The following is a 57,671-nucleotide window of genomic DNA, read 5'->3' on the forward strand; positions in this document are numbered from 1 at the left end:
CGGGTCACGGTCAACCGCGGCGGCGTGGTCACCAGCGGGTCGCTCAACGGTGTGACCGTCAACGAGGGCACCAGCGTGGTGGGTGGCGACGTCGCCAATTCCACGCTGAACCGCGCCTCGCAGGTGGCCGGCAGCGCCGCGAATTCCACCTTCAACGGCGGCGCGACCATCGGCGGCAGCCTGGCCAACTCCAATGTCAACGGCGGCGCCTGGGTAGGCGGCAGTGCCTCGAACTCGAACATCAACGGCGGCGCCACGGTGCTCGGCGCGGTGGCGAACACGAACACCAATGACGGCGCGTTCAAGGGCTTGACGGCGGACTTCGCCACCGCCAGCGCGGCGGCCACGTCGACCGATTTCGCCGGCGTGCTGGGCGGCCTGTCGAACACGCTGGCGCAACTGAAGTCGACCGGCAGCACCGTCGACATCAGCGGCTCGAAGGCCACGTTCACCGCGCAACTGGATGGCAACGGCGTGGCGGTGTTCGACCTGACGGGCATCGACGACACGCTGTTCGCCCTGAACGAATTCCAGTTCAACCTGAACGGCGCCAGCACGGTGATCATGAACACGGACATCACCGGTGCTTCGATCCACGCCAACTTCCTCGGCGGCAGTGCGCAGGGGATTGGCAGCCAGGTGATCTGGAATTTCTACGATGCCACCAACCTCACCATCGCCACCCAGTTCGGCGGTAGCGTGCTGGCCACCGATGCACTGGTGACCAACACGCGCGACATCGAAGGGGGCCTGTTCGCCAGGGCGCTGGACCTGCGGGCGCAGGTGCACGTGCAGCCGTTCACGGGCAACGTCGACGCGCTGTCGCCGGTGCCCGAGCCGAGCACCGTCGCCATGGTCATGGCGGGCCTGGCCGTGCTGGGTGTGGGCGGCCTGCGCCGCCGCGAGGAAAGCTTCCGCGCCTGATCGTCGCGGCCCGGTTCAGGCGCGGCCCGGTTCAGGTGCCGTGCGCCTGGACCAGGGCCAGCACGAGGCCCACGATGGTGTCCTCGGCTTCCTGGTAATCCTTCTTCAGCAACTGGCGCCGGTCCAGCACCAGCGCCATCTGCGCGGCGAAGTCCGCGTAGGACTGCGTCATCGCCCAGATCGCGAACAGCAGGTGCGTGGCGTTCACGGGCGCGATGCGGCCGGCGGCGATCCACCGCTCGAACACGTCGATATCGCGCTTGAGCACCGGCACCACGCGTTCCTGGATCTGCCCCCCGTACAGCCTGGCCCCGCCGATCACTTCCATCGCATACACGCGCGATGCGTAAGGCTGCTCCTGCGAGAAGCGCAGCTTGGCCTGCACGTAGGCGCGCAGCACATCGGCCGGCGCGTCGTCCTCGGTGGCCTGCGCCAGGCTGGACATGCGTTCCAGCCAGTCGTCGAGCACATCGTCCAGCACGCGGCGGTACAGCTCCTGCTTGGTGGGGAAGTAGTACATCAGGTTCTGCTTCGACAGCCCGGCGCCTTCCGCGATCGCCGCCACCGACGCGCCTTCGTAGCCGCACTCCGCGAACACGCGCACCGCGACCGCGGCGATATCCGCCTCGAGCCGGTCGCGGTTCAGCATGCGCCGCGACGCGGCGGCAGTAGGAGCTTCGTTATGAGCTACGCTACGGGCTTCGCCATGGGCTTCGTTACGGACTTCATTTTGGGCTCCGTGATGGGCTCCCTTCTTGCCGTTCATGACAGTCTCCGTGACAGTGGCGCGAAGGCCGATTGCAGGAAGGCGCGCAGCACGGGGTCGTGCGCATACGCCACGTTGAAGCGGAACCAGATCGTGGTGCTGGGCCGCAGCAGGAAGAATTCGTCCGGCGACAGCAGGATGCCGGCGCGCAGCGCGGCATCGGCGATGCTGCGGGCGTTGCAGTCCGGCGCCGGCGGCACGTTCCAGCCGGCCGAGACGAACATGCCGCCGCGCGGCCGCGCCACCGGTTCCATGCCCACGTCGGCCAGCGCCTCGATGGTGCGCTCGCGGCCCGCGTCGAGCTGGGCCACCAGCCGGTCGACCATCCTGCGGTAGGCGCGGCCGGTGACCGCGTGGTAAACCGCCCGTTCATTGACTTCGGACGTCGTCAGGCCCGTCAGCATCTTCACCCGCACCAGTTCCGGCATCAGCGAGCCGGATGCGCAGATCGACCCCACCCGCAGCACCGGCGACAGTGTCTTGGAAAAACTGCCGACGCGGATCACGCGCCGCAAGCCATCCATCGCCGCCAGCGACGCTTCGCCCCTGCCGGCGAGGTCGCGGTAGATATCGTCTTCCACCAGCCAGAAATCGAACTGCTCGGCCAGCGCCAGCAGCCGGTGCGCCTGCGCCTGCGACAGCGAGGTGCCCAGCGGGTTTTGCAGCACGGTGTTGACGAACATCAGCTTGGGCTGCGCCTGGCGGGCCCGCGCGGCCAGCGCCTCCAGGTCCAGGCCATGTTCGCCGCGCGGAATGCCGACCGCGTTGCAGCCGTGGTGGCGGATCAGCGACAGCAGGTTGCTGTAGCCGGGGTCTTCGACGAACACGGTGTCGCCGGGCCGCGTGAGGGTGCGCAGGATGAGGTCGAACGCATGGGTGGCGCCATGGGTCAGCAGCACCTGGTCCGCCTCGGCGGGGAACAGCTCGTCGGTCAGCACGGCCGCCACGTGCTGGCGCAGGGCGGGAAAGCCCAGCGGGTGGCCGTAGCCGCGCAGGCGGTTGGCGGGAATGCGCATGGCGTGGCGCACCGCGTCGAGGATGGTGTCTTCGCCATACCACTCGGGCGGCAGCCAGCCGGCGCCCACGGGCAGCGCATCGGCGACGCCGGAGTACAAATCGGAGGTGAGCGCATCGACCGTGGCCGGCCCGGCCACGATGGCCGGCGGCAGCTGCGAGGCGATCTCGTGGCGCGCCACGTAATAGCCGGAACCGCGCCGCGACGACAGCAGGCCCAGGTTGACCAGCCGGTCATAGGCTTCCACGACTGTGAAGGTACTCACGCCATTACACTTCGCGAACTGGCGCACGGACGGCATCTTCGTGCCGATCCGCAGCTCCTTGCCCGAGATCATCGCTGTCAGCACGGCAACGATCTTGTCGACCAGGCTGCCCTTGCTGGCCCGCTCGATGACGATCGCGGGCCATGCCACGGCGGTCGCTGGTGCCGGCGCCTCCGGCGCGGAAATTCGTCTGCTTGCCATCGTTGAACTGTAGTGTTTTTAAGACCAGTACGGTTGGAACGCCTTGCCGATTGTGTATATGTGACATAGTGACCGGCGTGTCTATTATTGCATCATCATTTTGCCAACTGGTAAATAATTTTCGGGCCGTCCGGCCCATGGGAGATCGCATGAACCGACCAGAAAATCTATCCGCGCAGCATCCCGCAACTTCCTCCCCGCCGCATCCCGCGCAGTCTCCCGATTCGATGGGCGCCTTCTGGATGCCCTTCACCAATAACCGCGACTTCAAGGCCAGCCCACGGCTGCTGGTCTCCGCCGCCGGCGTGCATTACACGGATATCGACGGGAACCAGGTGCTCGACGGTACCGCGGGCTTGTGGTGCGTGCCGTGCGGCCACGCGCAGCCGAAGATCGTGGCCGCGGTGCGCGAGATGGTGGGCAAGCTGGACTTCGCGCCGACGTTCCAGATGGGCCATCCGACCGCGTTCGAACTGGCCGAGAAGCTGATGGCCTATACGAACCACAAGTTCGGCCACGTGTTCTACACGAACTCCGGTTCGGAAGCGGTGGATACGGCGCTGAAGATGGCGCTGGCCTACCACAGGGCGCGCAGCGAACCCGCACGCACCCGGCTGATCGGCCGCGAGCGCGGCTACCATGGCGTGGGCTTCGGCGGCATCTCGGTCGGCGGCATCGCCGGCAACCGCAAGCAGTATGGCGCGCTGCTGCCGGGTGTCGACCACCTGCCGCACACGCACAACCTGGAAAAGAACGCATTTACGCGCGGCGAACCGGAATACGGCGCGCACCTGGCCGATGAACTGGAACGCATCGTCGCGCTGCACGACGCGTCCACCATCGCCGCCGTGATCGTCGAGCCGGTGGCCGGTTCCACCGGCGTGCTGATCCCGCCGAAGGGCTACCTGAAGCGCCTGCGCGAACTGTGCACGAAGCACGGCATCCTGCTGATCTTCGACGAGGTGATCACCGGCTTCGGCCGCATGGCGACGCCGTTCGCATCCGACTATTTCGGCGTCGAGCCGGACATGATGACCACCGCGAAGGGCCTCACCAACGGCACGGTGCCGATGGGCGCCGTGTTCACGAAGGGCTTCGTGTACGACGCGTTCATGGATTCTCCGGCCGGCATCGAACTGTTCCACGGCTACACCTATTCCGGCCATCCGCTGGCCTGCGCCGCTTCGCTGGCCACGCTGGAGGTGTTCGAGGAACAGCGCATCATCGAGCATGCGAAGGGCTTGCAGGATTATTGGGCCGACGCGGTGTACTCGCTGAAGGACCTGCCGCACGTGATCGACCTGCGCTGCATCGGCCTGATCGCCGGCATCGAACTGGCGCCGATTCCCGGCAAGCCAGGCGTGCGCGCCTATACCGCCTTCAAGAAGGCCTTCGCCGATGGCGTGCTCATTCGCGTGACCGGCGACATCATCGCGCTGTCGCCACCGCTGGTGTTCGAGAAGCAGCATATCGACGAGCTGTTCGGCAAGCTGGCGAAGATCCTGAAAGAGCTGGACTGAGCCACTGACGTCAGCGCACTGGGGACAGGCACCGCTGACCAGCGGCGTGGACACAATCCGCAACGTCGGGCGCGGTGCCTGTCACCGGTTTCCAGGCACCGCAACACGCATCACCACCCCCAAAGCCTAAAAGGAGACATACCATGCTCGTAGGCGTACCCAAGGAAATCAAGAACCAGGAATCCCGCGTCGGCCTCACCCCGGCCAGCGTGAAGGAACTGACGCTGCGCGGCCATCCCGTGCTCGTCGAACGCAATGCCGGCGCCGCCATCGGCCTGACCGATGCGATGTACGAAGCCTCCGGTGCGACGATCGTCGCCACCGCCAGCGAGATCTTCGAGCGCGCCGAAATGATCGTCAAGGTCAAGGAACCGCAGCCGCAGGAGTGCGCGATGCTGCGCGAAGGCCAGATCCTGTACACCTACCTGCACCTGGCTCCCGACCCCGCGCAAACCCGGGCGCTGGTCGAATCGGGAGCCGTCTGCATCGCCTATGAAACCATCACCGGCCCGAACGGCGGCCTGCCGCTGCTGGCGCCGATGAGCGAGGTGGCGGGGCGCATGGCCGTGCAGGCCGGCGCGGCGCACCTGGAGAAATCGAAGGGCGGCATGGGCCTGCTGCTGGGCGGCGTGCCCGGCGTGGCGCCCGGCCACGTGGCCATCATCGGCGCCGGCGTGGTCGGCACCAATGCGCTGCAGATCGCCGTCGGCATGGGCGCGCGCGTGACGGTGCTCGACAAGAGTGTCGACCGCCTGCGCCAGCTCGACCTCGTGTTCGGCAACCGCGTGCAGACGATGTATTCGAACGCCCACACCATCGAGGAAGCCGTGCTGGGCGCGGACCTCGTGATCGGCGGCGTGCTGGTGCCCGGCGCCGCCGCGCCCAAGCTCGTCACGCGCCAGATGGTGGCGAAGATGAAGCAGGGCGCGGTGGTGGTCGACGTGGCCATCGACCAGGGCGGCTGTTTTGAAACCTCGCACGCGACTACGCACGAACAACCCACCTTCGTCGTCGACGGCGTGGTGCATTACTGCGTCGCGAACATGCCCGGTGCCGTCGCCCGCACCTCCACCTTCGCCCTGAACAACGCCACCATCGGGCATGCGCTGGCGCTGGCGGACAAGGGCTGGAAGAAAGCCCTGCAGGCCAACGCGCACCTGAAGAATGGCCTGAACGTCTGCCTCGGCCACGTCACGTACGAGGCGGTGGCCCGCGACCTGGGCTACGACTACGTGCCGGCCGACACGATCCTGGCGTGACGATTGCTGTCGCAATACTGCGCTGTCCCGACATTACATAACCTGAACGAGACCAAGATGACCGACATGGATACCATCACGCATTACATCAGCGGCGCCAAAGCGGACACCCGCAGCGGCCGCTATGCCGACGTCTACAATCCCGCGCTCGGCGAACCCGTGGCCCGCGTGGCCCTTGGCAGCGCGGACGAAGTCGACGCCGCCGTGCAGGCCGCCCACGCGGCGTTTCCCGCCTGGGCCGATACGCCGCCGCTGGCGCGCGCCCGCGTGCTGGCGAAGTACCTGCAGCTGTGCCAGCAGCACACCGAGGAATTCGCGGCCATGCTGACGCGCGAGCACGGCAAGACGGTGGCCGATGCGCGCGGCGAAGTAGCGCGCGGCATCGAGGTCGTCGAATTCGCGTTGGGCATTCCGCAACTGCTGAAAGGCGAGTTCACCGACCAGATCGCGCGCGGCATCGATGCGTGGTCGATGCGCCAGCCGCTCGGCGTGGTGACCGGCATCACGCCGTTCAACTTCCCCGTGATGGTGCCGATGTGGATGTTCCCGGTGGCGCTCGCATGCGGCAACACGTTCGTGCTCAAGCCGTCGGAGCGCGATCCTTCGCCATCGCTGCTGCATGCCGAACTGCTGAAGAAAGCCGGCTTGCCGGACGGCGTGTTCAACGTCGTGCAGGGCGACAAGCTGGTGGTCGATGCGCTGCTCGAGCACCCGCACGTGCAGGCCGTGAGCTTCGTCGGCTCGACGCCGATCGCCGAATACATCTACGCGAAAGGCAGCGCGAACGGCAAGCGCGTGCAGGCCCTGGGCGGCGCGAAGAACCACATGGTGGTGATGCCCGACGCCGACATGGACATGGCGGTCGACGCCCTGATGGGCGCCGCCTACGGTTCGGCCGGCGAACGCTGCATGGCGATTTCCGTCGTCGTGGCGATCGGCGACGCGGGCGATGCACTGGTGGGCGCACTCGAACGGCGCACGGCCGCACTGAAAGTACGCGACGGCATGGCGCACGATGCCGAGATGGGCCCGGTCGTCACGCTCGCCGCCAAGCAGCGCATCGAGCGGCTGATCGGCGAGGGCGTGGAGCAGGGCGCGAAGCTGGTCGTCGACGGCCGCAATTTCAAGGTCGCCGATCGGCCCAACGGCTTCTTCGTCGGCGGCACGCTGTTCGACCACGTCACGCCGGACATGACGATCTACAAGGAAGAAATCTTCGGCCCGGTGCTGTGCGTGATGCGGCTGCCCGACGTGGGCAGCGCAGTGGAACTCATCAACCGCAATGAATACGGCAACGGCGTGGCCGTGTTCACGCGCGATGGCGGCGTGGCGCGCGAATTCGTGCGGCAGATCCAGGTGGGCATGGTGGGGGTGAACGTGCCGCTGCCGGTGCCGATGGCCTTCAACAGTTTCGGCGGCTGGAAGCGCAGCATGTTCGGCGACCACCACGCATATGGCCCGGAAGGCGTGCGCTTCTACACGCGGCACAAGGCCGTGATGCAGCGCTGGCCCAACACGGCTACCGCTGGCGCGGAATTTGCATTCCCACAGATGAAGTAACAGCAGAAGTACACCAGGCGAGCGCGCCGATCACGCTGACCGAAACCCCAGGCAGAAGCCGGGGTCAGGAAGGAGTGATGCCTAGTAAGCCATCACCGCTTTGCCGGCAAGGAGCAGTGCTCCTTGAAGCCCCGGCAAAGCCCCGCCGGGTCTGACCCCAGGGGCTGCAGTCGGGGTGGAATGAACCAGGCGTGGCGCTCGCACAGTGAAGCAGCAGCACTCAGTTCAGCCAACAAGCCAGGGACCAGAACCATGCTCGACTCACTCAACTACATTCCGCATCCCAGCTCCACGAACAGCGAGCTGGCCACCCACTTCACCGACCTCGCCCCGCCGCTGAACGCGCGCCAGGCCGCGATCGAGGCAGCCCGCTGCCTGTACTGCTACGACGCGCCCTGCACGCGCATCTGCCCCTCCGAGATCGACGTGGCCAGCTTCATCCGCAACATCCACGACCGCAACGTCGATGGCGCCGCGCTCGGCATCCTGAAGCAGAACATCTTCGGCGGCAGCTGCGCGCGGGTCTGCCCGACCGAGATCCTGTGCGAGGACGCCTGCGTGCGCAACCACGATGCCGAAGGCCAGCCCGTGAAGATCGCGCTGCTGCAGCGCTACGCTACCGACAACATGAGCTTCACGGACCATCCGTTCCAGCGCGCCAAGGCCACCGGCCGCAAGATCGCCGTGGTCGGCGCCGGCCCGGCGGGCCTGTCGTGCGCGCACCGCCTGGCGATGCTGGGCAATGACGTGATCGTGTTCGAGGCGCAAGAGAAGGCGGGCGGCCTGAACGAATACGGCATCGCGAAGTACAAGCTCACTGACGATTTCGCGCAGCGCGAGGTGGACTTCCTGATGGGCATCGGCGGCATCGAGATCCGCCTGGGCCAGAAGCTGGGCGACAACCTGCACTTGAAGGACCTGCATGCCAACTACGATGCCGTGTTCCTCGGCCTGGGACTGGGCGCCAGCCGGCAACTGGGCCTGACGGGCGAGGACGCGCCGGGCCTGCTGGCCGCGGTCGACTACATCGCCGAACTGCGCCAGGCCGCCGACCTGTCCGCGCTGCCGGTGCCGAAACGCGCCATCGTGATCGGCGCCGGCAACACGGCGATCGACATGGCGGTGCAGATCCAGCGGCTGGGCGCGGAAGAGGTGACGCTGGTGTACCGCCGCGGCTTCAACGCCATGAGCGCTACCCACCACGAGCAGGACATCGCCAAGGCCAACCAGGTGCGCATGCGCACGTGGGCCCAGCCGCAGCAGGTGCTGCTCGATGCGGCCGGACGCGTGCAGGGCATGCGTTTCGAGAAAACGCGCCTGGAGGGCAACCGCCTCGCTGGCACCGGCGAAACGTTCGAGATCGCCGCCGATGCCATCTTCAAGGCGATCGGCCAGACGATGGACGATGGGGCACTGGCCGATCCGCTGGCCACGCTGCTGAAACGCGACGGCGACCGCATCCACGTCGACGAACACTTCCGCACCGCGCTGCCCGGCATCTACGCCGGCGGCGATTGCGTGGCACCGGGGCAGGACCTGACGGTGCAGGCGGTCCAGCACGGCAAGCTGGCGGCCATGGCGATCCACGCCGAACTTCAATCGAAACTGGAGGCCGCATAATGAGTAACCTCGCTGACCTGTCCATCGACTTCTGCGGCATCAAGTCGCCCAACCCTTTCTGGCTGGCGTCCGCGCCGCCCACCGACAAGGCCTATAACGTCATCCGCGCCTTCGAGGCTGGCTGGGGCGGCGTGGTGTGGAAGACGCTGGGCGAGGATCCACCGGCCGTCAACGTCTCGTCGCGCTACTCGGCCATCTACGGCAAGAACCGCGAAGTCATCGGCTTCAACAACATCGAACTGATCACCGACCGCTCGCTCGACATCAACCTGCGCGAGATCACCGCCGTCAAGGAAGCGTGGCCGGACCGGGCCATCGTCGTGTCGCTGATGCTGCCCTGCGAGGAGCACTACTGGGCCGACATCCTGCCGAAAGTGGAAGCGACCGGCGCGGACGGCATCGAACTCAATTTCGGCTGCCCGCACGGCATGCCCGAGCGGGGCATGGGCGCCGCCGTGGGGCAGGTGCCGGAATATGTCGGCATGGTCACGGCGTGGTGCAAGAAGCACAGCAAGTTGCCGGTGATCGTGAAGCTGACACCGAACATCACCGACATCCGCCACCCGGCGCGCGCCGCGAAGAACGGCGGCGCGGACGCGGTCTCCCTGATCAACACGATCAATTCGATCACGTCGATCGACCTGGAGCGCATGGTGGCGCTGCCCACGGTGGGCTCGGCGAGCACGCACGGCGGCTATTGCGGTACGGCCGTGAAACCGATCGCGCTGAACATGGTGGCCGAGATCGCGCGCGATCCGGAAACGCGCGGCCTGCCGATCTCCGGCATCGGCGGCATCAACAACTGGCGCGACGCCGCCGAGTTCATCGCGCTGGGGTCGGGCTGCGTGCAGGTGTGCACGGCGGCGATGCTGCATGGCTTCCGGATCGTCGAGGAAATGAAGGATGGCCTGGCGCGCTGGATGGACAGCCAGGGCTACCGCACGATCGAGGAATTCCGCGGCCGGGCGGTGCCGAACACCACCGACTGGAAATACCTGGACATGAACTTCAAGACGATCGCGCACATCAGCCAGGCCGATTGCATCGGCTGCGGGCGCTGCCACGTGGCCTGCGAGGATACCTCGCACCAGGCCATTGCCCGGCTGGTCGACGAAGCCACGGGCAAGCGCACCTATGAAGTCATCGACAGCGAATGCGTGGGCTGCAACCTGTGCGAGATCACCTGCCCGGTGCAGGGCTGCATCACCATGCTGCCGCAGCAGACCGGCAAGGCGTACATGAACTGGACGCAGGATCCGCGCAATCCGCGGGCGGAGCAGGTGCCGACGGCGGCTTGAGGCTGCGGCTTCAAAGGGCCGTTACCATAAACCCAGACCCCGAGAGCAAAACCTGGGGTCAGACCCGGCGGGTCTGACCCCGGCATTTGCCGTTGGGTGAAAAAGCTGAGGCAACCACTCAGTAAACAACGATCCAACCCAGGAGAGAGCCCAGTGAACCACGACATCAAAGCCAACCCCCACCTGTGGAACGAAGACCTCGCGCCCACCACCGCCGCCCAGCGAACGTGGCTGTGGTACCACTTCGCGGCGCTCTGGGTCGGCATGGTGATGTGCATCCCCGCCTATACCCTGTCGGCCAGCCTCGTCGAAGGGGGCATGTCGGCGTGGCAGGCGGTGCTCACCGTGTTCCTCGCCAACGCCATCGTGCTGGTGCCGATGCTGGCGATCGGCCATGCCGGCACCAAGTACGGGATTCCCTACGCGGTGCTGGCGCGCGCGTCGTTCGGCACGGATGGCGCCAAGCTGCCGGCGCTGTTGCGCGCCATCGTCGCCTGCGGCTGGTACGGCATCCAGACCTGGTTCGGCGGCAGCATGATCTACACGCTGCTGGGCGTGCTCATGGGCGCGCCGATCGGCGGCGAGAAGATCGGCTGGCTGGGCATCAACGGCGCGCAGCTGCTGTGCTTCCTGGCGTTCTGGGCGATCCAGATGTACTACATCGTCCACGGCATGGATGCGATCCGCAAGCTCGAGACCTACACCGCGCCGCTGAAGATCCTGATCTGCTTCGTGCTGCTGTGGTGGGTATATGACAAGGCGGGCGGCTTCGGCCCGATGCTGGACAAGCCGTCGCAGTTCGCACCCGGCCAGCCGAAGGAAGGCCAGTTCTGGACCGCCTTCTGGCCATCGCTGACGGCGATGGTGGGCTTCTGGGCCACGCTGGCGCTGAACATTCCCGACTTCACCCGTTTCGCCAAGTCGCAAAAGGACCAGATCGTCGGCCAGTCCATCGGCCTGCCGGTGCCGATGGGCCTCCTGGCGGCGCTGGCGGTGATCGTCACGTCGGCCACCGTCGTCCTGTACGGCAAGGCGCTGTGGGACCCGGTCGACCTGGCCGCGCGGATGACCGGCGTGGCCGTGCTGGTCGCGCTGATCGTGCTGCTGGTCGATACCGTGAGCGTGAACCTGGCCGCCAACCTGGTCGGCCCGGCATATGACTTTTCCGCACTCGCGCCGAAGCGTATTTCCTACCGCACCGGTGGCTACATCACGGCCGGCATCGCGCTGGCGATGATGCCGTGGAAGCTGCTGGAAACCACTCAGGGCTACATCTTCACGTGGCTGATCGGCTACTCGGCGCTGCTGGGCCCCATTGCCGGGGTGCTGATCGTCGACTACTACCTGGTGCGCAAGACCGAGCTGGATGTGGCGGAACTGTACCGGGAACACGGCATCTATTCGTACGGCTCCGGCTGGAACATGGCGGCCGTCATCGCCTTCGTCCTCGGCGTGCTGCCGAACATCCCCGGCTTCCTGAACGCGGCGTTCCCCAGCGCATTCCCGGATGTCGGCGACACCTTCAAGACCATCTATACCTATGCCTGGTTCGTGGGCATCGCGATCGCGGCTGTCGCCTACGCGGCGATGATGCAGCTGGCCGCGTTCCGTCCCGCCACCCCGGCCCTGAATGGAGACACCAAATGAGCCTGATCATCCGAGGCGGTACCGTCGTCAATGCGGACCGCGCCTTCCGTGCCGATGTGCTGTGCGACGGCGACCGGATCGTCGCCGTGGGCGAGAGCCTGGAAGCGCCGGCGGGCGCGCAGGTCATCGACGCTTCCGGCCAGTACGTGATGCCGGGCGGGATCGATCCGCACACGCACATGAACCTGCCGTTCATGGGCACCGTAACGGCCGACGATTTCTATACGGGCACGGCGGCCGGCCTGGCCGGCGGCACGACGACCATCATCGATTTCGTCATCCCGAATCCGCAGCAGCCGCTGCTGGAGGCTTACCACCAGTGGCGCGGCTGGGCCGCGAAGGCGGCCGGCGACTACACCTTCCACGTGGCGATCACCTGGTGGTCCGACCGCGTGCACGAGGAAATGGGCGTGCTGGTGCGCGACCATGGCGTCAACAGCTTCAAGCACTTCATGGCCTACAAGAACGCCATTATGGCGGACGACGAGACCCTGGTGAAAAGCTTCCGCCGCTCGCTGGAGCTGGGCGCGATCCCCACCGTGCACGCGGAAAACGGCGAGCTGGTGTACCAGTTGCAGCGCGACCTGCTGGCACGCGGCATCACCGGGCCGTCGGCACATCCGCTGTCGCGGCCACCGGCTGTGGAAGCCGAGGCGGCCAACCGCGCGATCGCGATCGCCGGCGTGCTGGAAACTCCGCTGTACATCGTGCACGTGTCGTGCAGGGAATCGCTCGATGCGATCACCCGTGCCCGCGCGGCCGGCCAGCGGGTATATGGCGAAGCGCTGGCGGGGCACCTGATCATCGACGACAGCGTGTACCAGAACCCGGACTTCGACTTCGCCGCCGGGCATGTGATGAGCCCTCCGTTCCGAAGCAAGGAACACCAGCGCGCGCTGTGGCAGGGCCTGCGCGGCGGTAACCTGCACACCACCGCCACCGACCACTGCACGTTCTGCGCCGAACAGAAGGCCGCCGGCCGCGACGATTTCACGAAGATCCCGAACGGCTGCGGCGGGGTCGAGGACCGCATGGCCGTGATCTGGGACGAGGGCGTGGGCAGCGGCCTGCTGACGCCTTCCGAGTTCGTCAAGGTCACGTCGACCAACGCGGCGCAGATCTTCAACATCTATCCCCGCAAGGGCGTGGTGCAGGCCGGCGCCGATGCCGACGTCGTCGTCTGGGATCCGGCCGGCACGCGCACGATCTCGGCGAAGACGCAGTTCGCGAAAGGCGGCTTCAACGTGTTCGAGGGGCGCACCGTGAAGGGCATCCCCAGCACCACGATCGCCGCCGGCAAGGTGGTGTTCCACCGCGGCGAGCTGATGGCCGTCGAGGGCGCCGGACGCCACGTCGACCGCCCCGCATTCAAACCTGTTTCCGCAAGCTGAAAGGACGCCAGATGAACGACATGACTGAAGCGGTGACGACTGGAGCAGCTGTGGACGCGCTGCGGGTCGACGGCCAGCGCCTGTGGGATGCGCTGATGGAGCTGGCGCAAATCGGCGCCACCGAGAAGGGCGGCGTGAAACGGCTCGCGCTGACGGACCTGGACCGCCAGGGCCGCGACCTTGTCGTCGGCTGGGCAAAGGCCGCGGGCATGACGGTCACCGTCGACCAGATCGGCAACGTGTTCATGCGCCGCGCCGGTACCAACGATTCCTTGCCGCCGGTAATGACGGGCAGCCATATCGACACGCAGCCCACCGGCGGCAAGTTCGACGGCAACTATGGCGTGCTGGCCGGCCTGGAAGTGGTGCGCACGCTGAACGACCATGGCATCCGCACCGAAGCGCCGATCGAAGTCGCCTTCTGGACCAACGAGGAGGGATCGCGCTTCGTGCCCGTGATGATGGGTTCCGGCGTATTCTGTGGCGCGTTCACGCTGGAACACGCGTACGCGGCGAAGGATGTCGATGGCAAGACCGTCGGCGAGGAACTCGAGCGCATCGGCTATCGCGGCGACCAGGTGCCGGGCCAGCATCCGATCGGCGCCTATTTCGAGACGCACATCGAGCAGGGGCCGGTGCTGGAAGATGCCGACAAGGTGATCGGCGTGGTACCGGCCGTGATGGGGTTGTCATGGTATGACTGCACAGTGTCCGGCATGGAAGCGCATGCCGGGCCAACGCCGATGCACCTGCGGCGCGACGCGATGCAGGTGGCCGCGCGGATCATTCCCGAGGTGGTGGCGATCGCCAACCGCTATCCGCCTTATGGCCGCGGCACGGTCGGCATGATGCAGGTGTTCCCCAACAGCCGCAACGTGATTCCCGGCCAGGTGAAGTTCTCGATCGACCTGCGCAACGTGAACGACGAACTGCTGAACACGATGCACGAGGAGATCACGGCCTTCGTGGCGAAGGTGGCTGCGGATTCTGGGCTCGACGTCAAGCTGGAACGGGTGTCGTATTACCCGCCGTGCCCGTTCCATCCGGACGTCGTCGGCGCCGTGCGCAGCGCCACCGCGAAGCTGGGCTACCCGACCATGGACGTGGTCTCCGGCGCCGGGCACGACGCGATCTACGCGGCGCGCCTCGCGCCGTCCGGCATGATCTTCGTGCCGTGCAAGGACGGCATCAGCCACAACGAGATCGAGGATGCCCAGCCGGCGCACCTGGAGGCCGGCTGCAACGTGCTGCTGCACGCCATGCTGGAGCGGGCGAAGGTGGTTTAGGCAGGCTCGATGATCGCCGCCAGCTCGGCGGCGATCTGCTCTCCCAGCTGGTGCACGTGGAAGCCATCCACGAAGCCGTGGTGCGCCTGCACCGAGAACGGCAGCACCAGCTGGCCCGGTGCGCCGTCGCGGAACTTGCCCCAGGCGAGCGAGGGAATGTCCGGGCAAGCCAGCGCCGCCGTCGGATGCTGGATCGACGTGAAAGCGAGCCAAGGGATGCAGGTCACGAACATCTGGTGTTTCGCCTCGCGCGGTGCGAGTGCCCGGTACGGTTCGTTGAACTGCACCATGTTCGACGCCGCCTCGCGCGCGGCGCTGCCACGGGCGGCGAATTCCCGCAGATCGTCCGACCACTCGAACATCGCGAAATTCAGGTCGTTGTACTGGTTGATCACGGTGAAGGAAGGGATCAGGCGGTCGATCTCGAATACCTCGCCGTCATGGATGCGCCAGCGGAAGTTCTCGATCTTCATCGCCGCACGCAGCACGGCGCACAGCAGCACGTGGAAGGGGGGCAAGCCGCTGGCCTTGCACCAGGGCCGGAAATCGGGCAGCTCCAGCGGGAAGCACAGGTTCAGGGCCGGGCTGTCCATGCTGTCGAACATCTCGAAGCGGTCGCGCCGCCGTGCAAAATTTTCCATATCGCGTCTCGTTAACCGGGAGCCGGTATTGTCGCATGGGCCGCCGGCGCGTCGGCCAGCGCATCGGCCAATTCCTGCGCATAGCCCGGCAAGTCGGCGTAGCTGCGCGTGCACAGCAGCAGGCGCCGCCGTGTCCATGCATCGGCCAGCCGCACCACCTTGAGGTTGGCCGCGTCACGCGAGCGCACCACGGCCGATTCGGGCAGTACGGCGAGACCGGCGCCGCTGGCCACCATGCGGCAGATCGCATCGAAGCTGCGCACCCGCACGCGGTAGCGCAGCCGCTTGCCCAGCCTGGTCGCCTGTTCGCCGAGGTACATCTGCAGCGCGCTGTCGCCCGCCAGGCCGATGAAGTCGTGGTCCACCGTGGCCGCGAACGGCAGCGCGGCATTGCGGCGCAGGCCCTTGCCGAGCGGGTGGGCCGGATGCAGCGCCAGCACCAGCCGGTCTTCGCAGAACAGCCGGGTCTCCAGCCCGCTGCTGTCGACCGAATCGGTGACGATGCCGATGTCGGCCAGGCCGTCGCGCATCGCCTGCACGATATCGCTGGACAGGCGTTCCTCGAGATCGACGTTGACGTGCGGATGCCCCGCCATGAAGGCGGCCAGCGCATCGGGCAGGAATTCCGTCAGCGCCGACGTATTGCACAGCAGGCGCACGTGGCCTTTCAGGCCGGTGGCGTATTCGCCCAGGTCGGCGCGCATCTTCTCCATCTGCTGCGTGATCAGCCGCGCATGGTGCAGCAGCGTGCGGCCGGCGTCGGTGGGTTCCACGCCGCGGCGGCTGCGCTGCAGCAGCGGCACGCCAAGCGCATCCTCCATGCCGCGCACGCGGGCGCTGGCGGAGGCGAGGGCAAGGTGGGCCTGCGCGGCGCCGGCCGTGATGCTGCCGCTTTCCACCACGCGCAGGAACAGTTTCAGGTCGGTCAGGTCGAATCGCATAATTTCTCCAGCCTTCGTCGAATCCGAAGGCTCGGGCAGTATATTCCACATTTCCCGTGTCCCGCGGGAGCGCCATACTGCGCCCATGGAAAATCATCTTTTGTACATCTGTGTGGTATTCGTGCTGGCCGGCATGGTGAAAGGCGTCACCGGCATGGGCTTGCCGACCGTGGCGATGGCCCTGCTGGGTCTCGTGATGCCACCCCTGCAGGCGGCGGCGATCCTCGTCGTGCCTTCGCTTTTGACGAACGTGTGGCAGATGCTGGAACGGCGGGGCCTCTACGCGCAGTGGCTCCGGCTTCGGCCGATGCTGGCCGGCGTTTGCGCGGGCACGCTGGTCGGCGGCGCATTCCTGGCGAAGGGCGATGGCCGGGCGGTCCTCGGCGCCGCGCTGCTGCTGTACGCGCTGCTCGGATTGTCGTCGTGGCGCTGGCAGGTGCGTGCCGCACAGGAGCCGTGGCTGGGCCCATTGGTGGGCGCGGCGACAGGCGTGCTGACGGCGGTCACCGGCGTGTTCGTGCTGCCCGCCGTACCTTACCTGCAGGCGCTCGGGCTGGAGAAGGAAGAACTGGTGCAGGCGATGGGCCTGTCGTTCACGGTGTCGACACTGGCGCTGGCCGTGATGCTGGCCGGGCACGGCGCCTGGCAACCCGCCGAAGCCGGCATCTCGTTCCTGGCCCAGCTGCCTGCACTTGTCGGCCTTGCGCTGGGCACCCGGCTGCGCGCACGGCTCGAGCCACAGGTATTCCGGCGCTGCTTCTTCATCACGCTGCTGCTGCTCGGGGGCCACCTGTCCCTGGCCAACTGGTGAAAAACGGTGACAGTCACCAATTTTCCAGAAACATTTCCCGAAAAACGGTGACAGGCTCCATTTTTCACGGAACATTTCCCAAAAAACGGTGACTGTCACCATTTTTACAGGGTATTAGGGTATTAGGGTATTTGCTCGAGGCCCCGGCTTGCCGCATGGCCGGCGCGTCGCGCTGCCGCGCACGAGGTGCCGCGTGCCTACTGCCCGCTCACCACCGCGAGTTGCGTGCCGGTACCGGCTTCAGCCAGTGGGGCGCTGGTGACCAGCAAGGTCGCGCCAGGCGCCAGCAGCGCGGTCACGCGGCGGTAGAAATCCGGCGGGATCCGCACCCGGTTGCGGGCCACTTCGTCCACCGGCCGGCCGTCCTCGCCTTCGTGCCCTGCCACGCCCGCGTAGATCCATTGCTGTCCATCGCCGCTGCCGCCGGCAAGCGTCAGGACGTGCGTGGCGTCGTCGTCGCGCGGCAGCGTCACGGCGGAGCGGCCGATCGGCACGCCGTTGCGCAGCACGATTGCAGCCTGGTCGGCGCGTGACAAGACGACTGTCACGGGGCCAGCGGGCGATTTCTCCGGCGTCCAGAAATCGCCGTCGCCCCTCGTGTCGAGCGTGGAGGGGGCCAGGACTTCGCCACCGCCCGTCGCCACCGGGTGCGCCGAATCGCCCGCGACGACGACCGTCGTGCCGAGCCGGGTAGCCGTGAACAGCTGCCTTGCAAACGCCAGCGGCAGGTGCACGCAACCGTGGCTTTCCGGATAGCCCGGCAGCCCGCCGGCATGCAGCGCCACGCCATCCCAGGTCAGGCGCTGCTGGTAAGGCATGGGTGCATTGTGGTAGGTGCTGGAGCGGTGCCTGGCATCCTTCTGCAGGATCGTGAACACGCCGGTCGGCGTCTGGAATCCTGGCTTGCCGCTCGAGACGGTCGCGACGCCGATGCGCACGCCGTTCCGGTACACGGTGGCCAGCTGTTTCGACAGGTCCACGTACACGAGCACCGGGCCTTTCGGCGCGATGCGCGGCGCCCATACCCATTCGCCCGGCTTCAGGCTATCGGACTGCCTCGCGAGTTCCACCGCGGACGATGCGGTGCGCCCTTGTGCCGACACCGCTCCGGTGAACGGCAGCGCCGCCATTGCCAGGCAAGCCGCTTGTGCCGTGATCCGCTGCATGTACTTCATGCGATCTCCGTCACAATCCCGTGGCCACCGTGGGCGTGGAGGTGCGCGCTGGCGGAGAGAAATGCCCCCGTATTCATACTGCTTCCACCAGCGCAGCGGTATGCCGCGCGATCATCAGTTCTTCGTTGGCCGGCACCACCCACGCCTCGACCTTGCTGGAGGCGGAGCTGATGCGGGAGATCTTGCCGGCACCGGCGGCGGCATTGGCCGCCTCGTCCAGCGTGACGCCCAGCCATGCGGCATCGCGGCAGGCGGCGGCGCGCACCGCCACGCTGTTCTCGCCGATGCCGCCGGAGAAGACCAGCGCATCGAGACCGCCCAGCGCGGCGGCCAGCGAGCCGAGTTCGCGGCCGATGCGGTAGACCAGCAGGTCGATCGCAAGCCTGGCGCGCGGGTCGTCGCTGGCCTCGAGCGTGCGCATGTCCGCCGACACGCCGGAAACGCCCAGCAGTCCGGATTCCTGGTACAGCAGCCGCTGCACCGCCGGCACGTCCATGCCCAGTTCATCGATCAGGTACAGCACCACGCCGGGATCGAGCGCGCCGCAGCGCGTGCCCATCGGCAGGCCGTCCACGGCGGTGAAGCCCATCGTGCTGGCGACGCTGCGGCCGGCATGCATCGCGCACATGCTGGCGCCGTTGCCCAGGTGGGCGGCCACGACGCGCCCGCCGGCCAGGCCGGGTGCGAAGTCCGGCACGCGGCTGGCAATGTATTCGTACGACAGTCCGTGGAAGCCGTAGCGCCGTATACCGCGCTCCGTGATCGACGGCGGCAGTGCGAAGGCCTGCGCCAGGGCCGGCTGCGCCGTGTGGAATGCGGTGTCGAAGCAGCCCACCTGCGGTACCTGCGGGGCCAGTGCCATCACGGCGCGCACCGGCGCCAGGTTATGCGGCAGGTGCAGCGGCGCGAGGGGGATCAGCTGTTCCAGTTCGTCGAGCACGGCGCCATCCAGCCGCTGCGGGCCGCTGTAGCGTGCGCCGCCATGCACGATGCGGTGGCCCACCGCGCGCACCTGCATGCCCTGCAGGTGTTCCGCCGCGTGATCGATCAGGAACCGCATCGCCTGTTCGTGATCGAGCGGAGCATCGTTCCAGGTGTGTTCGCCGACCGGCATGCCGGAGGCATCGAACGCCACGAAGCGCGTTCTGCCGGCGTACAGGTTCTCCACCTTGCCCTTCAGGGCCGGCGCCAGGTCCGCGCCGCGGAACAGGGAAAACTTGATGCTCGACGATCCGGCGTTGATGACCACCACGGCATCGTTCGGGCCTGGCATGTCAGCCGCCCAGGATCTTCGGTTCCGCCATCTTGCGGCGGGCAACCAGCACGGCGACGGCGCACGAGGCCAGCCGCGCGGCCACCGAGTCGGCACGGCTGGTGAGGATCAGCGGCACGCGGGCGCCGAGCACGATGCCGGCTGCCCCGGCGCCGGCCATGAAGGTAAGGCTCTTGGCCAGCATGTTGCCCGCTTCCAGGTCCGGCGCGACCAGCACGTTCGCGCGCCCGGCCACGGGCGATACCAGGTGCTTGATCGCGGCCGCCGCCGGGTCGATGGCGTTGTCCATCGCCAGCGGCCCGTCGAGGATGCCGCCGGTGATCTGGCCGCGGTCGGCCATCTTGCACAGGGCCGCCGCATCGAGCGTCGCGGGCATCTTCGGATTGACCGTCTCCACCGCCGCCAGGATGGCGACCCGCGCTTCGCCGAAACCGAGGATGTGCGCGAGGTCGATCGCGTTCTGCACGATATCGACCTTGTCGGCCAGCGCGGGCACGATGTTGACGGCGGCATCGGTGATGATCAGCGGCTCGCCATGGCCGGGAATGTCCATCACGAAGCAGTGGCTGAGCCGCCGCGCGGTGCGCAGCCCGGTGGTGGCCGAGACGACGGCGCCCATCAGTTCATCGGTGTGCAGGCTGCCCTTCATCAGGGCCTGCGCGCCGCCTTCGCGCACGATCTCCACGGCGCGCGCCGCGGAGGCATGGCTGTGCGGTGTATCGACGAGGGGCAGGGCGGAAATGTCCAGCCCCGCCTCCGCGGCCGCCTGTTCGATCCGGGCACGCGGGCCCACGAGGATCGGCTGGATCAAACCCAGCCGGCTGGCATCGAGCGCCGATTCCAGCGCGTGGGCATCGCAGGGGTGGGCCAGCGCCACGGTGACAGGCGCGCCTTCGCGGGCCGCGTCGATCAGCTTGTCGAAGTACGCATGACCAGTGCCGAGGGCGCTCATCGGACCTCGCTTTGTGCAGCGCAGCTAAGTGCTGCTTGCCCCATCAGCGGGCATTCCATCGATTGGTACATGTGCGCTCCAACGAAGAGTTAGCGCAATCTTAGCCATTATCCGGGCACGATGCCAGCAGTTGATTGTGCAGTGCGCAACTCTCTCCCGCATGGCAGGGATTACGGCGACACGCGTTCCCACGTATAGATGCCGCCGCCACCGGCCAGCTCCAGGTGCAGCCGCCCGCCGTCGATCCGGTAGCTGCGCACCGCTTCGATATCGCCGGGCAGGCGGCCGCCAAGCGGCGACGGGGGACACATCATCCGCGTCGTGGCGAGCGGGCCGAGCATCAGGCTGCCCGACGCGCCACCCGCCGCGCCGGGCGTGGCGCTCCACGTACCGGAACCCTGGTTGCAGTCGACCCGCGCTGACAGCCGGCCATCCGCGCCGAAGCGCAACTGGTACTGATCGGGCCGGGCCGGCCGGACTTCGGCCGTGCCGGTGCCTGCAGCCTGGTAGCCGACGAGCTGCCAGGCGCTGCCGGCCAGTTGCGCCTGGCCTCCGGTGCCCGCAACCCCGGCGCATCCCGTTGCCAGCAGCACGGCGGCGGCGGTGCCGGCCAGGTATTGCATGTGACGTCGTTGGACTGCTTTCATGTTCGCTCCTTCTGTCATTGGTGTCTTCGCCGGCCAGAGCGTGGAAACGGGGGAGGCGCAGAGTTCTCTAGCGGCCCTTCACCAGCGCCTTGGCCGCCGCGGTCACCTGGTCGCGCAGCCACTTGTGCTCGGGCGACTGGTGCACCCGTTCGTGCCACAGCTGGTAGAAGCGCATCGGCGGGAATTTCACGGGGATCGTGAAGATCTTCAGCGGCAGGGTCTTTTCATAGAACTGCACGAACTGGCGGCCGGTCGTGAGCACCAGGTCCGACTGCATCAGCATGTAGGGGATCAGGCCGAAGTATGCCGATTCCACCGCCACGTTGCGCTGCAGGCCCTGGCGTTCGAGGAAGGCGTCGATCACGCCGACCGAGCCCTGCACCATCTGCGACGGCGCCACGTGCGGCAGCGTCAGGTATTCGTGCAGCGTCATCGCATCCTCGGCGGTGCGCTTGGCGTACGGGCTGGTGGCGTGCATCGCGCACACGATCGGGTCCTCGAACAGTTTCGAGATGTGCAGGTGCTGGGGCGGCTCGTCCCAGTTCGCGATCACCAGGTCCATGTCGCCGTCGGACAGCAGGCGCACATAGTCGACACCGGGGCCCAGGCTGTGGATGATGACGCGGCTCTTCGGCGAGCCGCGCCGCAGCAGCGCCACCACGCTCGGCAGGAACTGGCTGTCCAGGTAATCGGGCGCGGCGATGTTGAAGGTGCGCGCTTCTTCCTGCGGCGCGAAGGGCGTCTTCTTGACGAACAGGTTCTCGGTTTCGTCGAGGATGCGCTTGGCCGGCTTGAGCAGGCTTTCGCCATGCTGGGTGGGCACCATGCCGCGTGCGCCGCGCACCAGCAGCGGATCGCCGGTCAGCTCGCGCAGCTTGCGCAGCGATGCGGAAATCGACGGCTGCGGCTGGTTCAGCTTCAACGCCACGCGCGAAACGTTCTTTTCCACCAGCAGCAGGTACAGGATGCGGATCAGGTGGATGTCGAGATGCTGCGGCAGGGCGGACATGGCGAGGGCTGTGTCTATACGGATACGGATATGTCAAATATACGTGAACTTTCATGCCGGGTGCACCACAATCCTTGTATCGACTGTAAATAGATGCCAGCAGGCCACAGTTATTTGCCAAGGACCCCATGGAAGCCATCAGCTACCTTTTCCCCTACGGCCTCGAGTGGCTGAACATGCTCTTGCGCTGGCTGCACGTCATCACCGGCATCGCGTGGATCGGCGCCTCGTTCTACTTTGTCTGGCTGGATAACTCGATCCGGCCGCCGGCACCCGGTTCCGAGCTGGCGAAGAAGGGCGTGATGGGCGAACTGTGGGCGGTGCACGGCGGCGGCTTCTACAACCCGCAAAAATACCTGGTCGCGCCGGCCGAGCTGCCGGAGGAACTGCACTGGTTCAAATGGGAAGCCTATTCCACGTGGCTGTCCGGCTTCGCGCTGCTGACGGTCGCGTATTACTTTAATGCGCACGCCATGATGATCGACCGGACGGTGGCCGATCTCACCGCCTGGCAATCGGTGGGCTTCGGCCTCGGCTCGCTGGTGGCGGGCTGGATCGTCTACGATCTGTTGTGCCGCTCCGCGCTGGGCAAGCACGACCTGTGGTTCGGCGTCGTGGTGTTCGCGCTGCTCACCGGTGCCGCGTATGCGCTCACGCACCTGCTGTCCGGCCGCGCCGCCTACCTCCACGTGGGCGCGATGATCGGCACCATCATGGTGGCCAACGTGGCGATGCTGATCATTCCGGGCCAGCGCCGGATGGTGGAAGCGATGCGCGCCGGAGGCCGGCCCGACCCGGTGCACGGCCTCCGCGCCAAGCAGCGCAGCGTGCACAATAACTACTTCACGCTGCCGGTGCTGTTCATCATGATCAGCAACCACTATGCGATGACGTACCGGCACGAGCATGCGTGGCTGGTGCTGGCGCTGGTCATGGCCGCCGGCGTGTTCATCCGCCACTTCTTCAACCTGCGGCACAAGGGGCGCGCGGCCTGGCGCTATCCCGCCATCGGCATCGCGCTGCTGCTGGCCGTGGCCGTGATGATCGCGCCACCGAAGCCCGCCGCCGTGTCGCGGGCAGCCGATCCGGCCGCGCAGTTCGCCCGCATCACGGCCATCGTCGACCAGCGCTGCGTGTCATGCCATGCGGCGCGCCCCACCCAGCCCGGCTTCGCCACCGCACCGGCCGGCATCGTGTTCGATACGCCGGAACAGGTGCGGCAGCAGGCGCTGGCGATCCACAAGCAGGTGGTGGAACTGAAGGCGATGCCGATCGGGAACCTGACGAACATGACGGAAGGGGAGCGGGCGGAAGTGGCCGCGTGGTTTGCCCACCTTCCGCAAGACCGGTGACAGGCTCAAAAAACCGGTGACAGGCTCCAATTCTAAATTCGGTGACAGCACCCATTTGCCTCGGGATGTTTCGTCAAAAACGGTGACAGTCACCAATTACCAGGAAATGTTTCTCTAAAATCGGAGCCTGTCACCGGTTTTCGGGAAAGATTACTTCAGGGTACGCTCGAACAGCTGGTAGATGCGCCGGTACTGGTCGTACCAGCTTTCCGGCTGCGTGTAGGCGTGCCGTTCGAGCGGGTAGCTGGCGAGTTCCCAGTGGTCCTTCTTCAGCTCGATGAGCCGCTGCGCCATGCGCACCGAGTCCTGGTAGAACACGTTGTCGTCGACCATGCCGTGCGCGATCAGCAGGTGGCCTTGCAGCCGGTCGGCGTATTCGATCGGCGACGAGATCTTGTAGGCTTCCGGATCGATGTCCGGCGTGTTCAGGATGTTGGCGGTGTAGCCGTGGTTGTAGGACGTCCAGTCGGTCACCGGGCGCAGCGCGGCGCCGGCCTTGAACAGCGCGGGTTCGCGCATCAGGGCCATGAAGGTCATGAAGCCGCCGTAGCTGCCGCCGTAGATGCCCACGCGGTCGATGTCGCCCTGGTGCTGGGCGGCCAGCCACTTCGCGCCGTCCACGTAGTCTTCCAGCTCGGGGTGGCCCATGCGCCGGTAGATCGCCGTGCGCCAGTCGCGGCCATAGCCTTTCGATGCGCGGTAGTCCATGTCCAGCACGATGTAGCCCTTCTCCACCAGCAGGTTGTGGAACATCTGCTCGCGGAAGTAGTTCGACCAGCGTTTCGACACATTCTGCAGGTAGCCGGCGCCGTGGACGAACATCACGACCGGGTACTTGCGGCCCGGTTCCAGCGTGGCCGGCTTGTACAGCTTGGCCCAGACCGGCGCCGCGCCGTGCGTGGACGGCACCTGCACGAACTGCGGCTGCACCCATTCGCGCGCCTTGTATGCCGGCGTGCGCGTGTCGGTCAGGTTCACGGCCGCGCCGCCGGCGGCGGGCACGATCGCCAGCTGCGGCGGCACGTAGGCCGACGACCAGCGCACCAGCAGTTTCTTCTGGTCGGGCGACAGCAGGAAGCTTTCGGCGCCGCCGCCGACCTGCGTTATTTCCCGCACCGTGCCATCGCTGGCGGAGACGCGGCACACCTCGTAGTCGCCCGGCGTCTTCCGGTTGCACATCACCCACGCGGCGCTGCCGTCGGCGTTCCAGGCCACGCTGGTGGCTTCCCACGCGCCGCTCGTCAGTGCCCGCTGCCTGCCGTCCTGGCCCAGCGTGTACAGGTGCGACCAGCCGGATTCCTCGGACAGGAACCACAGGGTACGGTTGTCCGGCAGCCAGCCGAACTCGTTGTAGCTGCTGTTGACCCACGCCTCGTCGGCCAGCCGGTGCATCGGCTGCAGCCTGGCGGAGGACAGGTCGATGGAGGCGATCCAGCGGTCCTTGTTGTCGACCGCGCGGAGCATCAGCGCGACCCGGCTGCCGTCGGCGGCCCAGGCGATTCCCTGGCCTTCGTCCTCTTCCAGCCGTACCGCGCGGTTGCCCTTCACCGGGTCGAGCTTTCGCGCCGCGCGCATGGCCGCCAGCGGATCGGTGGCGATGCCGGGCAGCGGATCGAGCGCCAGCTCGCGCATCGTGCCGTCCTTCAGGTCGACCAGGCGCAGCGTCTGCGCCAGCGGCAGGTTGCGCCCGACCCGGGTGCGCTGGTCGTCGAATTCCTCGTAGCCCGATTCGGTCACGTAGCGCGGCATCTTGCCGACGCGGCCATTCTGCTCGGCCTTCGGCGACGTGGCCAGCACCAGCCAGCGGCCGTCCGGCGACAGCGCGCTGGCGTCGATGACGATCTTGTCGCCCAGGTAGAACGGCGCCGGGGCCCGCGTCGCATCGGCGCGGCGCTGTGCCTCGGCCTGCGCGCGCCGGGCATCGCGTTCTTCCTTCTGCCGCTGCAGCGTGGCGATCAGCCGCAATTGCAGCGCGCGCAGCGCATCGTCGCCCGGCGCCGCTGCCGGGTCCTTCATTGCGCGGGGCAACGCCAGCGGCACGGTCAGCCGCGTTTCGCGGTGCCAGCCGAACCAGTCGTGGCCCACGCGGTACTGCACCGACTTGCCGTCCGCCGAATATTGCGGATCGGCGGCGGCCGTGCTGTCGCGGCGGATCTGCGTCAGCGCGCCGGTTTTCAGGTCGCGCTCGAACAGGTCGCCGTTGCGCAGCAGGATCGCGCGCGTGCGTTCGCGGTTGTAGAACATCTGTTCGGTATCGACGCCGGCCAGGTCGGCGTCCGGCACCTTGCGCGGCGCCGACGCGGCTAACTGGGGTGCGACGAAGGTGTCGCGCAGCGGCGAGCCGGTGCGCTTTTGCTGGTAGTAGGCGGTCTTGCTGTCCCAGCCCCACCAGGCCGTATCGACGGGCATGCCGATCCAGTCCGGCGCGGCCATGGCCTGGTCGAGCGTGATCGGGGTGGCGGCAAGCGAGGGGAGGGGCAAGGCGGCGGCAAGCAGCGCCGCGGAAATGAGTCTGCGCATGGTGGTTCGGGGAAGAGAAAAGGCGCGCGCATTCTAACGCACGCCGCCGCGCCGCCCCACCAGCTTTTTTTACGTCTTCTTCATGAACGTGCGCACCGTCTCGTTCAGCGTTTCCATGTTGACGGGTTTCGTCAGGTGGTGGTTGAAGCCGGCCGCCATCGCGCCCATCCGGTCCTTTTCCTGGCCATAGCCGGTCAGCGCGATCAGCGCGGTTTTTTCCAGCTCGGGGTAGCCGCGCAATGCCGCCGCCACGTCCACGCCGCTCATGTCGGGCAGGCCGATGTCGAGGAATACCACGTCCGGCCGCAGGCGCAGCGCCGCCTCGATCGCGCTGGCGCCGTCGTGCGCCATGTGCACTTCGTGGCCGGCGAACTGCAGCAGTGCCGCCACGATCTCGGCCGAATCGACATTGTCGTCCACCACCAGGATGCGGTGCACGTCGGCCGGCCGCGCCGGTGCCGCATTTGGCAGGCAATCGGTTTCGTCCGCCGGCGGCGTGCGGGCCAGCGTGGGCAGGCGCACTTCGAACGTGCTGCCATGGCCTTCGCCACCGCTGTGCACGTTCACGCTGCCGCCATGCAGGTTGACCAGCGTGCGCACCAGCGACAGGCCGATGCCCAGCCCGTCCTGCACCCGGTCCGGCGAATGGCCGGCCTGCGCGAACAGGTCGAAGATCGTTTCGGCCTGTTCGGGGGAGATGCCGATGCCGTTGTCCATCACGCGGATCACCGCCTCGCCGCGTTCCAGGCAGGCCGCCAGTGTGATGCGCCCGCCCGGCGCGGTGAACTTGGCGGCGTTGTTCAGCAGGTTGCCCACCACCTGCGTCAGGCGCACGCTGTCGCCGTCGACCCAGATATCGTGGTCCGGCAGCTTCACGGTGAGCACGTGCTGGCGCACGGCGATGTTCGGTTCGGCCGTTTCGGCGGCGGCTTTCAGCAGCCCGCACAGTTCCACCTCGGCGCGGCGCAGTGCGATCTTGCCCTGCGAGATGCGCGAAACGTCCAGCAGGTCGTCCACCAGCCGCACCATGTGGTCGGTCTGGCGCAGGATCACGCGGCGCGCGTTTTCCTGCGCCGGCGAGGAATGGGGGGCGAGGCTGCGCAGCAGTTCGACGGCGTTGCGGATCGGTCCCAGCGGGTTGCGCAGCTCGTGGGCCAGGATCGCCAGGAATTCATCCTTGCGGCGGTCCATGTCGCGCAGCTCGCGTTCCACGCGGCCCAGCCGCAGCAGGGCGCGCACGTTGGCGACCAGTTCTTCCGGTTCGATCGGTTCGAACAGGTAGTTGTCGGCGCCGCTGTCGAGCGCGCGCACCTTGTCCGGCGAGGACAGGTAGGAGGCCGAGGTCTGCAGCACCAGCACCATCGCCGTCAAGGGATCCTGCTTCAGCTGGCGGCACACCTCGAAGCCGTTGATGTCGGGCAGCTTGGTATCGAGCAGCACCAGGTCGGGCGCGACCTCGTGGACCATGCGCAGCGCTTCCGTGCCGCTGCCCGCTTCCAGCACGCGGAAGCCGGCGCGTTGCAGGATGCGCGTTTTCGCATAGCGCGCGGCGTCGGTATCGTCGACGTTCAGGATCACGGGATCGATGGGAAGTGCCTTCATGATGGTCTCTCTTGGTGGCACAGGGCGTGCAACTGCGCCAGCAGTTCGTCGCGTGCGACGGGCTTGCTGAAATAGGCGTCCGCACCCAGTGAAAATGCCTTCTGGCGGTCGGCCACTTCGGAGGCGATGATCACCGGCACCTGCTTGCGGCGTTCGTCGCCCTTGATGCGGGCGAGCCAGTGCCAGCTGTCGCCGCCGTTCAGGTAAAGGTCGAGGATGATGGCGGCCGGCTGCTCCACGGTCCAGGCCTGTTCCGCCTCCCACACGCTGCGCACGGGGATCGCGCGGTACGGCGAGTTGCGGAAATAGCTGCGATACAGCAGCTGGGACGAACGGTCGTCTTCCACCACCAGTACCGGGATGCCGGCGGCATCCGGCGCATCCGGGCGGAACACGTGCGGCTCCGGCATTTCGTCATGCAGCAGCGGGATCACGGCGGAAAACGTGGAGCCGGCGCCCGGCGCGCTTTTCAGCGATACCGAGCCGCCCAGCAGGCTTGCCAGCTTGCGGCACAGGGGCAGGCCCAGGCCGGTGCCCTTGACGCGCTGCTGCAGGCGGTTTTCCACCTGCGAGAATTCCTCGAAGATGAGCTGCTGGTGCTCGGGGGCGATGCCGATGCCCGTATCGGCCACGTCGAAGCGCACCGCCTCGCCTTTCGGCAGCAGCGTGGCCGACACGCGCACGTGGCCGGATTCGGTGAATTTCAGGGCGTTCGAGATGAAGTTGCGCAGGATTTGCGACAGCTTCGCTTCGTCCGTCATCATCGTGATCGGCCCTTCCGGCTCGTCGAACAGCAGTTCGACGGTGGTGGACACCAGCAGCGGGCGCAGCATGCCGCGCAGCGCCGAGAACATGTCGGTCACTTCGAACGGCGCGGCGCGCACGTCGATCTTGCCGGCCTCGATCTTGGCCAGGTCGAGCAGGTCGTCCACCAGTTCGGTCAGCGACTCGGCCCCCTTCAGGATGAAGCGCACCTGTTTTTCCTGTTCCGGCGTCAGCTCGCCATCGACCCGTTCCAGCAGCAGCCGGGTCAGCGCGCGGATCGACGACAGCGGCGTCCTGAACTCGTGGCTCATGTTCGACAGGAAGCGCGTCTTCATCTCGTCGGCACGGCGCAGGTGGTCGGCCTTCTCGTCGAGCTCCGCATACAGCGCGACCACGCCGCGGTTGGTGTCCTCCAGCTCGCGGGTCAGCTGCATCAGTTCATCCTGGCGCGACTTCAGCTCCGCCAGCGTGGCCAGCAGCTCCTTGTTCTGCTGCTGCACCTCGGCCACCGAGACGTCCGGCGACAGCGCCGCGAACTGCGCGCTCATCTCGCCCACGCTGGCCGCCGTCAGCAGCGGCGCATCGTGCGGGAGCAGCTTCTTCAGCGTGACGGTGGTGCCGGTACCCGTCGCGGCATCGGTCGAGGTCCGGATGTCGAACTGGTCCATCAGCCGGCGCGCGCCGACGATGCCCATGCCCATGCCGGTGCGCGACTGGTAGCGGCCGGACAGCACCAGGTCCAGGTGCGCGATGCCGGGGCCCTTGTCTTCGATACGGATCACCAGCAGCTGCGGCGGCGTGGTGCCCTCGACGGCGAATTCGACGCGGCCGCTGCCGGCATAGCTGTACACATTGCGCGCCAGTTCCGACACGGCGGTGGCGATGCGTGCCTGGTCCTGCGCGTTGAAGCCGCACAGCGCGGCGATCTGGCGCGCGCGCTGGCGCGAGGCAACCACGTCGAGCTCCTGCTCGATGCGCATGGCGAGGATGCGCACGCTCATGGCCGCGCCTGCGAGAGGGGGGCAGTGGCGAACCGCCGGCTCATGGCCGCCACCCCTGGTGATCGCGCAGCACCAGCACCGTCACGTCATCCCGGCCACGGCCGAAGTCGCGGTACAGCACCCCGGCCACGAGGGCCGGATGGCACGCGACGAGGCCCGGATAGTCTTCCAGGCGCCAGCGCGAGTTGATGCCGTCCGAATGCAGCACCAGCAGCGCCGCCTCGGTCCATGGCGCGTCGAATTCCTGCACCTTGCGCATGTTGCTGCCCACGATGCCGTTGTGCGACACCAGCTGGCGCCGTTCGTCGCCGGCGATCAGGTGGGCGGCAATGTTGCCCACGCCGGCAAACCTGACGGTCTCCCCCAGCATGTCGATGCGGGCCACGGCCGCGGCGGCGCCGCGGGTAGGGCGCAGCGCCGCGTGCATGTCCTGCATCAGCGTGCCGGCGGGCAGGGTGGGCTCCCCGGCGATGGTGGTGGCGGCCAGTTCCGAAGCCTGGGCCGCCAGCGGGCCGTGTCCCAGGCCATCGGCCACCATCACCGTGGCCGACGTGGCATCGTGCGCCAGTGCCCAGCTGTCGCCGGACAGGTCCTCGCCATGCATCGGCAGGCACACGGCGCCCCAATGCAGCGCGGGGGCCGTGCGGGCCGCCTCGGCCGGCGTTACATCGGTGAAGCCGCGCGGCCACATGGCCATCATGACGGCGGTGCCGCGGCCGGGCGCGCTGTAGATGTCGAACTCCGCCGCCAGGCGCTGCATGGCACCCAGGCCCACGCCGTAGCTGCCGGCGGTGGAGCGGCCGTCGGCCATGCTGGCGGCCACGTTGGCGATGCCGCCGCCGCTGTCGAGCGCGAGGATTTCCAGGCCGTGCATGCCGCGCTGGAACAGCGGGCGCAGCAGGATCTCGCCGTGGCCGGCATGCTTCAGGATGTTGGTGGCCGCCTCGGTGACGGCGATCGCCACCTCGCCGGCCGCGGTTTCATCGAAGCCGAGCCGCGTGCACAGTTCGACGGCGGCACGGCGCGCCGCCGCGACCTGGCTGCTGTCCGAGACGGCATGGCAGCGCTGCCGGTGTTCGGCGGCTAGTATGGTTTCCATTTGCAGATTCTGACGGTGGTGCCCTGGCCAGGTGCCGATTCGAGTTCGAATTCGTCGGCCAGGCGCTTGGCGCCGGACAGGCCGAGGCCCATGCCGCCGCCGGTGGTGTAGCCATCGGTCAGCGCCCGGGGAATGTCGGGGATGCCGGGACCGTGGTCGATGAAGGTGAGGCCAACGCCCTTGCGGGCGCCGTTCAGCAGCTTCTGCATGTGCGCTTCGCCGCCACCGCCATAGCGCAGCGTATTGCGGGCCAGTTCGCTGGCGGCCGTGATCATCTTGGTCTGGTCGATCAGCGAAAAGCCGGCCGCGATCATCTGTTCGCGCACGGACTGCCGCAGCCGCACCACGTCCTCGTCGGACCGGACCGGCAGCACCACAGCGTCGACGTCAATATTGCTCAAGGATCGCCTTTCCGGTTAGTCCGCGCTCTGCTTGAGCAGCTGGACGCCTTTTTCGACGTTCAGTGCCGTGCGCACGCCGTGCAGCGTGAGGCCCAGTTCGACCAGCGTGATCGCCACGGCCGGCTGCATGCCGACCAGCACCGTGCGCGCATCGAGGATGCGCGCCATGGCCGCCGTGTTGCTGATCATGCGGCCGATGAAGGAATCGACGATGTCCAGCGCCGAGATGTCGATCAGCACGCCGCGTGCGCGGTCCTTGACGATGCGCGACGTCAGGTCGTCCTGCAGCGTCATCGCCAGGCGGTCGTGCATGTCGACCTGGATCGTGACCAGCAGCAGGTCGCCCATCTTCAGTATGGGAATGCGCTCCATGGCTGCCTCAGAGCGCCGTTTCGGCGCGCACCACGGTGGCGCCCACGCGTTTCAGGGCCACCAGGAAGGCATCGGCCAGCGTGGCCTTGGTGATCACGTCTTCCAGGTTCACGCCCAGGTGCACGATGGTCTGCGCGATCTGCGGGCGGATGCCGCTGATGATGCAGTCGGCGCCCATCAGGCGCGCGGCGGCGACCGTCTTCAGCAGGTGCTGCGCCACCAGGGTATCGACGGTGGGCACGCCGGTGATGTCGATGATGGCGATCGAGGCGCCCGTTTCGATGATCTTCTGCAGCAGGTTTTCCATCACGACCTGGGTGCGTGCGCTGTCCAGCGTGCCGATCAGCGGCAGTGCCAGCACATCCTTCCACAGTTGCACGACCGGAGTCGACAATTCCAGCAATTCCTGCTGCTGGCGCATGATCACGCTTTCGCGGCCTTTCTGGTATTCCTCGATCGTGAACAGGCCCATGCGGTCGAACAGCATGCCCGTATCGCTCACCTCGGCAGCCAGCGCGGCCGGGTCGGCGGCCAGGCTGGAGCGCAGCAGTGCGAACAGCGGCTCCTTCAGCGAGAAGATGAAGCCGGCGGTCTCGGTCGGCGAAAAGCCCTGGCGCACGCGCGCGGCGGACATCTCGGCCAGCAGCTGGCGCACCTCGGCCCAGGCCGGCGCATCGAAATCATAGGCCTGGCCCCGCTCGACGGCACGGGCGACCAGCGTCAGGAAGCGGCCGGCCTGCTGGCGGATCTCGCCTTCGGCCGCCTTGTCACGGCGCACCATGCGGGACAGCATGCCGCCCAGCCAGCCCTCCAGCAATGCCTCCTGGTTGTCGATAAGGATCCTGGCCAGGTGGCCGGTCGTTGCCATGCTCATGCGATCTCCGGGAAAAATTTCAAACAAATCAGTGTAGCAGCTCGCCACCATACGCAATGATACGATTTGAAACATTTCCCTGCCACACGATTCGTTATGCGGTGTGGAAAAAATTGCACGGAAACGGCTGAGTTCGAATTGGGGGGAAAGCACACGACACTGGAACGGTGTATTGAAACGGCTGAGTTCGTGTCAGGGTGCCTGACCCCCTGACACGAACTCAGCCTTGGAGGCAGGCTGGTTCAGCCGTTCCGGTAGCGCTCCAGCAGCGCGCGGTGGAGGGAGGCGACCAGTTCGGGGTCGATCTTGGGCTGGCGGTCGAACGTCAGCAGGCCGTTCTTTTCGTGTTCGACATCGGTGAACTGCGTGTAGCAGGCGCCGGCCAGGAAGGTGAGGGTGCCCAGGCTTTCGATGAGGTCGCGGTAGCGGGCCAGCAGCTCGTCGCTGGAGCGCACGCTGCCGTAGTAGTCGAACAGCCGGTCGCGCGGCGCCTCGCCTTCGGGCTCGCTGAGGAAGCCGCCCACCTCCGAGAGCACGATCGGCTGGCCGCGGTATTCGCCGCCCGGCAGGAACAGCGGCTTGTCCTTGTACCAGCCTTTCAGGGGCGGCACGCCGGTCCGCTGCGTGTCGGCATAGCGGGCGCACAGCTTGTCGCCGGGCTGCGTGTAGTCGTGGATCGAGCACACGTCGGTGAGGTCGGTGTGTTCCCAGCCATCGTTGTCGACCACCAGGCGGCCCGGGTCGAGCCGGCGCGTGCGCAGCACGAGCTTCTCGATGAAGGCCTGCTGGCCGGGGTGGCGGTACAGCGCCGGGAAGCCGAAGCTTTCCACCAGCGGTACCCAGGCCACGATGCAGGGGTGCCCCGCGTCGCGTTCCACGGCGCGTTCCCATTCCGACAGCAGCGCCTCCTCGGCATCCAGCGACCAGCTGCGCGTGTTGGGCATTTCCTCCCACACGAGCAGGCCGAGCCTGTCGCACCAGTACAGCCAGCGCTCATCCTCGATCTTCTGGTGCTTGCGCACGGCGTTGAAGCCCAGCCGCTTGATCCATTCGGCATCCACGCGCAGCGCGTCCGCCGAGGGCGCGGCCAGGTTGGTATCGGGCCAGTAGCCCTGGTCCAGCACCATCAGCAGGAAAGTGCGCTGGCCGTTCAGGTGGAAATGGCCGCCGTGCGCCTCGAAGCGGCGCAGGCCGCAGTAGGAGCCGATTTCGTCCAGCACCCGGCCGTCCGCCACCAGCCGCACGCGCAGGTCGTAAAGGTAGGGATGGTCGGGCGACCAGGCTTGCGGCGCATCGATCCGCGCATCCAGCGTGGCGGTGGCGAAGCGGGTCTCGGCCTGGGCGAAGGCGACCCGGTTGCCGGTATCGTCGAGCACGTCCAGCTCCACGGTCCAGCCGGCCGATGGCGCATGCAGGTGCACCTCGATCGACAGCCGCCCGTCCGGCTCCGTCTTCAGCCAGCGCAGCGAATCGATGCGCACCGGTGGCACCGGTTCCAGCCACACGGTCTGCCAGATGCCGGTGGTGCACCAGTAATAGATGCGCACCGGCTTGCCGGACGACGACTGCTTGCCGCGCGGCTGGTACATGTCCTGCCGGTCCTCGACGCGCAGCGTGATGCGGTTGGGCCCCGCGACGAGGAAGGGCGCGATATTGAACGAGAACGGCACGTGGCCGCCGCGGTTGCGGCCCGCCAGCCGGCCGTTGATCCACACCTCGGTGCTGTAGTCGACGGCGCCGAAGTGGACCAGCAGGTCCTGTTCGCGCCAGGCCGGCGGCACGTCGAAAGTGCGGGCATACCAGACGATTTCATGCACGTCCTGCGTGCCGATGCCGGAACGCTCGCTCTGGTAGGGGAACGGTACCTCGATCGAACGCGGCAATGCGCGGCCGTCGTGCCAGCCATCGTTGCGGCCCTGGTCGTCATCGTCGAACGCGAATTCCCAAGTGCCGTCGAGGCTGGCCCAGTCGCGGCGGGTCAGTTGGGGGCGGGGGTGGAGGATGTCGGTCGTGATCATCGCGGCATGGTAGCGCGATACCGGATTTGACCGACGCACGGATTCGAGCGAGCGCCCCGGACCGGTCGGCGACCCGTACCGATGAGGGATTCGATGCCGATCGGAGCCCGGTTCGTCGCCGGTTTTGCAACTGACTTCGCAGCCGGCCTTGCAGCGGGATTTGTACCCTCATTGGTCGCTGAACCCCTCACCCGCCGCGTTCCCCCGCTCAAGTTCATGAGAACTGCCGCAGCCTCCGCCAATCGGCATGCAGTCCGGTCTACCATCATTGACATACTAATATTTCAGCGCACCCAAGCTGATAACCACCGCGGTGGCAATCCCGCCCGGCCCGCCTTGCCCGCAGCATTTACTTCAATCACGACAGGAGACAAACCATGCAACAGGTTCGTGCAGGAAAACCCGCGCGCCGCGCCATGCCGGCGCTCGTCGCCGGTGCCTTGCTGGCCGCCTTCGGCGGCATGGCCGCGCAGGCCGCGTCCGCAGCGGAATCGGCCGCTTCAACCCATCCGCCGCGGGTGATGGAAAAGCTCGGCCGTGGCGTCATCGCCGTGCGCGCCGCGGAGAATGCCGTGTTCGTCGGGTGGCGCCTGCTCGGCCTGGACGCGGCGAGCCTGGGCTTCAACGTCTACCGATCCAGCAATGGCGCCGCCCCGGTAAAGCTGAATGCCGCGCCCCTGACCGGCGCCACGAACTACACCGATACCACCGCCGACCTGGCCGTTGAAAACACCTACATCGTCAGGCCGGCGACCGCAGGGGCGCAGGAAGAGGCGGGCGCGCGTTTCTCGCTGCCGGCCAACCATGCGGTGGAGCCGATCGTCCGGGTGCCGTTGTCCGAGCTGCCGGGCCCCGGCTGGCGCACCAAGTACGTGTGGGTGGGCGACCTCGATGGCGACGGCGAGTATGACTTCGTGATCGACCGCATCGCCCCGTTCACGGAAAACGACGACTACGCGACCGCGCCGCAGAAGCTGGAAGCCTACAGGCGCGACGGCACGCGGCTGTGGCAGATCGACCTGGGCCCGGGCAGTATCAAGACCTACAACATCAGTCCCGGCCCGACCACGCTCAGCATGGGCATGTACGACGGCGTGACCGTGTACGACCTGAACGGCGACGGCAAGGCCGAGGTGGTCCTGAAGGTGGCCGCCGGCGTGACGTTCGGCGACGGCACCGGTTTCGCCGACGAGAACCCCGCCCGGCAGCACGTGGCGATCCTGGATGGCCTGACCGGCACGCCGCTGGCCACGCGGCCGTTCCCGAATGACTTCGCTGCCGCCGGCCCGCTCGGCACCCAGTTCGGCATCGGCTACCCGGACGGCCTCAATCCGAGCATCTATTTCTGGGGACGCAATCGCAACCCGAGCAAGAGCTTCAACGACGTCTTCGCATCGTGGAGCTGGAAAGGCGGCGAGATCACGGAGAACTGGAAGCTGCCGATGCCGCCCGGCGATGCGCGGCAAGCGTCGCACCAGATGCGCGTGATCGACGTCGATGGCGACGGCAAGGATGAAATGGCGACCGGCAACTTCATGGTCAACAGCGACGGCACGCTGCGCTACATCCTGCCGGGCGTGGTGCATGGCGACCGCTTCTTCATCGGCAAGCTCGATCCGGCCAGCCCCGGTTTCCAGGGCTACGGCGTGCAGCAGAACAACCCGAACGGATTGCTGGAATACTACTACGATGCCACCGACGGCAATGTGCTGTGGGGCCATTCGAATACCGATGGCGTGCTGCGCGACGTGGGCCGCGGCCTGGTCGGCGACGTCGATCCGCGCTACCCCGGCCATGAGGTATGGTCGTTCTCCGGCCTGTTCAATGGCGCCACCGATACGCTGGTCGAACCGGACGTCAACCTGCGGCCGTATCCCAGCCATTCGATCTGGTGGGATGGCGACGTGCTGGCCGAAGGCTTGAACGACTACAAGATCGAGAAGTGGAACCCGCTGGCCCCGACCCGCACCAATGCGACGCCCCGGTTGCTGACGATGTCCAGCCCCGCGTACGGTTCGCCGAAAATCTGGGACCACAACCCGATGTTTTTCGGCGATATCCTGGGCGACTGGCGGACCGAGGTCGTGCTGGTCAACCCGACCTATTCGGAGCTGGTGATCTTCACGACCGACATTCCCACCGACAGGCGCCTGTACACGATGGCGCATAACCCGGCCTACCGGAATCACATGACGATCAAGGGCTACATGCAATCGGGCCTGCCGGACTACTACCTGGGCGACGGCATGGCGACGCCGCCGCAGCCGAACATCCGCTATGCCGGGAGCGGTGCGATCCAGGCCGAGGATGCCGTGCTCGCGGGCGGCACCACCGTCGCCATGGACCGCGACGGCTACCGGGGGCCCGGCTTCGTCGACTTCCCGGCAACTGGTGCCAGTGCCCTGTTCAGCCACCTCGATGGTGGCAGCGGCGGCGTCAAGGTCGTCAAGCTTCGCTACGCGAACGGTGGCGTGCGTCCGAAGGCGGGCGTACTGGAAGTCAATGGCAAGTCCTGGCCGATCGTGTTTCCGCCCACCGGTGGCTGGAACCGCTGGTCGACACTGCCCGTGCCGGTGGCGCTGGCGGCGGGGCGGAACAACACGCTGAAGCTCCGTTCGGTAGGCATGGGGCTGGCGAACATCGATGAAATTGTGGTACCGAAGCCGTAGATTTTTGCTGCACCGCATCAACGGGAAATAAACCGCCGCTCACGCGGCGGTTTTCGCTTGCGAGGTGGCTACCCGATTGCTCGTATGTATTGCGCCGCAACACAGCACCGGTTTTTAGCGAAGCCGGTGACTGATTGTTAAAATGTTTATGATAAGATATCTTTTTCCCGGCAGCGGCGCCGGCCGGTCGCAGTGAGTTTCCGATCATTCTGGAGGAACGGCATGGATGAGGTGCCTGGCAGTGCCGGCCTGATGCCGGACTTTTTCTCCCCGTACGACGCGCTGATGAACGCGGCGGACGAGCCGGACGCCGTGCTGCGCCTGCAGGCGGCGGCGCGCGAGCTGGGTTTCGACAGCGTGCTGTTTGCCGTGATCGCGCAGCCGAAGGTGAATATCGCCGACGTCTACCTGCGCAGCAATTACCCGAACCAGTGGCGCGAACACTACGACCGCAACAACCTGCGGGCCGCCGATCCCACGGTGGAATACTGCTTCCGTTCCAGTTCGCCATTCGTGTGGCTGCCGCAGTCGTTCAAGACAACCGAGCAGCAGGCGCTGTACGAGGAAGCGTCCGCGTTCGGCCTGAAGGTGGGCGTCACGCTGCCGATCCGCGGCGTGGATGGCGAGATCGGCATGCTCACCTGCGTGCGCGACGGTAATCCCGGCGCGGAATTCCTGAAAGACCTGAACCACAACCTGGGTGCCCTGTCGCTGCTGCGCGACGTGGCCTTCGATTCACTCCACCAGTACGTTCACGCGGCCGTGCCGCCGCCCGCCGAGAACGTGCCGGTGCTGACGGCACGCGAGCGCGATTGCCTGCAGTGGATGAGCGCCGGCAAGACCGCCTGGGAAATCGGCCGCATCCTGAACATTTCCGAAGCCGGCGTGAACTTCCACATCAGTAACCTGCGCAACAAGTTCGGCGTGAGCCGCCGCAACGACGTCGTCATCAAGGCGATACGGCTGGGCTTGATCGACCTGCCGGGCTGAGCCCGGTGCAGCGGCCGAACTCCGGCGCACGCACCAGTTGCAGGTGATCGTCGCCCACGATCCGGAGCAGGTACAGGCGGATCAGCAACAGCACCGGCAGCGGGATGGTCCTGCCGCGTTCGAAGCGGCTGCCCTGGGTCTGCGTTACGCCGAAGCGGTGCCAGAATTGCGTCTGGTTTTCATGCATCACATAGCGCAGGTCGCGAATCAGGTCGTGATCATGCTGCGTCATCGTGTACGTTTCCGGCACTTCCGGGTCGAAGTGCGGTGCGGGCATCCATTGGGCGAGGCCAAAGCGATCGATTCTGTTCATGATTACATCCGATATAGTTGACATGCATTGAACCGGGTGCCGGCGAAAAAACATTCTTCCGCCGGCACCGTTATTTCAGTGAACGGTACCGAACAGCGCCGCGCGGGTTTTTTCGCCCAGGTGGATTTCCAGCGCCACCGCACGTTCCACGCCGATTTGCAGCGGAGGACCCATGCGGGTAGTTTCCACCCCGGTATGGCGCAGCAGGCGTTCCATGGCGGTCGTCGTCACGGTCACATATTTACTGATGCCGTTCTGGTCGGCGAAAGTCACGACGCTGCGCATCGCGGCCAGTGCCCGTTCCGCGAAACCGAACTTGGAATCGCCTTCCGTCTCGACCGCGAAGCGGCTCAGTTCCCAGATCTTTTCATCGACCGGCGCCGCAGCGCCGTGCAGCAGTTCGGGGAAGGTATCCTTCAGCATGTAGGGGCCTTCGGTCGGCATCATGCGCCAGCAGCCGCACACCTTGCTGGCGTCGTCGCGGATCACCATGTAGTGGGGTTCGAGGGCGTCGTAGCCGTCGATTTCCATGCCGCCCAGCACCGGAACTTCCCAGCCCATGCGGTCGCGGAATACCTTGGCACGCAGTACGTGAATATCACGCAGTTCGTTGCGGGAAAACTCGTGACGCTGACCAATTTGAATCATCGAAGCCATGATAAATCTCCCTGTCGGATTATCTCGTTAAGTTTGGACTTTTGATCTGTTACTGTTATTCGCTACCTTGCTGCGCTGTCTTATTAAATGCAGTTGATGTAGGTACTTTATGCGTCCTGGCTAGACTTAATAACTCCCAGGGCTGCTAGTAGAATCGGCAGGCCATACTGGTAGAACTGATAGGGACAGGAAGTTAATTCACTGCTAGTGCTTTCATTCTCGAACCGGGGAATATGCGGAGACCGGTCCGTATTGGCGCGGCAGCGGGAGGGGAATTGAGTGCGCTGAATATCAGGCGGGGATGGTCGGGCGGGGGCGGTGGATCAGGGAAGGTACCGGCTGGCAGCGTGCCGGTGGCAGAGGGGCCTTGGCGCCGCGCTCGTCACGTGTCCGCGGCCGTTTCCGGCCACGGCAGCGCGGCACTGCCGTGCAGGTAGCGGAAGCGCACGGGGCGCCCGCGGCGGTAGGCGACGGCGATCTGGCAGTCCCGCATGCGGCGCTGGGCGATGAAGGCGTCCGGGGCCGGGCGGTCCGGCAGCGGCGCCCGGTCCCGCGCAACGATCACGCCTTCCGGCGTACGCCCGAAGCCGCACGCGGCCAGCGGCCTGGGCATGCCGGCGCCGAGCGCTTTGCGGTAGGCTTCCTTCAGCGTCCACAGTTCCAGGAAACGGGCATGGCGGCGCTCTTCCGGGCATTCGAGCAGCTGCGCCAGGTCGTCCTGGTGGAACAGCCGGTGGGCGATGCGCATGAAGCCGCGGCGCAGCGGTGCCACGGTGGCGACTTCCATGCCCAGCACCGGGTCGCTGCCGATCGCCAGCGCCACATGCGATGCGCACTGTGCCAGGCTGAAATGCAGTCCTTCATGCTCGGCCAGGCAGGGCCGGCCCCACCGGTCGCGGGTGAAGGCGAGCGCGCGCGGGTCGTCATCGATGTAGGCGCCCAGCACGACGCGCTGCAGTACGCGGCTTTGCAGGTATTGCCACTGCCGTTCGCGCGGGCGGATCGCCTGCCAGCGTGCCAGTTCGCCGAGGGCGAGCAGGGGCAAATACATGTTCGTCCGCGTGGCGTCGGCTGGCAACTCCAGTTCCATCAGGTACACCGCCACGGCGTTGCGCGCCGGGAGGTCGCGGGGATCGACCGGCAGCGGCTGCTGTAGCGGCGGTGCCAGGGGGAGCAGTTGCAGGTGCGCGTCGTGCATCGTATGCCTCGTCAGAAGGGCGGCAGGAGCAGGCCGGGCCGGTGGCGCAACGCAGCCAGCCGCCCGGAAGGGCGGCCAGCGGCAGGGCAGGGAGGACATGTTCCGTGGCCAGCGCGCCAAGGCACGCACCGGGACCTCCTGTGGGGTACGGGAAGGACGGTCCCCGGCATTACTGGCAGACGGCTTGCCGTGCGGAACCTGTCATGCGGTTGCGCAGCACCTGGTGGAACAGTTCGGCTGCCCGCATCGACATGCCGTCCAGGCCCAGCGCATCGCGGATCTGCGCGGCCAGGCCGACCAGGCGTTCGTCGAACGCAGCCACGGCCGTGAATGGCACGGCGGTATGGAGTTGGGCGGCGCGGCTGGCGACTTCCCGCCCTTCGTTCCAGTGCACCACGAAGATTTCATGCTCGCCTTCCAGCGCGCGCAGCGCCGGGCCGTCGCCATGGTCGGCGAACAGCGTGACTTCGAAAGGCAGGCCGTCCAGCAGCGAGCCGCCGTCGACGGAACAATAGGTGCGCGCATCGCCGCGAGCCAGGATCAGCAGATGGTGCAAGGTCATCTCCTTACGTAAGGATGCCCGAAGCCGGCGGGCCATGACCAATGCCGCCCGCGCATCCTGTTCGTGAATGGTGGTGGGGTGGGCGCCGTACCGGCAACGTTCCCAGTAAAAACCATTAAACCAGAGCTGGCCACGGCGCATTACTAGCAGAGTTGATAGGTAGGCGCCGGCGGCAGGCCGGCCGCGGAGGGCTATCTCATCCGTATCCGATCCCCTGCTGCTTCATGTTGTGCTGCACCGCAAGTTGATCTTGGCGCCAAAGTGCGCCACCATCGCAGGGTGAAAACGTTTTCACCTGCCGGACCGTTGCACCGCCCACCGGACCACGTGGCACGGCGTACGGCGCCGGCTGCCGCCCTGGACCATCAGCGAAGGAACGACACATTGAGACACGAGCACCCGCGGTTCACCCCATTGCGCAAGCTGCCCGCCCTGATGGCGCCGCTGGCCTGCCTGGCCCTCGCCGGTACCGCTTCGGCGATGAAGCCTGCCGCCTCCACCATCCAGCTCAACCAGCTTGGTTTCCTGCCGGGATCGGCGAAGGTGGCCGTCGTGCCCGATGGCGCGGCGCGCACCTTCGCGATCGTCAAGGCCGGCACCGGCACCGTGGTGCAAAGCGGGACGCTGGCGCCGGCTACGGCCTCGCCGGAATCCGGCGACAAGGTGCGGCTGGCCAGTTTCACGTCGCTGGCCACGCCGGGCCGCTACCAGGTACGCGTCGCCGGCCTGCCGGATTCCGCGCCGTTCGAAGTGGACCCGGGTGTCCTGCAAGCGGTGAACGCCGCGTCGATCAAGGCCTTTTATTTCAATCGCACGGCGATCGCGCTGGATGAGCGGCATGCCGGCGTGTTCAAGCGGCCGGCCGGACACGCCGACACGCGCGTGCTGGTCCACGCCTCGGCCGCATCGCCTGCGCGGCCGGCCGGCAGCGCGATCTCGAGCCCGAAAGGCTGGTACGACGCGGGCGACTACAACAAGTACATCGTCAACTCCGGCATCACCACGTACACCCTGCTGGCCGCCTGGGAAGATTTTCCGGGCGTGTTCAAGGCGCAGGACCTGAACATTCCCGAAAGCGGCAATGCCTTGCCGGACCTGCTCGACGAAGCCCTGTGGAACCTGGAATGGATGCTGACCATGCAGGACCCGGCGGACGGCGGCGTGTACCACAAGCTGACCAACCTCCGTTTCGACGGCATGGTGATGCCGCACCAGGCCACGCAGCCCCGCTACGTGGTGCAGAAGACCACCGCCGCGGCGCTCAACTTCGCCGCCGTGATGGCCACCGCCAGCCGCGTGTTCGCGCCTTACGAGCAGCAGCTGCCCGGCATGGCGGCGCGCATGCTGGCCGCCTCGAAGGCCGCGTGGCAGTGGGCCCAGGCGCATCCGCGCGTCTATTACCAGCAGCCGAAGGACGTGGCCACCGGCGAATATGGCGACAAGGATGTCAGCAATGAATTCGGCTGGGCCGCGGCCGAGCTGTTCATCACCACCGGCGACGCCGCCTACTACCGGGCGATGAACGCGCCGGCCCTGCAGGCCAGCGTGCCGTCATGGGCCGAGGTGCGCGGCCTGGCGTGGATGTCGCTGGCACGGCACCGCGGCAAGCTGGCCGCGGCGGCGGACCAGGCGCTGGTCGCCAGCCGGATCGACCAGCTGTCGGCCAGCCTGGCCGCGGGCTGGAAGGCATCGGCGTACGGCATTCCCATGCGGCCGGCCGACTATGTGTGGGGCAGCAGCGCGGTGGCGCTGAACCAGGCGATGGTGCTGTTGCACGGCTACCGGCTGACGGGCAAGCGCGACTACCTCGACGCGGCCCAGGCGGGGCTGGACTACGTGCTGGGCCGCAATGCGGTCGGCCTGTCGTTCGTCACCGGCTTCGGCGCGCGGACGCCGCAGCACCCGCATCACCGGCCATCGGAAGCCGATGGCGTCGCCGCGCCGGTACCGGGCTGGCTGGTCGGCGGGCCGCAGCCCGCGCAGCAGGACGCCAAGGATTGCCCGGCGCCGTACCCGTCGGCGCTGCCGGCCCTGTCGTACCTGGACCATGCCTGTTCCTATGCCAGCAACGAGGTGGCGATCAACTGGAACGCGCCGCTGGTGTACGTGTCGGCCGGGGTGCAGGCGCTGACGCCGGGCGCGGCGAAGTAGGGCGTGTTCCCGGCATCGAAGCCGCGGTGTTGCAGAAAAACCGGGGACAGTCCCCGGTGTTGTTTTACGACCAGCTCAGCAGCGCACTATCAATGACTTACGCTGTTGTAAAAAATCGGGGACTGTCCCCGGTGTTGTATTGAGACCAGCCCGGCGGTGGATCAGAAGCGGTAGCGCCCCGTCAGCTGCACCTTGCGCGGGTCGCCGTACGTGTCGACCGAACCCCAGAAGGTGTCGTAGCCGATGCCCCGGTAGTAGCGCTTGTCGAAGACGTTGGCCACGTTCAGTTGCACGTCGAGCCGGCTGTTGACGCGCCAGGACGCCATCAGGTCGAGCAGCGCGTAAGCCTCCTGCTCGACTTTCACGAAGCCGCCGCCCACCGGCACGTCGTTCCAGATGCTGCCTTGCCGATAGAGGCTGCCGCCGATGCGCCACCCGTTGGCGCCGGGCAGCTGGTACTGCGTGCTCAGTTTGAACAGCTGCCGGGGCGTATCGGTATCGAATTGCGTGCCGGCCTTGCTGGCATCGCTGTCGCGCACGTATTTCGTGCTGGTGTAGGTGAAGCCTGCGCTGGCTTGCCAGCCGGGCGTGATGCTGCCCTGCAGTTCCAGGTCGATGCCCTTGCTGCGCACCAGGCCGGAAGCTTCCGAACAGGAGATGGCGGGGAAGGTAACGCAGCCGCTCTGGTCGGTCAGCAGCTTCGCGCGGTTGGCCTGGTCCACCTGGAACAGGGCGACGCCGGCGTTCAGCGCGCCGCCGAAGTATTCGCCTTTCACGCCGGCTTCGTAGTTCTTGCCCGTGACCGGTTCCAGCATGCGGCCAGAGTTGTCCTGCGCCGTCTGCGGCTGGAACACGTCCGTGAAGCTGGCATACAGCGTGTGCCGGGCATCGACGTCGTACAGCACGCCCGCATAGCGTGTCACGTTGCGCGGCACCTTGTAGCTGCCGTCTCCCGAACGGTCCTCGTATTCATACCAGTCGAGCCGGCCACCCAGGATCACCTTCACGCTGTCGGCGGGATTGAGCCGCGTCATCGCATTCACGCCGCGCTCGCGCACCACGTCCGTCGCGATGCCGGTCCGCGAAGGCCGCGGCGCGGCAGTGCTGGAAGGGTGCCAGTTGCGGATATCGATATCGCCGCTGACCAGGCCCAGGTTCTCGTAATTCTGCCTGGCGGTCTTCGTCTCCCGCCCGCTCACGCCTACGGACACTTCGTGGCGCCGGCCGAACAGCGCCACGGGTCCGCTGGCGAAGGCATCGAACGCGCTGCGGTCTTCGTCGTAGTCGGCCCGGTAGAAACTGTGGGCGAACCGGTTCGGCACGTCGCCGGCCTGCAGGTAGGTGCCGTAGAACGTGGCCTTCTGTTCCGCGCGCGTGGCGGCCAGCCGCACGCTCCAGCCGGCGCCGAGGCGGTGTTCGAGGTCGGCGAACAGGGTGGCCAGTTCCTGGTCCTTGCGCTCCCATTCGTTGCTGGGGTTGGTGGAGCGGGGCAGGGTCATGTGCTGTCCGTCCGCCGCCAGCGGCAGGCCGCCCCAGAAGCTGTTGGTGTAGTCGTCCTGGTACGACATGCCGGCGAACAGCGTGGTGCGCGGTCCGAGATCGGCTTCCACCACGCCGTACAGCAGGCCATGGTAGAACTTTTCGGCGGTGCGGAAGGTGCCGCCGTTCTGGTAGGAGCCGACCACGCGGCCACGGACGCCGTCACCGAGCTGGCCGGAGGCATCGATCTCGCCGCGGTAATCGTCCCAGCTGGCAGCGCTGGCCGCCAGTGCCACGCGGGTGTCGCGGGTGGGGCGCTTGCGCACCATGTTGACCGCCGCCGACGGGTTGCCGCTGCCGGTCACCAGGCCGGTGGCGCCGCGCACGATCTCCACGCGGTCGAACATGGCGAGGTTGGCCAGCGTGCCGATCCCCCAGCCCTGGTAGTGCGCGGCCAGGCCGTCGTACATCACCTTGTCGATATCGAAGCCGCGCGCGCTGAAGCTGGGCCGGCCGGGACCATCCGCGCTGCTCAGGTGCAGGCCGGGCGTGTGCTTCACCACGTCCACCACGCTGGACATGGCCTGGTCTTCGATGCGCTGGTGCGTAATCACGGTGGTCGATTGCGGTGTTTCGCGGGCGCTCAGGCCCAGCCGCGTGGCGGTGCGCATCTCGCCGGTGGTGTAGGAACCCGTGTCTTCCGTGGCGGTGTCGCGCGCGCCCTGCACGGTGACCGTGGCCAGCGTGGCTTCGGCGGCGGCGGGGCCGCTGCCGGGCATGTCGGCGATCGGTGCGGCGGCACTTTGCGCGTGCGCCAGCGGCGCGGCCAGCATGGCCGATGCGAGGGCCAGCCGGATGGCGTGGCGCAGGGGTGGGAATTGGTGCGGCGGGATTGTACGGCTCACGATGGTCACTCCAGTTGGCGTGCGGGGCACGATGGCTGGCGGTGAACCGTGTGGATCGGGCTGGCTTTTTGATGAATTAGATGAGAATGCTTCTCATTATCGAATCGACAAGCTGGTCCTGTCAATCATCAACGGAACGAGGAGTGTTGCAAGCGCGCCGCCGCCATGCATCGGCGGCGGCCGCGTGCCGGCGTTACTCCGCCAGGCCGAGGTCCGTCGTCACCTGCTGGCGCAGCAGGTATTTCTGGATCTTGCCGGTGACCGTCATCGGGAAGCCGCTGACGAACCGTACATAGCGCGGCACCTTGTAGTGGGCGATGCGGCCCTGGCAGAACTCGCGGATCTCGTCTTCGTCGGCCACCATGCCGGGCCGGAGCACGATGCAGGCGCACAGCTCTTCGCCGTACTTCCGGTCCGGTACGCCCACGCACTGGACGTCGAGCACCTTCGGATGCCGGTACAGGAATTCCTCGATCTCGCGTGGATAGATGTTTTCGCCGCCCCGGATCACCATGTCCTTGGCGCGGCCGACGATCGCCGCGAAGCCCTGCGCGTCGATCACGGCCAGGTCGCCGGTATGCATCCAGCCCGCCGCGTCGATGGCTTCGCGGGTCTTTTCCTCGTCGCCCCAGTAGCCGAGCATGACGGAGTAGCCGCGCGTGAGCAGTTCGCCCTTCACGCCGCGCGGCACGATGCGCCCCGCGGCGTCGACGATCTTCACTTCCAGGTGCGGGTGCACGCGCCCGATGGTCGACACGCGCAGCGGCACCGGATCGTCGACCGAACTCTGGAAGCTGACCGGCGAGGTTTCGGTCATGCCGTAGGCGATGGTGATTTCCGCCAGGTGCATCCGCTCGATCACGCGGCCCATCACCTCGGCCGGGCAGGGCGAGCCGGCCATGATGCCGGTGCGCAGGGTCGACAGGTCGTACCGGCCGAAGTCCGGATGGTCGAGGAGGCTGATGAACATGGTCGGCACGCCATGCAGGCCGGTACAGCGCTCCGCCTGCACTGTCTCCAGCACCGCCTTCGGTTCGAAGCTCTCGCCGGGGAATACCATCGTGGCGCCGTGCGTCACGCAGGCCAGGTTGCCGAGCACCATGCCGAAGCAGTGGTACAGCGGCACGGGGATGCACAGCCTGTCGCGGTCCGTGAGCCGCATGGCTTCGCCCACGAAGAAGCCGTTGTTCAGGATGTTATGGTGCGTGAGCGTGGCGCCCTTCGGCGCACCGGTGGTGCCCGAGGTGAACTGGATGTTGACCGGCTCGTCGAACTGCAGCGCGGCTTCGATGGCGGCCAGTTCCTCCAGCCGCGCCGCATCGGGTGCGCCGAGCAGGTCGTCGAAGTTGTACATGCCGGGCGTCCGGCCGGCACCCAGCCTGATCACATGCCGCAGGTGCGGCAAGCTTGCCGAGCGCAGCCTGCCGGGTGTGCTGGCGCGCAGTTCGGGCACCACGTCGCCGACGATCGCCAGGTAGTCGCTCGACTTGAACGATGGCGCCAGGATCAGCGCCGCGCACTGCACCTTGCCCAGCACGTATTCGAGTTCGGTGCGCCGGTAGGCGGGGTTGATGTTCACCATGACCAGTCCGGCGCGCGCGGTGGCGAACTGCGCCAGCACCCACTCGGCGCAGTTCTGCGACCAGATGCCGACCCGGTCGCCGGGCCGCAGCCCCAGCGCCAGCAGGCCGGCGGCCAGGGCGGTGACGCGGGAATCCAGTTCGGCGTAGCTCCAGCGCACGCCCTGGTGCGGGACGACGAGCGCCTCGTTGCCGCCGTGGCGCGCGGCCACGCCGGCGAGAAAGGAACCGATGGTGTCGCCGATCAGCGGAACATCGTGCGCTCCGTGTACATAGCTCAGGCTGTGATGCATGTTGTCTCCATGTCGTTGTGGTCTGTGCCGCGTGCGAACATTCTATCCGCCGTGGCGGCACGGGCTTGCCATGGACGCCGCTCGCTGCCACCATGCGCATTTCGAATACTTCAGCGGAACCGCCATGCCACTTTCCAGTTACCTCGACGCCTTTCCAATGCTCGCCGAACGCGTGTACCTGCATCCATCGGCCCAGGTGATCGGCAGCGTGCACGTGGGGGAGGACAGCTCGGTATGGTGCAACGCGGTGCTGCGGGGGGACGTCAACGAGATCCATATCGGCCGCTGTTCCAACATCCAGGACCTGACGATGGGCCATGTGGCGCACAAGAGCAGCCACAAGCCGCAGGGCGCGCCCCTCGTGGTCGGCGACTACGTCACAGTGGGCCATTCGGTGATCCTGCACGGCTGCCGGATCGGCAACGAGTGCCTGGTCGGCATGGGCAGCATCGTGATGGACGACGCGGTCATCGCCGACCGGGTGATGCTGGGCGCCGGCAGCCTCGTCCCGCCGGGGAAGACGCTGGAGAGCGGTTTCCTCTACATGGGGCGCCCGGCCGAGAAAATCCGGCCATTGACGGATGCCGAGATCGCCTGGCTGCGCTACTCGGCGGAACACTATGTGCGCGTGAAGGACAATTACCTTGGCGCAACGGTACCCTGACGATCGGACGGCGCGCCGAACGCACTGCTGCCCGGAAATGGTAGCGCTCCTATGTCCGTTTCCGCACTGAACGGTTCCATTCCGGCTCGTATGCTGGCGGTACGGCTGAGGAAGCACGTCCGCATCCTCGCCGATGAATGGAACCATCGACATGCGCACGCCCACTCCCGTATCGAAGAATGCCGCGGCCAAGGCCGCGGCGAATGGCGCGAACAATAGCGCAGAACCCAGCGCAGAAAACAGCGTAAAAACCAGCGCAAAAAGCAGTGCGGTCAATGCTGCAAAAAGCGCCGCAAAAAATGCCGTGAAAAGTGCCGCAAAGATCGCTGCAACCCATGCCGCGCTCGACGACACCCCGGCGCCACCGAAACGCACCCGGCGCGCTCCCGCCCTGTCGCTCGCGGCATGGAAACAGTTCCTCAGCGTGGCGAAACCCTACTGGCTGGAAGATAACCGGAAGCAGGCCTGGCTCCTGCTGGTGCTGCTGATCGCCCTGATGCTGGTCGAGACCCAGCTGGCCGTCATGCTGAATACCCAGGCCGGCGAGATGACCTCCGCGCTGGCCGGCAAGAACGGCGACCGTTTCTGGGACTCGGTGCGCACCTGCCTGGTCATCCTGGCGTTCGCCATACCGATCTATGCGTTCTACTACTACATGCGCGACCTGTTCGCCAACCAGTGGCGGCGCTGGCTGACCGGCCGATTCCTCGATGGCTACCTGAAGCGGCGCAAGTACTACGAGCTGCAGGCCGACGGCGAAATCGACAACCCCGACCAGCGCATCAGCGAGGACATCAACACCTTCACGGGCAAATCCATCCACTTCCTGCTGATCTTCCTGGGCTCGATCATGCAGCTGGTGGCGTTCAGCGCCGTGCTGTGGTCGATCTCGCATGTGCTGGTCGGCGTGCTGGCCGTGTATGCGCTGGTAGGCACCGTGGTGGCCCTGCATGTCTTCGGCACGCCGCTGATCCACCTGAATTTCTGGCAGTTGCGGCGCGAAGCGGACTTCCGCTTCAGCCTGATGCGCCTGCGCGAGAATGCCGAATGCATCGCCTTCTACCGGGGCGAGGCCCAGGAGCGCGCGCACATCGACAGCAAGTTCGACAAGGTGATCAATAATTTTGCCCGGCTGATCAGGAAGCAGCGTTCGCTGAATCTCTTCCAGCGCACGTTCAGCCAGCTCACGCTGGTGCTGCCCTTCGTGATCCTGGCCGAGGGCGTCCTGTCGGGCCGGCTGGAAGTAGGGCGGGCGATCCAGGCGGCGGGCGCGTTTACCGCGGTGCTTGCCGCGGTGGGCATCATCGTCGACAACTTCGAGAGCCTGAGCCGCTTCGTGGCGGGGATCGGCCGCCTGCAGGCGCTGTCCGACCTCGTGCTGCCGAACGACAGGCCGGCAGCCGCTGCCGCCGGCGAGCACCCGCGCATCGAGAAGCGCGACGGCGAACACCTCGCACTGGAAGCGCTGACGCTGTACCCGCCCCAGTCCGACCGGGTGCTGATCAAGGAACTGTCGCTGGTGCTGAAGCCCGGCGATGCGCTGCTCATCACCGGCGACAGCGGCTGCGGCAAGAGTTCGCTGTTGCGCGCCATCGCCGGCCTGTGGCACACGGGCAGCGGCGTGATCCATCACCCGCCCATGGAAGACTTCTTCTTCCTGCCCCAGCAGCCCTATCTGCAGCACGGCACGCTGCGCAGCCAGCTGATCTACCCGAGCGCGGAATCGAGCCTGGACGACGAGCAACTGCTGGAAATCCTGGAACAAGTCCACCTGCCGCACCTGGCCGAACGGGTTGGCGGCCTGGATGCCGTGCGCGACTGGGAAAAGCTGCTGTCGGTCGGCGAGCAGCAGCGCCTGGCCTTCGGCCGCGTGCTGGTGCACGGCCCCGGCATCGTGATCCTCGACGAAGCCACCAGTGCGCTCGACAGCGCCAACGAAGCCTCGCTGTACGAGCGCCTGCGCGAAGGCGGCACCACCCTGATCAGCATCGCGCACCGGCCCGCGGTACTGCGCCACCATACCCACGTGCTGCGCCTGACGGGGCAGGGCGGCTGGGAAGTGCATGACGCCAGCGGCTACGAGTTCGACGCGCCGGTCGCCAAGGCGATCAGCAGTGCGGCCAGCGTGGCGGCGGTGCCGCCACTGAAAGGGACCGGGAGCGGGGCGGCGGCGGGGTAGCGACGCGGCGGAAGGGGAACTGGCCGGCGGCCTGCGAGAGCGGGAGGGGCGGCCCGCCGCGAAGTTTTGTCCACGGCCGTGCCGGTGAACTATACTCGCCGTCATTTTCCCTCACCGACCTCCAGCAGCCGACCTGCCGCCGCCAGCGCGGGCCAGGCTGCCATCCCACCATGCCCAACCGCCCGGCCTCCGACACCATTCCACCCCGCATCCGCCGCAGCCAGGCCATTTCGCTCGTGCTGCTGGTGGTGTGCGGCGTCATCAACTACCTGGACCGCGCCACGCTGGCCGTGGCCAACGAATACATCCGCGCCGATCTCGGCCTGACGCTGGGCGAGATGGGCGTGCTGCTGTCGGCCTTCTCGTGGAGCTACGCGCTGTGCCAGCTGCCGGTGGGCATACTGGTCGACAAGGTAGGGCCGCGCTGGCTGCTCGGCATCGGCCTGGTGGTGTGGTCGCTGGCGCAGGCGGCCGGCGGCCTGGCCGCCACGTTCGGCTGGTTCCTGGTGGTGCGGATCGCGCTGGGCATCGGCGAGGCGCCGCAGTTCCCGGCAGCGGCGCGGGTGGTGAGCAACTGGTTCCCGGCACGCTCGCGCGGCACGCCGACGGGGATCTTCAATTCCGCCTCGCCGCTGGGCGTGGCGCTGGCGCCGCTATGCCTGCCACCGCTGATCGCCGCCACGAGCTGGCATTGGGCCTTCTTCGTGACCGGTGCGCTGGGCATCGTGGCGGCGATCGCGTGGATCGGCATCTACCGCGATCCGGTGCGCGACAGCCTGACCGCCGCCGAGCGTGCCTATCTCGAAGTGGACGACGCCGGCCAGCCCGCGCCGCCCGGCGGCCTGGCCACCTGGCGGGCACTGTTCCGCTACCGGGCGACGTGGGGCATGATGCTGGGCTTCTTCGGCTCCGTGTACCTGAACTGGGTGTTCCTGACCTGGCTGCCGGGCTACCTGCGCACCGAGCGCCACATGGACCTGGCGCAGGCCGGCATCGCCGCCTCGATCCCGTTCCTGTGCGGCTTCGCGGGCGCGCTGGTTGCCGGCTGGGCTTCCGACCGCGTCGCCCGGATGTCGGCATCGAAGGTGGCCGGCCGCCGCAACGCCGTGGTCGTGGCCACGCTGGGCATGGTCGCCTTCACGATCCCGGCGGCACTGGCCGAGAGCAACGTGGTGGCCGTGGCCTGCATCTCGATCGTGATCTTCCTCGCCAACGCGTCGTCGGCCTGCGCCTGGTCGCTCGCCACGGTGGTGGCGCCGCCGAGCGGCGTGGGATCGCTCGGCGCGCTGCAGAACTTCGGCGGCTTCCTGGGCGGCGCGCTGGCCCCCGTGCTGACCGGCTATATCGCGCAGACGTGGTCGTTCGTGCCGGCGCTGTTGACGGGCGCCGCCATGGCCTTCGCCGGCGCGATGTCGTACCTGTTCCTGGTGGTGCGGCCTATCCCGGAGCTCGAGAGCCAGGTGAAGTAAACTCCGTTGGCCATGCGGGCCGGCATCGGGCCGGCATCGGGCTGGCATAACAACGCGCCGCCGGCCGTGGCACGACACCCGTTGATCATCAACCCGAGAAGGCCAGCATGAACGCCATTACCACCCGCCCGGTCGAACGCCGGCAACCCCTTGCCCTGCCATGGGCGCAACGGCTGTGGGGACTTCTTGCCGCGCTGGTGCCGGCGTGGCTGCTGTTCGCCGCCAGCCTGGCGCATGCGCAGGGCCAGGCACAGGGGCAGGAGATGATGGTGCGGATCTCGGAAATCCAGGTGCACGCGGAACATCTCGCCCAGTACAAGGCGATCCTCGCCGAGGAAGCGGAGGCGTCGGTCAGGCTGGAACCGGGCGTGATCGCCATCTTCCCCATGTTCGAGCGCGACAGCGATACCGAATTCAGGATCCTGGAAATGTATGCAGACCGCCGGGCCTACGAGGCGCACCTGAAGACGCCGCATTTTTTGAAGTACAAGTCGGCGACGCTGCACATGGTGAAATCGCTGAAGCTGGTCGACATGCAGGCGATCGACCGGCCCACCATGAACAGGATGTTCACGAAGATGGGCAGCCGCTAGGCCGCCTGCCACGGCCCGAACTTATTCCGGCGCCGGTTCCCCGGCGCGCATCGCATCGCCGATCGCGTAGAAGAATCCGCCGGCGATGTAGTGCAGGCTGCGCAGGCCGGGATCGGCGCTTTCGAACTGCCAGTGGCCGTCCCTGAACACGCGGGTATCCGACCAGGCGGCTTCGATCTCACCGATGAACAGGTCGTACGCCGCTTCGTTGCGGGGTTCGTGGAGTACCCGGCAGGCCAGCCATGCCGAGCATCCGGCCACGAATGGCAGGTCGAAGCCGGGCATGCCGAACAGCTCCACGCCGCTGCGCGCGAGCTTGTCCGGTTCACTGGCCAGGCTGCGGTGGCCCACCTGGTAGGTGAGGTCGAGCTGCCGCACGGTGGGTACCTGGATCACGAAGCGCCCGCTGTTCTCGACCAGCGCGCGGGTCGCCGCAGCCTTGTCGAGGACCACGGTCAGCTTGGGCGGCGCATAGTCCAGCGCGCAGGCCCACGCCGCCGCCATGACGTTGTCGACACCTTCGTGCCGCGCGGAGACCAGCACGGTCGGTCCATGATTGAGCAGGCGGTAGGCTTTCTCCAGCGGTACCGCCGCGATGTGGTCGTTCATTCAGCTTCCTTTGTGGTTCGATGCGAATGCCGGCAGTTTAGCGCCCGGCCGCGCTGTCATGGCGATGCGGTTGCAGGAACGGGGTCAGCGCCACCATGGCCACCGCCACCGCGACGAGAAGCCAGAGCGAGGAGTGGAAGCCGCCGCTGGCATCGCGCAGCTGGCCCACCGCCAGCGGACCGGCCGCGGCGACCGTATAGCTGACCAGCAGCACGAAGGCGTTCCACGCACCGGTTTCCTCGGCATGGCGCGTATTGTCGAGAGGAAGCGTCATCGACAAGGTGAACGAGCCGCCGGTGCCGAAGGCGAGCACCGCCACCACCAGGTACGGCGATACCGAGGGGGCGAGCGCCATGGCCAGGATGCCCGCCAGGGCCGTGCCGGCACCGAGCGCCAGCGGGAGCCGGCGGTCCTCGTCGCGGCTCAGGAAGCCGAACACGGGATTGGCCGCCATGAACGCCAGGGTGAACGTGGCCAGCAGCAGGCCCGCATGCGAAGGTGTCCAGCCGGCTTCCACGTACATCGGCGCCAGCCAGGAAATGCAGGCGTAGAACACGAAGTTGTTGCAGGCGAAGAAGGCGGCGATCAGCCATGCCGTCCGGTTGCGAAAGGGCATGCCGTAGCGCTGCGCCCCCGCCGGCGTGGCCGCCGATGCCGGGCTGCGCCGCGCGACGAACAGCCAGGCCAGCAGGGCGAACAAGCCCGGCAACGCCCACACGCCCGCGGCCCAGCGCCAGCCGCCCGTCCATGCGGCCAGCGTTCCCGTCGCGGCCGCCGACAGCGTGCTGCCCAGCGCCAGCGCGGTCGCATACAGGCTCATGAAAATCGCAACCTGCCTCGGAAAACCGGCCTTCACGAAACCGGCGATCAGGACCCCGGCGATCGCGATGCCGCCACCGATGCCGACGGTCGCCGCGAACAGCAGTGCCACCGAATCGGCGAAGGCACGCACCAGGGTCGACAAGGTCAGCAGGCCGAGGGCGGCCAGCATGACGCGGTCGCGCCCGAAGCGCCGCGACAGCCATGGCACCGGCGCCGCCAGAAGGCCCATCAGTAATGTCGGGATGGCCGTCAGCAGCGCCGCCTGCGTATGCGACAGGCCGAACTCGCCGATGATGGCGGGCAGCAGCGGGCCGATGGACACGATGCCGGGGCGCAGGGTCAGCGCGACCAGCACCACGCAGGCGATCGCCGCCGCCATCGACAGGGTGGCGCGGTTCGGTGCGGTACCGGCGGCAGGGGGCGCCAACCGGTACGCGCTGAGGGGGGAAGTGGATTGGACGGACACGGTATTTTTCTCCTGGCGTGCCCGGCTTGAAACCGGGCACGCTGGTTAGCGGTGGACGAAATCGATGGACGGCATCAGGACCGGGATTTGTGGATCAGGACGGTCTTGGGATTGGTGAACAGCTGCCGCCCTTCGCTGCCGTGCTCCGTGCCGAGGCCGGACTGCTTGTGGCCGCCGAACGGGATGTCCACGCCCTGGGTATGGATTTCATTGACCCACACCATGCCGGTCTCGAGACGGTTGGCGACGGCGACGGCGGCCCGCGTGTCGCGGCCCCACACCGAACCGCCCAGGCCGAAGGGGCTGGCGTTGGCGCGTTCGACCACGTCGTCGATGTCGTCATAGGCGACGATCGGCACGATCGGGGCGAACTGTTCTTCCTGCACGATCATCGAGTCCTCCGGCGGGTTGTCGACCACGGTGACCGGGATGAAATATCCTGGACGGCCGGGATCCACTTCGCCACCCAGCGCGACCTTGTAGCCCCTGGCCTTGATGTCGTCGAGGAAGGTCCTGACCTTCTCGAACTGCATGCGGTTCTGCACCGGCCCCACGGTGACTTCCGGATCCAGGCCATCGCCCAGTTTCTGCCGGCGCGCATAGGCGACGAAGGCGTCGACGAAGCGCGCGTGGTACGAACGGTGCACGTAGAGCCGCTTGATGCCCACGCACCACTGGCCCGAGTTGCCCACGGCACCCCAGAACAGCTGGGGCACGATCGACTCCCAGTCGGCATCGGGCATGACGATGGCCGCGTCGTTGCCGCCCAGTTCCAGCGTGACGCGCTTCATCGTTCCGGCCGCCGAGCGGATCACGTGCTTGCCGGTGGCCGTGGAGCCCGTGAAGCTGATCTTGGCGATGTCCGGATGCGCCGTCATGTGCGGCCCCAGTTCATCGTTTCCGGACACCACCGACAGCACGCCCGGCGGCAGGACCGACTGTGCGATCTGGCCGAAGCGCAGCGAGGTCAGCGGCGTGAAGGGCGACGGCTTGATCACCATCGTATTGCCGGTGATGAGCGCGGGTGCGACCTTCCACAAGGCCAGCAGCACGGGAAAATTCCACGGCGTGATGGCGCCGATGACGCCGAGCGGCGTGTGGTGCAGTTCGACGACATGGCTGTCGGTTTCCTCGACGATCTCCACGGGGATGCGGCGCGCGGCGATCTGGCGGATCCAGGAGATGGCCTGGTCGACTTCGGGCTCGGCCATGGTCTTCAGCGGCTTGCCCTGTTCCAGCACGAGCAGGCGGGCCAGTTCGTCGCGGTGCGCGGCGAGTGCGTCGGCATAGGCTTCCAGGTATTGCTGGCGCCGGTCGTAGCCGATCGTGGACCAGGACTCGAACGCGGTTCGCGCGGCGGCAATGGCGTCGTCGAGCTGGGCGATGCTCGCGGCAGGTGCCTGGGCCAGCGGCTTGCCGGTGGCGGGATTGAACACGTCGAAACTGGCCTCGGCCGTTACGAGCTGGCCGCCGATGCCGAGGTAGTAGGGACCGTCGAACAGCGGAACAGTTTGGGTGGTACGAATGGAGGTTGCGATGGACATGACGTTCTTTCTTTTGTCTGGATCAGCCGGATGAATTAGACCGGTCGACTAGTGCATGGGTTTAAAAAAACACTTCGCGGGAAGTGTTGGAACTGGCCCGCCTCTCGGGCCAGCTTATTGGTTGAAACTGGGCAGCTTGGTTATCCAGATGAGTGATCCAGATGCAGCATCTGGCGCGTGACCGCCATGGCCGAATCGAACGGTGCGGTACCGCGCACGATCTTGACCATGACACTGGCACCGAGCCACAGCTGGTACAGGCTTTCGGCGATCCGCTTCGGGCTGTCGTCGACCGCCAGCGAACCTTCCGCCACGCCCTGTTCGATGGCATCGGCCAGCTTCGCGATGATCGCCGAAGTTCCCTGGTTCAGCACGGTGCGCATCGCTTCGGACAGGTCGGCCACTTCCGCGGCGAGCTTGACCGCCAGGCACTTGCCCTGGCAATCCAGGAAGGACTGGTTGTCGCGCCACATGTCGAAATAGTCCAGCAGGCGTTTTGCCATAGTCACGCCGGGCTGGCCCATCACCGTGTCGATGTCGGCCAGGTAGTCTTCGAAGTAGCTCGACAGTAATGCCTCGCCGAAGGCATCCTTCGAACCGAAGTAGTGGTAGAAGGAGCCTTTCGGCACCTTTGCTTCCGTCAGGATCTCGTTCAATCCGACGGCCGAGAACCCCTTGCCGGACATGATGCGCTGCCCGACCGCAAGGATATTGTCGCGGACGTCGGACGATTCGTTGGTATGTGCTTTAGCCATGGGAGCACTATACGTTTAAATAGACCAGTCGTCTAGGGTGGGGCCGAAATAGTTCGGGTTTGCTCATTTGCCGGCCGCGGCCGCTGCCTGTTCGATCACCCTGGCCACTTTCTCGGGATGCGCGATGAAGGCGACGTGGCTGCCATCGATCTCGACGGTCTTGCTGCCGGCGCGTTTCGCCATCGTGCGTTCCAGTTCAGGACTGACGGTACGGTCGGCCGTGGAAATGATCGCCCAGCTCGGTTTGCTCCGCCATGCCGCCTGCGACACGGCCGTGGTTGCCGCCTGGACCGCCGGCATGACCTGGGAATACGCCATGAACCGGGCGTCGGCCGCCGGCAGGTCCGCCGCGAAATCGGCATGGAAGCGGGCGGGATCGAAGTACAGGTGCCCATCCGCCGTGGCCTGGATACCCTTGGTGGCCGGCGCAATGCGGTCGGCCAGGTCCTTCAGGCTTTCACCGGCATCGGGCAGGAACGCGGCGACGTACACCAGGCCCGCGACCTTCGGATGGTTGCCCGCTTCCGTGATCACCACGCCGCCATAGCTGTGGCCGACCAGGATGCTGTTCCCCTGCCGGGCATCGATCGCCCGCGTCGTCGCTGTCACGTCGTCGGCCAGCGAGGTTTCCGGCTGTTGCACGACGGTGACGTTGAAACCGTCGCGAGTGAGGATGTCGGCCACGCCTTTCCAGCCGGAGCCGTCGGCGAAGAAGCCGTGCACCAGCACGACGTTCTTGACGGGGGCGGGTGCGGCGGCCTGCGCGCCGACGGCGGCGAACGACAGGGCGAGTGCGGTAACGATGCGGTTCAGTTTGTTCATGATGAGGCTCCAGGAAAGTGAGGGATGACGGAATGCTTCAAGACGCTTGGGTCGTACAGGGACGCTGCCGGATGCTGGCGCGGCGCCTTCACCGGGAAGGGCGCCCCGCCGCATCGGCGCATCAGGCCAGTTGCTCGAGCAGCAGCGCCGCGGCTTCGGCCGACGAGGCCGGGTTCTGGCCGGTGATCAGCAAGCCGTCGCGGACCACGTACGAACCCCAGTCCGGACCGCTGGAATACATACCGCCCTTGGCCTTCAGCTCATCCTCGACGAGGAACGGCACCACGTTGGTCAGGCCCACGCCTTCTTCTTCGGTATTGGTGAAGCCGGTCACTTTCTTGCCTTCGACCAGCGGACGGCCGGCCGGCGTCGTCACGTGGCGCAGCACGCCGGGCGCATGGCAGACCAGGGCGACCGGCTTGGCCGCGGCCAGGAACGATTCGATCAGCGCGATCGAATGGCGGTCTTCCGCCAGGTCCCACAGCGGGCCGTGGCCGCCCGGGTAGAACACGGTGTCGAACTGGCCCTGGTCGACGCTGTCCAGGCGCAGCGTGGAAGCCAGCTGCGCGTTGGCGGCAGCATCGGCTTCGAAGCGGCGCGTCAGGTCGGTCTGGAACGATGGCTCATTGCTTTTCGGGTCCAGCGGCGGCTGGCCACCCAGCGGCGAAGCCAGCACGACTTCGACGCCGGCATCCTTGAAGGCGTAGTAGGGCGCGGCCAGCTCTTCGAGCCAGAAGCCGGTCTTG

47 protein-coding genes (2 of these 47 running past the window's edge) are annotated in these 57,671 nt (G+C 66.9%); 18 read left to right on the forward strand and 29 right to left on the reverse strand.

The features are described from left to right. On the forward strand, positions 1–924 hold the 3' portion of the coding sequence (locus tag OU994_RS07110; protein ID WP_281610178.1) for a choice-of-anchor A family protein. It extends 291 nt beyond the left edge of the window; the window shows 924 of its 1,215 coding nt (coding positions 292–1,215); its start codon lies off the left edge, out of view; its stop codon occupies positions 922–924. 31 nt (positions 925–955) lie between these two features. Here OU994_RS07110 and OU994_RS07115 read toward each other — a convergent pair whose 3' ends face one another. After that, positions 956–1,573 (reverse strand): TetR/AcrR family transcriptional regulator, encoded by a 618-nt coding sequence (locus OU994_RS07115; protein WP_281610179.1) that lies wholly within the window; start codon positions 1,571–1,573, stop codon positions 956–958. Positions 1,574–1,686: 113 nt separating this feature from the next. Continuing rightward, complete coding sequence (locus OU994_RS07120) at positions 1,687–3,171, reverse strand: PLP-dependent aminotransferase family protein (RefSeq protein ID WP_281610180.1); 1,485 nt, start codon at positions 3,169–3,171, stop codon at positions 1,687–1,689. 227 nt (positions 3,172–3,398) lie between these two features. On the opposite strand from OU994_RS07120, the gene OU994_RS07125 reads away from it, so the two are divergent. The 8 genes from OU994_RS07125 (at position 3,399) to OU994_RS07160 (ending at position 14,752) form a co-directional block, all read left to right on the forward strand. Continuing rightward, complete coding sequence (locus OU994_RS07125) at positions 3,399–4,691, forward strand: aspartate aminotransferase family protein (RefSeq protein WP_281611596.1); 1,293 nt, start codon at positions 3,399–3,401, stop codon at positions 4,689–4,691. 143 nt (positions 4,692–4,834) lie between these two features. After that, on the forward strand, positions 4,835–5,950 hold the full coding sequence (gene ald / locus OU994_RS07130) for an alanine dehydrogenase (RefSeq protein ID WP_281610181.1): 1,116 nt from the start codon (positions 4,835–4,837) through the stop codon (positions 5,948–5,950). Positions 5,951–6,007: 57 nt separating this feature from the next. After that, positions 6,008–7,510, forward strand: coding sequence for a CoA-acylating methylmalonate-semialdehyde dehydrogenase (locus OU994_RS07135; RefSeq protein ID WP_373922562.1), 1,503 nt, complete (start codon positions 6,008–6,010; stop codon positions 7,508–7,510). Positions 7,511–7,762: 252 nt separating this feature from the next. Next, complete coding sequence (locus tag OU994_RS07140; RefSeq protein ID WP_281610182.1) at positions 7,763–9,130, forward strand: NAD(P)-dependent oxidoreductase; 1,368 nt, start codon at positions 7,763–7,765, stop codon at positions 9,128–9,130. Continuing rightward, the gene (preA, locus tag OU994_RS07145) at positions 9,130–10,428 is read left to right on the forward strand and encodes an NAD-dependent dihydropyrimidine dehydrogenase subunit PreA (RefSeq protein WP_281610183.1); all 1,299 of its coding nucleotides are present in this window, start codon (positions 9,130–9,132) and stop codon (positions 10,426–10,428) included. Before OU994_RS07140 ends, preA begins: the two co-directional genes overlap by 1 nt. Before the next feature lie 153 nt (positions 10,429–10,581). Further along, on the forward strand, positions 10,582–12,075 hold the full coding sequence (locus OU994_RS07150; protein WP_131147527.1) for an NCS1 family nucleobase:cation symporter-1: 1,494 nt from the start codon (positions 10,582–10,584) through the stop codon (positions 12,073–12,075). Beyond that, a complete protein-coding gene (gene hydA, locus OU994_RS07155) occupies positions 12,072–13,466 on the forward strand; it encodes a dihydropyrimidinase (protein WP_281610184.1) in 1,395 nt (464 codons plus the stop codon). Before OU994_RS07150 ends, hydA begins: the two co-directional genes overlap by 4 nt. 11 nt (positions 13,467–13,477) lie before the next feature. Further along, positions 13,478–14,752, forward strand: a complete 1,275-nt coding sequence (locus OU994_RS07160) for a Zn-dependent hydrolase (RefSeq protein WP_281610185.1) — start codon at positions 13,478–13,480, stop codon at positions 14,750–14,752. On the opposite strand, the gene OU994_RS07165 is transcribed toward OU994_RS07160, so the two are convergent. Both OU994_RS07165 and OU994_RS07170 read right to left on the reverse strand, forming a co-directional pair. After that, entirely contained in the window at positions 14,749–15,393 is a 645-nt protein-coding gene (locus OU994_RS07165) for a CatA-like O-acetyltransferase (RefSeq protein ID WP_281610186.1), read from the reverse strand. The genes OU994_RS07160 and OU994_RS07165 overlap by 4 nt on opposite strands. Before the next feature lie 11 nt (positions 15,394–15,404). Beyond that, positions 15,405–16,334, reverse strand: a complete 930-nt coding sequence (locus tag OU994_RS07170; protein WP_281610187.1) for a LysR substrate-binding domain-containing protein — start codon at positions 16,332–16,334, stop codon at positions 15,405–15,407. Between the two features lie 85 nt (positions 16,335–16,419). On the opposite strand from OU994_RS07170, the gene OU994_RS07175 reads away from it, so the two are divergent. Further along, entirely contained in the window at positions 16,420–17,145 is a 726-nt protein-coding gene (locus tag OU994_RS07175; protein ID WP_281610188.1) for a sulfite exporter TauE/SafE family protein, read from the forward strand. A gap of 197 nt (positions 17,146–17,342) precedes the next feature. Here the strand turns inward: OU994_RS07175 and OU994_RS07180 are convergent, their stop codons facing one another. The 5 genes from OU994_RS07180 to OU994_RS07200 all read right to left on the reverse strand — a co-directional run bounded on the left by OU994_RS07180 (position 17,343) and on the right by OU994_RS07200 (position 22,201). Then, positions 17,343–18,320, reverse strand: coding sequence for a L,D-transpeptidase (locus OU994_RS07180; RefSeq protein ID WP_281610189.1), 978 nt, complete (start codon positions 18,318–18,320; stop codon positions 17,343–17,345). 73 nt (positions 18,321–18,393) lie between these two features. Beyond that, on the reverse strand, positions 18,394–19,593 hold the full coding sequence (locus OU994_RS07185) for an acetate/propionate family kinase (protein ID WP_281610190.1): 1,200 nt from the start codon (positions 19,591–19,593) through the stop codon (positions 18,394–18,396). 1 nt (position 19,594) lies between these two features. Further along, the gene (locus OU994_RS07190) at positions 19,595–20,545 is read right to left on the reverse strand and encodes a phosphate acetyltransferase (protein WP_131147519.1); all 951 of its coding nucleotides are present in this window, start codon (positions 20,543–20,545) and stop codon (positions 19,595–19,597) included. Positions 20,546–20,715: 170 nt separating this feature from the next. After that, complete coding sequence (locus tag OU994_RS07195) at positions 20,716–21,192, reverse strand: META domain-containing protein (protein ID WP_281610191.1); 477 nt, start codon at positions 21,190–21,192, stop codon at positions 20,716–20,718. Between the two features lie 67 nt (positions 21,193–21,259). Next, on the reverse strand, positions 21,260–22,201 hold the full coding sequence (locus OU994_RS07200; RefSeq protein ID WP_131147517.1) for a LysR substrate-binding domain-containing protein: 942 nt from the start codon (positions 22,199–22,201) through the stop codon (positions 21,260–21,262). A 128-nt stretch (positions 22,202–22,329) separates the two neighbouring features. Between OU994_RS07200 and OU994_RS07205 the strand changes: the two genes are divergently transcribed. Next, positions 22,330–23,553, forward strand: a complete 1,224-nt coding sequence (locus OU994_RS07205) for a urate hydroxylase PuuD (protein WP_281610192.1) — start codon at positions 22,330–22,332, stop codon at positions 23,551–23,553. Between the two features lie 150 nt (positions 23,554–23,703). On the opposite strand, the gene OU994_RS07210 is transcribed toward OU994_RS07205, so the two are convergent. From OU994_RS07210 to OU994_RS07245, 8 genes are all read right to left on the reverse strand, one after another. Next, positions 23,704–26,073 carry a S9 family peptidase gene (locus tag OU994_RS07210; RefSeq protein WP_281610193.1) on the reverse strand — a complete coding sequence of 790 codons (2,370 nt, stop codon included), beginning with the start codon at positions 26,071–26,073 and terminating at the stop codon, positions 23,704–23,706. Between the two features lie 69 nt (positions 26,074–26,142). Further along, positions 26,143–27,675: a response regulator gene (locus OU994_RS07215; protein ID WP_281610194.1), complete on the reverse strand. Its 1,533-nt coding sequence runs from the start codon at positions 27,673–27,675 to the stop codon at positions 26,143–26,145. Further along, positions 27,672–29,441 (reverse strand): ATP-binding protein, encoded by a 1,770-nt coding sequence (locus OU994_RS07220; protein ID WP_281610195.1) that lies wholly within the window; start codon positions 29,439–29,441, stop codon positions 27,672–27,674. The genes OU994_RS07215 and OU994_RS07220 overlap by 4 nt, the downstream gene beginning before the upstream one ends. A gap of 40 nt (positions 29,442–29,481) precedes the next feature. Then, the gene (locus OU994_RS07225) at positions 29,482–30,540 is read right to left on the reverse strand and encodes an ATP-binding SpoIIE family protein phosphatase (RefSeq protein ID WP_281610196.1); all 1,059 of its coding nucleotides are present in this window, start codon (positions 30,538–30,540) and stop codon (positions 29,482–29,484) included. Then, entirely contained in the window at positions 30,525–30,941 is a 417-nt protein-coding gene (locus OU994_RS07230; protein WP_229420526.1) for an ATP-binding protein, read from the reverse strand. Before OU994_RS07230 ends, OU994_RS07225 begins: the two co-directional genes overlap by 16 nt. A 15-nt stretch (positions 30,942–30,956) precedes the next feature. Further along, the gene (locus OU994_RS07235) at positions 30,957–31,313 is read right to left on the reverse strand and encodes an STAS domain-containing protein (protein ID WP_131147511.1); all 357 of its coding nucleotides are present in this window, start codon (positions 31,311–31,313) and stop codon (positions 30,957–30,959) included. 7 nt (positions 31,314–31,320) lie between these two features. Then, on the reverse strand, positions 31,321–32,187 hold the full coding sequence (locus OU994_RS07240) for an STAS domain-containing protein (RefSeq protein WP_281610197.1): 867 nt from the start codon (positions 32,185–32,187) through the stop codon (positions 31,321–31,323). 242 nt (positions 32,188–32,429) lie between these two features. After that, positions 32,430–34,205: a glycoside hydrolase family 2 protein gene (locus OU994_RS07245; RefSeq protein WP_281610198.1), complete on the reverse strand. Its 1,776-nt coding sequence runs from the start codon at positions 34,203–34,205 to the stop codon at positions 32,430–32,432. A 377-nt stretch (positions 34,206–34,582) separates the two neighbouring features. Between OU994_RS07245 and OU994_RS07250 the strand changes: the two genes are divergently transcribed. Continuing rightward, positions 34,583–36,874, forward strand: coding sequence for a hypothetical protein (locus OU994_RS07250; RefSeq protein WP_281610199.1), 2,292 nt, complete (start codon positions 34,583–34,585; stop codon positions 36,872–36,874). 222 nt (positions 36,875–37,096) lie between these two features. Continuing rightward, positions 37,097–37,864, forward strand: a complete 768-nt coding sequence (locus OU994_RS07255) for an autoinducer binding domain-containing protein (protein ID WP_281610200.1) — start codon at positions 37,097–37,099, stop codon at positions 37,862–37,864. Here OU994_RS07255 and OU994_RS07260 read toward each other — a convergent pair. The 4 genes from OU994_RS07260 to OU994_RS07275 form a co-directional block, all read right to left on the reverse strand. Next, entirely contained in the window at positions 37,824–38,177 is a 354-nt protein-coding gene (locus OU994_RS07260) for a DNA-binding transcriptional regulator (protein WP_131147507.1), read from the reverse strand. The genes OU994_RS07255 and OU994_RS07260 overlap by 41 nt on opposite strands. Before the next feature lie 75 nt (positions 38,178–38,252). Beyond that, entirely contained in the window at positions 38,253–38,834 is a 582-nt protein-coding gene (locus tag OU994_RS07265) for an acyl-homoserine-lactone synthase (protein WP_131147506.1), read from the reverse strand. Positions 38,835–39,216: 382 nt separating this feature from the next. Next, on the reverse strand, positions 39,217–40,032 hold the full coding sequence (locus OU994_RS07270; protein ID WP_281610201.1) for a 4'-phosphopantetheinyl transferase superfamily protein: 816 nt from the start codon (positions 40,030–40,032) through the stop codon (positions 39,217–39,219). 169 nt (positions 40,033–40,201) lie between these two features. Then, on the reverse strand, positions 40,202–40,588 hold the full coding sequence (locus OU994_RS07275) for a hypothetical protein (protein WP_281610202.1): 387 nt from the start codon (positions 40,586–40,588) through the stop codon (positions 40,202–40,204). A 390-nt stretch (positions 40,589–40,978) separates the two neighbouring features. Between OU994_RS07275 and OU994_RS07280 the strand changes: the two genes are divergently transcribed. Further along, on the forward strand, positions 40,979–42,745 hold the full coding sequence (locus OU994_RS07280; protein ID WP_281610203.1) for a glycoside hydrolase family 9 protein: 1,767 nt from the start codon (positions 40,979–40,981) through the stop codon (positions 42,743–42,745). Between the two features lie 161 nt (positions 42,746–42,906). On the opposite strand, the gene OU994_RS07285 is transcribed toward OU994_RS07280, so the two are convergent. Both OU994_RS07285 and OU994_RS07290 read right to left on the reverse strand, forming a co-directional pair. Beyond that, positions 42,907–45,129 carry a TonB-dependent siderophore receptor gene (locus OU994_RS07285; RefSeq protein ID WP_281610204.1) on the reverse strand — a complete coding sequence of 741 codons (2,223 nt, stop codon included), beginning with the start codon at positions 45,127–45,129 and terminating at the stop codon, positions 42,907–42,909. Positions 45,130–45,322: 193 nt separating this feature from the next. Next, entirely contained in the window at positions 45,323–47,002 is a 1,680-nt protein-coding gene (locus OU994_RS07290) for an AMP-binding protein (RefSeq protein WP_281610205.1), read from the reverse strand. A gap of 124 nt (positions 47,003–47,126) precedes the next feature. On the opposite strand from OU994_RS07290, the gene OU994_RS07295 reads away from it, so the two are divergent. The 4 genes from OU994_RS07295 to OU994_RS07310 all read left to right on the forward strand — a co-directional run bounded on the left by OU994_RS07295 (position 47,127) and on the right by OU994_RS07310 (position 51,907). After that, positions 47,127–47,666 (forward strand): gamma carbonic anhydrase family protein, encoded by a 540-nt coding sequence (locus tag OU994_RS07295; protein WP_281610206.1) that lies wholly within the window; start codon positions 47,127–47,129, stop codon positions 47,664–47,666. Between the two features lie 424 nt (positions 47,667–48,090). Then, positions 48,091–49,845 (forward strand): ABC transporter ATP-binding protein/permease, encoded by a 1,755-nt coding sequence (locus tag OU994_RS07300; protein WP_281611598.1) that lies wholly within the window; start codon positions 48,091–48,093, stop codon positions 49,843–49,845. Positions 49,846–50,015: 170 nt separating this feature from the next. Continuing rightward, positions 50,016–51,314 (forward strand): MFS transporter, encoded by a 1,299-nt coding sequence (locus OU994_RS07305; RefSeq protein WP_281610207.1) that lies wholly within the window; start codon positions 50,016–50,018, stop codon positions 51,312–51,314. A gap of 107 nt (positions 51,315–51,421) precedes the next feature. Beyond that, a complete protein-coding gene (locus OU994_RS07310) occupies positions 51,422–51,907 on the forward strand; it encodes a putative quinol monooxygenase (protein WP_281610208.1) in 486 nt (161 codons plus the stop codon). 21 nt (positions 51,908–51,928) lie between these two features. Here the strand turns inward: OU994_RS07310 and OU994_RS07315 are convergent, their stop codons facing one another. The 6 genes from OU994_RS07315 to OU994_RS07340 all read right to left on the reverse strand — a co-directional run. Continuing rightward, the gene (locus tag OU994_RS07315) at positions 51,929–52,516 is read right to left on the reverse strand and encodes a flavin reductase family protein (protein ID WP_281610209.1); all 588 of its coding nucleotides are present in this window, start codon (positions 52,514–52,516) and stop codon (positions 51,929–51,931) included. Positions 52,517–52,553: 37 nt separating this feature from the next. After that, positions 52,554–53,804 carry a CynX/NimT family MFS transporter gene (locus tag OU994_RS07320; RefSeq protein ID WP_281610210.1) on the reverse strand — a complete coding sequence of 417 codons (1,251 nt, stop codon included), beginning with the start codon at positions 53,802–53,804 and terminating at the stop codon, positions 52,554–52,556. A gap of 74 nt (positions 53,805–53,878) precedes the next feature. Beyond that, positions 53,879–55,348 (reverse strand): aldehyde dehydrogenase family protein, encoded by a 1,470-nt coding sequence (locus OU994_RS07325; protein ID WP_281610211.1) that lies wholly within the window; start codon positions 55,346–55,348, stop codon positions 53,879–53,881. Between the two features lie 140 nt (positions 55,349–55,488). Beyond that, positions 55,489–56,103: a TetR/AcrR family transcriptional regulator gene (locus OU994_RS07330; RefSeq protein WP_281610212.1), complete on the reverse strand. Its 615-nt coding sequence runs from the start codon at positions 56,101–56,103 to the stop codon at positions 55,489–55,491. A 63-nt stretch (positions 56,104–56,166) separates the two neighbouring features. Further along, a complete protein-coding gene (locus tag OU994_RS07335; protein WP_281610213.1) occupies positions 56,167–56,925 on the reverse strand; it encodes an alpha/beta fold hydrolase in 759 nt (252 codons plus the stop codon). Positions 56,926–57,046: 121 nt separating this feature from the next. Next, positions 57,047–57,671: the 3' portion of a type 1 glutamine amidotransferase domain-containing protein gene (locus tag OU994_RS07340; RefSeq protein WP_281610214.1), read on the reverse strand. It continues 56 nt past the right edge of the window; the window shows 625 of its 681 coding nt (coding positions 57–681); its start codon lies off the right edge, out of view; the stop codon is at positions 57,047–57,049.

This window comes from Pseudoduganella sp. SL102, from assembly GCF_027856995.1.
Lineage (GTDB): Bacteria > Pseudomonadota > Gammaproteobacteria > Burkholderiales > Burkholderiaceae_D > Rugamonas > Rugamonas albidiflava.

Coding starts and splice junctions, on each gene's coding strand:
- OU994_RS07225 (WP_281610196.1), bottom strand. CDS start 30,540: ATGGAAACCATACTAGCCGCCGAACACCGGCAGCGCTGCCATGCCGTC.
- OU994_RS07315 (WP_281610209.1), bottom strand. CDS start 52,516: ATGAACGACCACATCGCGGCGGTACCGCTGGAGAAAGCCTACCGCCTG.
- OU994_RS07195 (WP_281610191.1), bottom strand. CDS start 21,192: ATGAAAGCAGTCCAACGACGTCACATGCAATACCTGGCCGGCACCGCC.
- OU994_RS07245 (WP_281610198.1), bottom strand. CDS start 34,205: ATGATCACGACCGACATCCTCCACCCCCGCCCCCAACTGACCCGCCGC.
- OU994_RS07180 (WP_281610189.1), bottom strand. CDS start 18,320: ATGAAGTACATGCAGCGGATCACGGCACAAGCGGCTTGCCTGGCAATG.
- OU994_RS07135 (WP_373922562.1), top strand. CDS start 6,008: ATGACCGACATGGATACCATCACGCATTACATCAGCGGCGCCAAAGCG.
- OU994_RS07210 (WP_281610193.1), bottom strand. CDS start 26,073: ATGCGCAGACTCATTTCCGCGGCGCTGCTTGCCGCCGCCTTGCCCCTC.
- preA (WP_281610183.1), top strand. CDS start 9,130: ATGAGTAACCTCGCTGACCTGTCCATCGACTTCTGCGGCATCAAGTCG.
- OU994_RS07175 (WP_281610188.1), top strand. CDS start 16,420: ATGGAAAATCATCTTTTGTACATCTGTGTGGTATTCGTGCTGGCCGGC.
- OU994_RS07295 (WP_281610206.1), top strand. CDS start 47,127: ATGCCACTTTCCAGTTACCTCGACGCCTTTCCAATGCTCGCCGAACGC.
- OU994_RS07205 (WP_281610192.1), top strand. CDS start 22,330: ATGGAAGCCATCAGCTACCTTTTCCCCTACGGCCTCGAGTGGCTGAAC.
- OU994_RS07290 (WP_281610205.1), bottom strand. CDS start 47,002: ATGCATCACAGCCTGAGCTATGTACACGGAGCGCACGATGTTCCGCTG.
- OU994_RS07255 (WP_281610200.1), top strand. CDS start 37,097: ATGGATGAGGTGCCTGGCAGTGCCGGCCTGATGCCGGACTTTTTCTCC.
- OU994_RS07330 (WP_281610212.1), bottom strand. CDS start 56,103: ATGGCTAAAGCACATACCAACGAATCGTCCGACGTCCGCGACAATATC.
- OU994_RS07140 (WP_281610182.1), top strand. CDS start 7,763: ATGCTCGACTCACTCAACTACATTCCGCATCCCAGCTCCACGAACAGC.
- OU994_RS07190 (WP_131147519.1), bottom strand. CDS start 20,545: ATGAGCGCCCTCGGCACTGGTCATGCGTACTTCGACAAGCTGATCGAC.
- OU994_RS07265 (WP_131147506.1), bottom strand. CDS start 38,834: ATGGCTTCGATGATTCAAATTGGTCAGCGTCACGAGTTTTCCCGCAAC.
- hydA (WP_281610184.1), top strand. CDS start 12,072: ATGAGCCTGATCATCCGAGGCGGTACCGTCGTCAATGCGGACCGCGCC.
- OU994_RS07260 (WP_131147507.1), bottom strand. CDS start 38,177: ATGAACAGAATCGATCGCTTTGGCCTCGCCCAATGGATGCCCGCACCG.
- OU994_RS07185 (WP_281610190.1), bottom strand. CDS start 19,593: ATGCCAGGCCCGAACGATGCCGTGGTGGTCATCAACGCCGGATCGTCG.
- OU994_RS07200 (WP_131147517.1), bottom strand. CDS start 22,201: ATGTCCGCCCTGCCGCAGCATCTCGACATCCACCTGATCCGCATCCTG.
- OU994_RS07160 (WP_281610185.1), top strand. CDS start 13,478: ATGAACGACATGACTGAAGCGGTGACGACTGGAGCAGCTGTGGACGCG.
- OU994_RS07270 (WP_281610201.1), bottom strand. CDS start 40,032: ATGCACGACGCGCACCTGCAACTGCTCCCCCTGGCACCGCCGCTACAG.
- OU994_RS07220 (WP_281610195.1), bottom strand. CDS start 29,441: ATGAGCGTGCGCATCCTCGCCATGCGCATCGAGCAGGAGCTCGACGTG.
- OU994_RS07125 (WP_281611596.1), top strand. CDS start 3,399: ATGGGCGCCTTCTGGATGCCCTTCACCAATAACCGCGACTTCAAGGCC.
- OU994_RS07120 (WP_281610180.1), bottom strand. CDS start 3,171: ATGGCAAGCAGACGAATTTCCGCGCCGGAGGCGCCGGCACCAGCGACC.
- OU994_RS07215 (WP_281610194.1), bottom strand. CDS start 27,675: ATGAAGGCACTTCCCATCGATCCCGTGATCCTGAACGTCGACGATACC.
- OU994_RS07165 (WP_281610186.1), bottom strand. CDS start 15,393: ATGGAAAATTTTGCACGGCGGCGCGACCGCTTCGAGATGTTCGACAGC.
- ald (WP_281610181.1), top strand. CDS start 4,835: ATGCTCGTAGGCGTACCCAAGGAAATCAAGAACCAGGAATCCCGCGTC.
- OU994_RS07305 (WP_281610207.1), top strand. CDS start 50,016: ATGCCCAACCGCCCGGCCTCCGACACCATTCCACCCCGCATCCGCCGC.
- OU994_RS07335 (WP_281610213.1), bottom strand. CDS start 56,925: ATGAACAAACTGAACCGCATCGTTACCGCACTCGCCCTGTCGTTCGCC.
- OU994_RS07240 (WP_281610197.1), bottom strand. CDS start 32,187: ATGAGCATGGCAACGACCGGCCACCTGGCCAGGATCCTTATCGACAAC.
- OU994_RS07310 (WP_281610208.1), top strand. CDS start 51,422: ATGAACGCCATTACCACCCGCCCGGTCGAACGCCGGCAACCCCTTGCC.
- OU994_RS07170 (WP_281610187.1), bottom strand. CDS start 16,334: ATGCGATTCGACCTGACCGACCTGAAACTGTTCCTGCGCGTGGTGGAA.
- OU994_RS07250 (WP_281610199.1), top strand. CDS start 34,583: ATGCAACAGGTTCGTGCAGGAAAACCCGCGCGCCGCGCCATGCCGGCG.
- OU994_RS07325 (WP_281610211.1), bottom strand. CDS start 55,348: ATGTCCATCGCAACCTCCATTCGTACCACCCAAACTGTTCCGCTGTTC.
- OU994_RS07115 (WP_281610179.1), bottom strand. CDS start 1,573: ATGCTGAACCGCGACCGGCTCGAGGCGGATATCGCCGCGGTCGCGGTG.
- OU994_RS07235 (WP_131147511.1), bottom strand. CDS start 31,313: ATGGAGCGCATTCCCATACTGAAGATGGGCGACCTGCTGCTGGTCACG.